Below are 56,806 nucleotides of genomic sequence, written 5' to 3'. Positions count from 1 at the left end.
TGCTCGTACGGGCGGCTGTCGGTCTCGCCGGAGAGGGAGACACCCAGCGGGTAGACGCCCTCCTTGTCCAGCTCCAGCTTGTTCACAGGGATGCTCAGCGTGAACGTCTGGCTGACCTTGGAGGGCAGCGAGGCGATCTTCACGGAGTACGCCTGGTCGACCTCGCCGGGATCCGTGCCCGCACGGAAGCCGGTCCGGTCCGCCGCCTCGTCGATCGAGGTCCGGTCGCTCAGGGCGGACCCGACCCGCAGCCCCACGTGGGCCGCGGTGATCGTCTCGCGGCCGTTGTTGACCACCGTTCCTGAGATCGTCAGCGTGTCGCCCTTGACCGGAGCCGCAGGAGCCACTGTGGTGAGTTGCACATCCACGGAGCCTGTCTCGGCCGCGTCCGCGGGGGCCGGCGGCTGGACGAGGGCGCCGAGCAGCGGCGTCCCGCAGAGCAGGACGACGGCGCGCCGCAGCCAGCGGCGCCGGGCAGGAGCGGGGGAAGCCCCCTGGATGTCTGCCGGCTCGGCCACGCGCTAACCCGTCCCTCGCAGTGTCAGTGGTCGTCGTTCGTGCGTCCAGGAATGGTAACGAGACCCGCCGGGCGCGAGTGCCGCGCCTTGCTCCACATGATCAGCCCGCCCCCGGGGCCGGGCGAGGGCGGGGTGCCGGAAACGGGGGAGCCCCCTCCGGGCGGGGCACGTACCCTTTTCTGTTGTGCCGAACGCCAATGAAGACACCCCCAGTGCCCTGAGTCAGGTGCAGAGCCGCGCGGTCGCTGAACTGCTGCGGGTCGCCCCTGCCGCCGACGAGCTCGGCCGCCTGTTCCAGGAGGCGGGATTCAGCCTCGCCCTGGTCGGCGGGTCCGTCCGCGACGCGCTGCTCGGCCGTCTCGGCAACGACCTCGACTTCACCACCGACGCCCGCCCCGAGGACGTCCTGAAGATCGTCCGCCCGTGGGCCGACTCCGTCTGGGATGTCGGCATCGCCTTCGGGACCGTCGGCGCCCAGAAGGGCGGCTTCCAGATCGAGGTCACCACATACCGATCGGAGTCCTACGACCGCACCTCCCGCAAGCCCGAGGTCTCCTACGGCGACTCCATCGAGGAGGACCTCGTCCGCCGCGACTTCACCGTGAACGCGATGGCCGTGGCCCTCCCCGAGAAGGAGTTCGTGGACCCGCACGGCGGCCTGGAGGACCTGCGGGCGGGCGTTCTGCGCACGCCCGGCACCCCCGAGGACTCCTTCTCCGACGACCCGCTGCGGATGCTGCGCGCGGCGCGGTTCGCCGCCCAGCTCGGCTTCGAGGTCGCGCCGGACGTCGTGGCCGCGATGAAGGCGATGTCCGAGCGGATCGAGATCGTCTCCGCGGAGCGGGTGCAGGCCGAGCTGAACAAGCTCATGCTCTCCGCCCACCCCCGCACGGGTCTCGGCCTGCTCGTCGACACCGGGCTGGCCGACCGGGTGCTGCCCGAGCTGCCGGCGCTGCGGCTGGAGAGCGACGAGCACCACCGGCACAAGGACGTCTACGAGCACTCGCTGATCGTGCTGGAGCAGGCGATGGCGCTGGAGGAGGGCGGCCCGGACCTGGTCCTGCGGCTCGCCGCGCTCCTCCACGACATCGGCAAGCCCCGCACCCGCCGCTTCGAGAGCGACGGCCGGGTCTCCTTCCACCACCACGAGGTGGTGGGCGCCAAGATGGCCAAGAAGCGCATGACGGCGCTGAAGTACTCCAACGAGATGGTCAAGGACGTCTCCCGGCTGATCGAGCTGCACCTGCGGTTCCACGGCTACGGCGACGGAGAGTGGACCGACTCGGCGGTGCGGCGCTACGTCCGCGACGCCGGCCCGCTGCTGGACCGCCTGCACAAGCTGACCCGGTCCGACTGCACGACGCGCAACAAGCGCAAGGCCAACGCGCTCTCCCGGACGTACGACGGCCTGGAGCAGCGCATCGCGCAGCTCCAGGAGCAGGAGGAGCTGGACGCGATCCGGCCCGACCTGGACGGCAACGAGATCATGCGGGAGCTGGGGATCGGCCCGGGTCCCGCGGTCGGCAAGGCCTATGCGTTCCTGCTGGAGCTGCGGTTGGAGAACGGCCCCATGGAGCGCGAGGCGGCGGTCGCGGCCCTCCGGGAGTGGTGGGACGCGCAGGTCTGATGCGCAGCGGCCCGCGGCGTGTTTCACGTGAAACATGCCGCGGGCCCGGGCCGCCGCCGGTTCAGGGGCGTGTTTCACGTGAAACATCGGGCCGCCGCCCGAGATAGAGCGCGGTCAGGGCGTAGAGGGCGGCGACGCCCGCGATGAGCACGGCCGAGCGGCCGTCTGCGGGCAGCACCAGCGAGCTGACGGCCGCGGCGGCGACGAACGCGATGTTGAAAAGCACGTCGTAGACCGAGAAGACCCGCCCCCGGAAGTCGTCGTCCACGCGGGACTGCACCACGGTGTCGGTGGCGATCTTGGCTCCCTGGGTGGCGAGGCCGAGGACGAAGGCGGCGGCGAGCATGGGTCCCGGCAGGAAGGACAGGCCGAGGGCGGGTACCAGGACCGCTGCCGCCGCGGAGCACGCGGTGATCCAGCCGCGGGTGCCCAGGCGGCCCGCGGCCCAGGGCGTGACCACGGCCGCGGCGAAGAACCCCGTCCCCGAGACGCCCACCGCGAGGCCCAGCAGGGCGAGGCCGTCGGCTTCGGTGTCCGACCACGCGTAGCGGCAGAGCATCAGCAGCGTCACTGTCAGGGCGCCGTAGCAGAACCGCATCATGGTCATGGCGGCCAGCGCCTGTGCGGCCTCGCGGCGCTCGGCCAGGTGCCGCAGCCCCGCGGCCATCCCGCGGACGGTGAGCGCGACGCCCTGGGCCACGGAGGGGTGCACCGTGCCGGGCGGGTGGTCCGGCCCCAGCAGGCCGACGGCCAGGCGCAGCGACATCAGCCCCGCTCCGAGGTAGAGGGCGGCGCCGAGCAGGACCACGAGGGCGTCGGTGTCGGCGGCGAGGAACCTCAGGAGGAAGGCGAGGCCGCCGCCCGCGGTCGCCGCGAGGGTCCCGGCCGTCGGGGACAGAGCGTTGGCGGTGACCAGCTGGGCGGGTGCGACGACGCGGGGCAGGGAGGCGGCGAGCCCCGCGAGGACGAAGCGGTTGACGGCGGTCACGGACAGCGCCGAGGCGTAGAAGAGCCACTCGGGGACGGAGGCGGCGACCAGCACGGCGGTGATGCAGGCGAGGAGGGCCCGCAGCAGGTTGCCGTAGAGGAAGACCTGGCGGCGGCGCCAGCGGTCCAGGAGCACTCCGGCGAAGGGCCCGATGACGGAGTAGGGCAGCAGCAGGACCGCCATGGCCGACGCTACGGCGGCCGGCGAGGTCTGTTTCTCGGGAGAGAAGACCACATGGGTGGCCAGGGCCACCTGGTAGACGCCGTCGGCGGCCTGGGAGAACAGCCGTACGGCGAGCAGGTTGCGGAAGTCCCTCAGGCGCAGGAGTACGCGCAGATCACGTACGACGGGCATGAGGGCAAGGTTCACACACGCGGAGGGTCCCCGGGCAGATTGCCCGGGGACCCTCGCGGAACAGCGGGTGGAGACCGGGGGACGGCGGCCCCGGCGCTCCGAACCGGTCCCTGTTTAGCGCTCGACCTCGCCGCGGATGAACTTCTCGACGTTCTCCAGCGCCTCGTCGTCGAAGTACTGGACCGGCGGGGACTTCATGAAGTAGCTGGACGCCGACAGGATCGGGCCGCCGATGCCGCGGTCCTTGGCGATCTTCGCGGCGCGCAGGGCGTCGATGATGACACCGGCGGAGTTCGGGGAGTCCCACACCTCGAGCTTGTACTCGAGGTTCAGCGGGACGTCGCCGAAGGCGCGGCCCTCGAGGCGGACGTAGGCCCACTTGCGGTCGTCGAGCCACGCGACGTAGTCGGACGGGCCGATGTGGACGTTCTTGTCGCCGAGGTCGCGGTCGGGGATCTGCGAGGTGACGGCCTGCGTCTTCGAGATCTTCTTCGACTCGAGGCGCTCGCGCTCCAGCATGTTCTTGAAGTCCATGTTGCCGCCCACGTTGAGCTGCATGGTGCGCTCCAGGCGGACACCGCGGTCCTCGAACAGCTTCGCCATCACGCGGTGCGTGATGGTGGCGCCGACCTGCGACTTGATGTCGTCGCCGACGATCGGGACACCGGCCTCGGTGAACTTGTCGGCCCACTCCTTGGTGCCGGCGATGAAGACCGGGAGGGCGTTGACGAAGGCGACCTTGGCGTCGATGGCGCACTGGGCGTAGAACTTCGCCGCGTCCTCGGAACCGACGGGCAGGTAGCAGACCAGGACGTCGACCTGGCGGTCCTTGAGGACCTGGACCACGTCGACGGGGGCCTCGGAGGACTCCTCGATCGTCGCGCGGTAGTACTTGCCCAGGCCGTCCAGGGTGTGGCCGCGCTGGACGGTCACGCCCGTGGTGGGGACGTCGCAGATCTTGATGGTGTTGTTCTCGCTGGCCCCGATGGCGTCCGCGAGGTCGAGGCCGACCTTCTTCGCGTCGACGTCGAACGCGGCGACGAACTCGACATCGCCCACGTGGTAGTCGCCGAACTGGACGTGCATCAGACCGGGGACCTTGGCCGCCGGGTCGGCGTCCTTGTAGTACTCGACGCCCTGCACCAGCGAGGCGGCGCAGTTGCCCACGCCGACGATGGCTACGCGAACCGAACCCATTCCGGTTGCTCCCTGTTTGTTCTCGGACGAGGCCTGCGCGGTGCAGGCCTCACTTTGCAGTTTCGTCGGGCGGTCCGGGTCGTCTCCGATCCCGTCCCGCCCGCTCACTCTCGATGAGCTCGTTCAGCCAGCGCACTTCGCGCTCCACGGACTCCATGCCGTGCCGTTGCAGTTCGAGCGTGTAGTCGTCGAGGCGCTCCCGCGTGCGGGCGAGTGAGGCGCGCATCTTCTCCAGGCGCTCCTCCAGCCGGCTGCGGCGACCCTCCAGGACCCGCATGCGCACGTCCCGCTCGGTCTGGCCGAAGAAGGCGAAGCGGGCGGCGAAGGACTCGTCCTCCCACGTGTCGGGACCGGTGTGGGACAGGAGCTCCTCGAAGTGCTCCTTACCGGCGGCCGTCAACCGGTAGACGATCTTGGCGCGGCGCCCTGCGAGTGAAGCGGCGAGGGCGTCCTCCGGGGCGCTGCCCGGTTCCTCGGCAAGCCAGCCGTTGGCGACCAGCGTCTTCAGGCAGGGGTAGAGCGTCCCGTAGCTGAACGCCCGGAACACCCCCAGCGAGGTGTTGAGCCGTTTGCGGAGCTCGTAGCCGTGCATGGGGGCCTCGCGGAGCAGGCCGAGGACGGCGAACTCGAGGATGCCCGAGCGCCTGCTCATCCGCCTGCCTCCCCTGCACACTGAGCCTTATGACGAGCTGATGTATCGGCTCGATACATCCAGACGATAGAACGGGTGCCTTCCGGCGACAAGTAGCGATCTGGTGACCGGTATCACATCACCAATTCGACGGATGCGAGTTGCCTGATTTGGGGTGAACTTCGGCACTGTTCGGGTTTTGAGCGTGCGTACTCTTGCGGCGTGACACCGGGGGGATCGGAACTCACAAGCCGCTTCCAGGCCACTCGCCTGCCCGAGGAGTAGTCGTTCGATGAGCGAGCACCGCCGCAAACCGCCGCAGCCCGAGGGCGGCGGACGTGCCGCAGCCCGCAGGGCTGCCCAGCAGCGCCCCGGACGGGGTGCCGGGCCCGCGCGCGACGTCCCCACCGCGTCGCACAGCGGACCGTACGCAGACCCGCGCGGTGAGCGCGGCAGTCGCGGGGCGCGGCGCGCCCCGCAGGGAACCGCGGGACGGGGCCGCGGAGCGGGCCGCCCGGACAAGCGGCTGATCAACTACCCGCGCTCCGACAAGGACGGCTGGCAGCGCTTCCTGCCGTCCTGGAAGCTGGTCGGCGGCACGGCGCTGGGCTTCTTCGCGATCGTCTTCGCGGGCGCCGGCATCGGCATCGCGGCGGTCGACACGCCCAACCCGAACCTGGCGGCCAAGGCGCAGAACAACGTCTTCTACTGGGCCGACGACACCCAGATGGTCGCCACCGGCGGCTCGATGAACCGGCAGATCGTGCCCATCGACAAGATCCCGAGGTCGATGCAGAACGCGGTCATCGCCGCGGAGAACGAGTCCTTCGAGACCGACAAGGGCGTCGACCCGATGGGCATCGTGCGCGCCGTGTGGAACATGGCCAAGGGCGGCGCCACCCAGGGCGGGTCCACGATCACCCAGCAGTACGTGAAGAACACCTACCTGGACTCCGACCAGACGCTCAAGCGCAAGGTCACCGAGCTCTTCATCTCGATAAGGCTGGGCGTGTCCGAGGAGAAGGACACGATCCTCGCCGGCTACCTGAACACCGCGTACTTCGGCCGCGACGCCTACGGCATCCAGGCCGCCGCGCGCGCCTACTTCGACAAGGACTGCTGGGACCTCACGCCGTCCGAGAGCGCCTTCCTCGCCGCCCTGCTCAAGGGCCCCAACCTGTACAACCCGGACGGCGGCATCGGCGACAACGCCACGCCCGAGGAGAACACCAAGCGCGCCCACACCCGCTGGGCCTGGGTGCTCGACCGCGAGGTGGCGGTCGGCCGCATGGACAGGGCGGAGCGGGAGAAGTACAGGGAGTTCCCCAAGCTCGTCGACTCCGAGCAGGCCCGCAGCCTCGCCGGCCAGACCGGCTACCTGGTCGAGACGGCCAAGCAGTACGTGATGAAGGTCGCGAACCTCACTCCCGAGCAGATGGCCCGCGGCGGCTTCCAGATCAAGACCACCTTCCAGAAGCCGAAGGTGGACGCCCTGGCCAAGGCCGTCGAGGACACCCGCAACAACTTCCTGGACGAGAAGGCCCGGCCCGAGCACGACACCTTCGTCCAGTTCGGCGCCGCCTCCGTCGACGTGAAGACAGGCGCGATCGTGGCCCTGTACGGCGGCCCCGGCATGGACAAGAAGTACTTCAGCAACAACGCCAACACCATCGGTGTCCCGGTCGGCTCGACCTGGAAGCCGTACGTCCTGGCGGCGGCGATGGAGTACGGGACGCAGAACTCGAACGGCCGCGGCATCTCGCCGCAGAGCAAGTACCAGGCCAACGACCTCACGGTGATCAACAACCGGGACGGCAAGCCGCTGCGCGACGCGAGCGGCAAGCCGTTCCGCCAGAAGAACGAGAGCCCCTACCCGTACGGCTACGTGACGCTCCACGAGGCGATGGAGAAGTCGATCAACGTGCCGTTCGCGCAGCTCGTCTTCGACGTGGGCCACGGCAAGGTCCGGGACGTGGCCAAGGCGACGGGCATCCTGGAGTCCTCCATGAACCCGAACAACGACGCCTCGTTCGCCCTGGGCACCTCGACGCCCAGCGCCATCCGCATGGCCGACTCGTACGCCACGTTCGCGGCATCCGGCATCCACCGCGAGCCCTACTCGGTGCGCAGCGTGCAGAAGGACGGACGGGACCTGCCCGGGTTCGAGCCCCCCAAGGAGCAGCGGGCGATGGACGACTCCGTCGCCGACAACGTCACCAAGGTGCTCCGGAACGTCGTCGAGAACGGCACGGGCACCAAGGCCCGGAAGCTGGGACGCCCGGCGGCCGGCAAGACCGGTACGACGGACGAGAACAAGTCGGCGTGGTTCGTCGGGTACACCCCGGAGCTGTCCACCTCGGTGGCCCTCTTCCGCACGGACCCGAACTCGAAGGAGAAGGAGCTGATGTCCATGAAGGGCGTCGGCGGCACCGACTCCATCCACGGTGGCGACATCCCGGCCGTCGTCTGGACCGCGTACATGAAGGAGGCCCTGAAGGGCGCTCCGGTCAAGCAGTTCCCCGAGCCGGAGGACATCGGCGTGATCGCCGACGGGGCGGGCGCGCCCTCCCCCAGCCCTTCGGCGGTCCCCTCGCCGTCCGGGTCGGCCTCGCCGTCTCCCTCGGCCTCGCCGTCGCCGTCCCCGAGCCGCTCGCGGAGCGGTACGGGCCGGCCCTGCAAGCCGTGGGAGCTGTACTGCATCCCCGACGACAGCGGCGGTGTCGACGGCGGCAGCGACGGCTCGTCCAGCTCCCCCAGCCCGTCTCCCTCGGTCAAGCCGGGACGCCCGGGCAGCGTCACCAGCTGGGGCGGCAGCACGGGGTTCACGGGCTGACCCCGCCGCCCCTCGCGGCCCGGAGGGCCGCCGCACCGGTTGCGGCGGCCCTCCCGCGCGTCCGGCGGCGTACGGCAGGATGAGCGCATGACGAAGGTGCACGAGGGCCGGCTCGTCCTTCCCACCCGGGAGGACGAGGTCGCCGCGGCCGGCAGCGAGTTCATCGGCGGGCCGATCGGCCGCCACGCCAGGCTGGGCGGCCACTGGCTCCACCCGGTGCGCGTCGTGGCGCTGACCGCCATCGGCATGTTCGCGCTCGGCATGGTGCAGAAGCTGCCCTGCTACAACTGGGCGTGGTTCCGCGGCGCGGGCTCCCAGTACACCCACGCCTGCTACTCGGACATCCCGCACCTCTTCGTGGCCAGGGGCTTTGCCGACGGGCTCACGCCGTACTTCGACCGGATCCCCGGCGACATGGCCTACCTCGAGTACCCCGTGCTCACGGGCCTCTTCATGGAGGTCGCGTCCTGGCTGACTCCGGGCGGCGGCTCCATGCAGCACCGGGAGCAGATGTACTGGATGGCCAACGCGGGCATGCTGATGGCCTGCGCGGCCGTCATCGCCGTGTGCGTCGCCCGTACCCACCGCGGCCGCCCCTGGGACGCGCTGCTCTTCGCCCTCGCCCCGGCGTTCGCGCTCACGGCGACGATCAACTGGGACCTGCTGGCCATCGCCCTCACCGCGGCGGCCATGCTCGCGTGGTCGAGGGGCCGCATCCTCCTCGCCGGCGTCCTGATCGGCCTGGCCACGGCCGCCAAGCTCTATCCCGTCCTGCTGCTCGGGGTGCTGTTCGTGCTGTGCTGGCGTGCCGGGAAGTGGCGCGCCTTCGGCGCGGCGGCCCTCGGCGCGGCCGCGTCGTGGCTGGTGGTGAACCTTCCGGTCATGCTGTTCGCCTGGGAGGGCTGGCAGAAGTTCTACACGTTCAGCCAGGAGCGGCCCATCGACTTCGGCTCCGTGTGGCTGCTGATCTCGCAGCGGACCGGGAACCCCCTGACCGACGCCAACACCTACGCGACGGGCCTGACGCTGCTGCTGTGCGCGGGCATCGGGCTGCTGGCGCTCACGGCGCCGCGCCGCCCGCGCTTCGCGCAGCTGGCGTTCCTGGTGGTGGCCGTCTTCATCCTGGCCAACAAGGTCTACTCGCCGCAGTACGTGCTGTGGCTGATCCCGCTCGCGGCGCTGGCCCGGCCGCGCTGGCGCGACTTCCTGGTGTGGCAGGCGTGCGAGGTCATGTACTTCCTTGGGATCTGGCTCTACCTCGCTTACACGACCAGCGGCGACCAGCACCAGGGGCTGCCGCCCGAGGGCTACCAGCTGGCCATCGCGGTGCACCTGCTGGGGACGCTGTACCTGTGCGCGCTCGTGGTCCGCGACGTTCTGGCGCCCGAGCGGGACGTCGTCCGCCGCGACGGCTCGGACGACCCGTCGGGCGGTGTCCTGGACGGGGCCGAGGACGTGTTCACCCTGTCGGACGCCCTTCGGGGGCAGCGGCACGAGGAGCCGGAGCAGCGGGTGGAGTGGGGCGCCGCCCGCGGCGGATGAGGAAACGCGCCCGGGGGCTGCCGGGCGGGCAGGGGCGGCGGGCCCGGGGCCGACGGCCCGGGGCCCGCCGCCCCTTCACGCGTCGAGGAGCCGGTCGAACTGCGTGGTGGTGTGGCGCAGATGGGCCACGAGCTCGTCGCCCACCTTCGGCTCGGGCGCGTCGGACGGCACGAACAGGATGGACACCTGCATGTGCGGCGGCTCCGCGAACCAGCGCTGCTTGCCCGCCCACACGAACGGCGAAAGGTTCCGGTTGACGGTGGCCAGGCCGGCCCGGGCCACGCCCTTGGCCCGCGGCATCACGCCGTGCAGGGCCTTCGGGGCCTCCAGGCCCACGCCGTGCGAGGTGCCGCCCGCGACCACCACGAGCCAGCCGTCCGAGGCGGCCTTCTGCTGGCGGTAGCCGAACCGGTCGCCCTTGGCGACCCGGGTGACGTCCAGGACGCTGCCGCGGTAGGCGGTGGCGTCGTGGTCGCCGAGCCACAGCCGGGTGCCGATGCGGGCCCGGAAGCGGGTCTGCGGGAACTGCGCCTGGAGCCGGGCCAGGTCCTCGGCGCGCAGGTGGCTGACGAACATGGTGTGCAGCGGCAGGCGGGCCGCCCGCAGCCGGTCCATCCAGCCGATGACCTCCTCGACGGGGTCCGAGCCGTCCGGGCGGTCCAGCGGCAGGTGCAGGGCGAAGCCCTCCAGCCGCACGTCCTCGATCGCCGCGGCCAGCTGGCCCAGGTCCTGCTCGGAGATGCCGTGGCGGCGCATGGAGCTCATGCACTCGATGACGACGCGGGCGCCGACCAGGCCGCGGACCCCGTCCAGGGAGGAGACGGAGCGGATGACCCGGTCCGGCAGCGGCACCGGGTCCTCGCCCCGCCGGAACGGGGTGAGGACGAGCAGGTCGCCGCCGAACAGGTCCTTGATGGTCGCGGCCTCGTACGTGGTGCCGACGGCCAGGATGTCGGTTCCCAGCCGGGTCGCCTCCTCGCAGAGCCGCTCGTGGCCGAAGCCGTAGCCGTTGCCCTTGCAGACCGGGACCATTCCGGGGAACTGGTCGAGGATCTGCTTGTGGTGCGCACGCCAGCGCGCGGTGTCGACGTAGAGCGTGAGCGCCATGCCCGTCCGGAGCCTCTCTGGAATGGCTGCTGATGCAGCGGTGCGGTGGTGTGGGGTGCGGAGCGTCAGCGGCGCGACATGTAGATGTCGAGCGCCTTGTGCAGCACCTTGTTGAGCGGGAAGTCCCACTCGCCTACGTACTCGACGGCCTCGCCGCCCGTGCCGACCTTGAACTGGATGAGGCCGAACAGGTGGTCGTTCTCGTCCAGCGTGTCGCTGATGCCGCGCAGGTCGTAGACGCTCGCGCCCAGGGCGTACGCGTCGCGCAGCATGCGCCACTGCATCGCGTTCGACGGGCGCACCTCGCGCTTGTGGTTGGCGGAGGCGCCGTACGAGTACCAGACGTGCTGGCCGACGGTGATCATCGTGGCGGCGGCCAGGGCCTCGCCCTCGTGCTTGGCGAGGTAGAGCCGCATGCGGTTGGGGTCCTCGGAGTTGAGGGCCGTCCACTGGCGCTGGAAGTAGCTGAGGGGGCGCGGGCGGAACTTGTCGCGCACGGCCGTGATCTCGTACAGGTGCTGCCAGGTCTCCAGGTCCTCGTAACCGCCCTGGACGACCTCGACGCCGGCCTTCTCGGCCTTCTTGATGTTGCGGCGCCACAGCTGGTTGAAGCCCTTGAGGACGTCGTCCAGCGAGCGGTTCGCGAGCGGCACCTGGAAGACGTAGCGCGGCTGGACGTCGCCGAACCCGGCACCGCCGTCCTCGCCCTGCTGCCAGCCCATGCGGCGCAGCTTGTCGGACACCTCGAAGGCGCGGGGCTCGATGTGCGAGGCCTCGATGTCGCGCAGTCGCTTGACCTCGGGGTCCTGGATGCCGGCCTTGATGGCGGCGGAGTTCCAGCGCCGGATGACGACGGGCGGGCCCATCTTCACGGTGAACGCGCCCTGCCGCTTGAGGTGGGCCAGCATCGGCTGGAGCCACTCCTCCAGGTTCGGGGCGAACCAGTTGATGACGGGGCCCTCGGGCAGGTAGGCGAGGTACCGCTTCACCTTGGGCAGCTGGCGGTACAACACGAGTGCGGCACCGACGAGTTCGTCGTTCTGGTCGAACCATCCGAGGTTCTCGGACCGCCACTCGTTCTTCACGTCGGCCCACGCCGGGACCTGGCAGTGGCTAGCCGAGGGCAGGCTCTGGAGGTATCCCAGATGCTGCTCTCGGCTGATGGTCCTCAGGGACAGGCTCATTCGGGGCGTCTCCTCCGGCGGCTTCGCTGGCTATGGCGCGAAGCCTACTGCGACAAGGGCGCCGCCCTTCTGGGGGACGGGCCGGTCCCGTCCCCGGTCAGCGGCGGGCGCCCTGCCGCGGAGGTGCCCCGGTCAGCCCAGCCAGCCTCCGAAGAGCCCGCCGTGGGCCATGCCGAGGAAGAAGCCGAGGCCCGACGCGCCAAGGCCGATGATCAGCGCGAAGCGCTCGCGTGTCGTCTCGGAGATGAACTGCCCGTAGCCGCCGGTCAGGATGCCGAAGAGGCCGGTCCACGAGGTGAGCAGGTGCAGGTCGTGGAAGAAGGCCGTGATGAACGACACGAAGCCGAGGACGAGGGTGGCCGCCATCAGGGCGTCCTGGACGGGGTGCGGCTTGCCGTCGGTCGCGAGCAGGGAGATGGACGACTGGGTGCGTACTGCCTGTGCCATCGGAAAAGCACCTCCTGGCTGGGGCGGAGGGTGCTTCGGGGCTGGCCGCGGCCCGGCCGGGCATAGCACCGAGCACACCCGTTGCCTACAGATTGTGGCGCTCCGGTGCCGGATTTCAACCGGAAGGAGTCGGCGGGGTAGTCTGTACGGTCTGCGCGGTGTCTGCTCTCAGGCGCCGTGCGGTACGCATCACGACCCTCCTGCCACGGAACGACCGTGGCCGCTGAGTCCAAAGGAGGTGGGTTCCACATGCGTCACTACGAAGTGATGGTCATCCTCGACCCGGATCTTGAGGAGCGCGCTGTCGCCCCGCTGATCGAGAACTTCCTCTCCGTCGTCCGCGAGGGCAACGGAAAGGTCGAGAAGGTCGACACCTGGGGCCGTCGCCGTCTCGCCTACGAGATCAAGAAGAAGCCCGAGGGCATCTACTCGGTCATCGACCTGCAGGCCGAGCCTGCGGTCGTCAAGGAGCTCGACCGCCAGATGAACCTGAACGAGTCGGTTCTCCGGACCAAGGTCCTCCGCCCCGAGACCCACTGAACCCCGGTTCAGCGGTAATCGGGTTCGAGTAGCACAGCAGCCAGCAGCAATCCCCGCCGAGAGGTTCATCCATGGCAGGCGAGACCGTCATCACGGTCGTCGGCAATCTCGTCGACGACCCCGAGCTGCGCTTCACCCCCTCGGGTGCGGCGGTCGCGAAGTTCCGTGTCGCGTCCACCCCCCGCACCTTCGACCGCCAGACGAACGAGTGGAAGGACGGCGAGAGCCTGTTCCTGACCTGCTCGGTGTGGCGGCAGGCGGCCGAGAACGTCGCCGAGTCCCTTCAGCGTGGCATGCGCGTCGTCGTGCAGGGTCGGCTGAAGCAGCGGTCGTACGAGGACCGTGAGGGTGTCAAGCGCACGGTCTTCGAGCTGGACGTCGAGGAAGTCGGCCCCAGCCTGAAGAACGCCACGGCCAAGGTCACCAAGACCACCGGTCGCGGCGGCCAGGGTGGGTACGGCGGCGGCCAGCAGCAGGGCGGCGGCGCAGGTTGGGGCGGAAGCTCCGGCGGCCCGCAGGGCGGCGGAGCTTCTTCCGACGACCCGTGGGCGTCCAGCGCGCCGGCCGGCGGCCAGCAGCAGCAGGGCGGCGGCGGTGGCTGGGGCGGAAGCTCCGGCGGCGGCTACTCGGACGAGCCCCCCTTCTAGGGAAGCTCGCATCCCCACTTCTTGATCACACAGGAGAGACACCATGGCGAAGCCGCCTGTGCGCAAGCCGAAGAAGAAGGTCTGCGCGTTCTGCAAGGACAAGACCGCGTACGTGGACTACAAGGACACGAACATGCTGCGGAAGTTCATTTCCGACCGCGGCAAGATCCGTGCCCGCCGCGTCACCGGCAACTGCACGCAGCACCAGCGTGACGTCGCCACGGCCGTGAAGAACAGCCGTGAGATGGCGCTGCTGCCCTACACGTCCACCGCGCGATAAGGAAAGGGTGACCGACACATGAAGATCATCCTGACCCATGAGGTCTCGGGCCTCGGTGCCGCCGGCGACGTCGTCGACGTCAAGGACGGCTACGCTCGCAACTACCTGGTCCCGCGCGGTTTCGCGATCCGCTGGACCAAGGGTGGCGAGAAGGACGTGGCGCAGATCCGCCGCGCCCGCAAGATCCACGAGATCGCGACCATCGAGCAGGCCAACGAGGTCAAGGCCAAGCTCGAGGGCACGAAGGTCCGTCTGGCCACCCGCTCGGGTGACGCCGGCCGCCTCTTCGGCTCCGTGACCCCGGCCGACATCGCCACGGCGATCGAGGCTTCCGGTGGTCCGAAGGTCGACAAGCGCCGCGTCGAGCTGGCTGCCCCGATCAAGACCCTCGGTTCGTACCAGGTCTCCGTGCGCCTGCACGCCGAGGTCGCTGCGAACGTGGGCGTCGAGGTCGTCGCCGCCTGAGTGCCGCGCACGAAGGGCCGCACCCCGCTGGGGTGCGGCCCTTCGCCGTGTTTCACGTGAAACATGCGCCCGCCGTCAGCGGGTCGCGCCGGCGACGGCCCAGCGCCCGGAGCGGGCACGCAGCTGGAGGGTCGCCATGCGGACGAGCATCATCAGCGTCATCGCCCACCACAGGGCCGTGAGACCGCCGCCCAGGACCGGGACGAGCAGGGCGGCCGGTGCGAACACCGCCAGGGTGGCCAGCATCGCCCAGGCCAGGTAGCGGCCGTCCCCGGCGCCCATGAGGACGCCGTCGAGGACGAACACGATCCCGGCGACCGGCTGCGAGGCGGCCACCACGAGCAGGGCCGGCAGCAGGGCCTCCTCCACCGCGGGGTCGGTGGTGAAGAGAGGGACGATCAGCGGGCGGGCGGCGGCCAGCAGGAGGCCGAGGACGGTGCCCGAGGCGATGCCCCACTGCACCATGCGGCGGCACACGGTCTTGGCCCCGTCGGTGTCCCCGGCGCCCAGGTACCGTCCGATGATGGCCTGGCCCGCGATGGCGATGGCGTCGAGGGCGAAGGCGAGCAGGCTCCACAGGGAGAGCAGGATCTGGTGGGCGGCGACATCGGCGTCGCCGAGGCGCGCGGCCACGTAGGTGGCGATCATCAGGACGGCGCGCAGGGAGAGGGTGCGGACGAGCAGGGGCGCCCCGGCCTGTGCGCAGGCCCGGATGCCTGCTGCGTCGGGGCGCAGGGAGGCGCCGTGCCGGCGGGCGCCGCGGACCACCACGGTGAGATAGGCGCCGGCCATGGCGCACTGGGCGAGGACCGTGCCCCATGCGGAGCCCGCGATGCCGAGGCCGGCCCCGTAGACGAGGGCGGCATTCAGCCCGGCGTTGAGGGCGAAGCCGCCGACGGCGACGTAGAGCGGGGTCCGGGTGTCCTGGAGGCCCCGGATGACTCCGGTGGCAGCCAAAACCATCAGCATGGCGGGGATGCCGAGTGCGGAGATCCGCAGGTACGTCGTGGCATGCGGGGCGACGGTGTCGGAGGCGCCGAGGAGCGAGACCAGCCAGGGCGCGGTGGGCAGGACCGCGGCGGCGACGGCCGCCCCGAGCAGCAGGGCGAGCCAGATGCCGTCCATGCCCTGCCGGATGGCGGCTTTGAGGTCGCCCGCGCCGACGCGTCGGGAGACCGCCGCGGTGGTGGCGTAGGCGAGGAACACGAACACGCTCACCGCGGTGGTGAGGAGGGCGGCGGCGATGCCGAGGCCGGCCAGCTGGGGAGTGCCGAGGTGGCCCACGATGGCACTGTCGGCCAGCACGAAGAGGGGCTCGGCGACGAGTGCGCCGAAGGCCGGGACGGCGAGCGCGAGGATCTCGCGGTCGTGCTGTCGCGGTGCCGCCTTCCGCGGTTCGAGGGCTTGTGTCATGGGCTCAATCTAATCTTCCACAGGTAATAGACGCAAGGCGCCTGTACTCCTTACTCGCGGATGCGGTGGGGCACAGGCGGCACCTCGTCCGAGGCGATCTGGGGGAAGGTGCCGAGATTTTTCTCCGGCACGGGTCGCTGTCGGAGAATGTGCAGGTCAGGACGGCCACTTGGGGCCGTGGGTGATTTTGTCCACAGCGCTGTCCCCCGGTCCGTGCACAGCTTCGGGCGAGTTACCCACAGCATTGGCCCGGTCGTCCACATCTCATCCACACAGCCTGTGGATAACAAGATTGGCTGACGCCGCCTCCGGGCCTACCGTTGTGCGTTGCCCGACCCGCGGGAAGCGGATCCGGGTGTCCCGAATGTCAGAGCCGTGCCGTACAAGACTGGCACGGCGAGGTCCGCGCTGCGGACGGGAGGAGGCGGCCCGGTGAGTATCCCCGAGCCCACGGACGACCCCTGGGCCGACAGCGGTCCGGGCGACCGTCTCCCCACCCGCTCGCGCCGCGGCGGGGACGGCCGCGGCCGCGGGGACGAGCAGCACGAGCGCGGCCGCGAGGGCGGCGCCTGGGACGGCGGCGGCTTCGAGCGCGTCCCCCCGCAGGACCTCGACGCCGAGCAGTCCGTGCTCGGCGGCATGCTGCTCTCCAAGGACGCCATCGCGGACGTCGTCGAGATCATCAAGGGCCACGACTTCTACCGGCCCTCCCACGAGACGATCTACCAGGCCATCCTCGACCTGTACGCCAAGGGCGAGCCCGCCGACCCGATCACGGTCGGAGCCGAACTCACCCGGCGCGGGGAGATCGGCAAGGTCGGCGGCGTCTCCTACCTCCACACGCTGGTCCAGTCGGTCCCGACGGCCGCGAACGCCTCGTACTACGCCGAGATCGTCCACGAGCGGGCCGTCCTGCGCCGCCTCGTGGCGGCCGGTACGAAGATCACGCAGATGGGATACGCGGCCGACGGCGACGTCGACGAGATCGTCAACAGCGCCCAGGCCGAGATCTACGCCGTCACCGAGCAGCGGACCTCCGAGGACTACCTGCCGCTCGGCGACATCATGGAGGGTGCGCTCGACGAGATCGAGGCCATCGGCTCGCGCAGCGGCCAGATGTCCGGCGTCCCGACCGGCTTCACCGACCTCGACTCCCTCACCAACGGCCTGCACCCCGGCCAGATGATCGTCATCGCGGCCCGTCCCGCCATGGGCAAGTCGACCCTCGCCCTGGACTTCGCGCGCGCCTGCTCCATCAAGAGCAACCTGCCCAGCGTCATCTTCTCGCTTGAGATGGGCCGCAACGAGATCGCGATGCGCCTGCTGTCCGCGGAGGCCCGGGTCGCCCTGCACCACATGCGCTCCGGCACCATGACCGACGACGACTGGACCCGTCTCGCCCGGCGGATGCCCGACGTCTCGGCCGCTCCCCTGTACATCGACGACTCCCCGAACCTGTCGATGATGGAGATCCGGGCGAAGTGCCGCCGCCTCAAGCAGCGCAACGACCTCGCCCTGGTGGTCATCGACTACCTCCAGCTGATGCAGTCGGGCGGCTCCCGCCGACCCGAGAGCCGCCAGCAGGAGGTCTCGGACATGTCCCGGAACCTCAAGCTCCTCGCGAAGGAGCTGGAGGTGCCCGTGATCGCGCTCTCCCAGCTGAACCGAGGCCCCGAGCAGCGCACCGACAAGAAGCCGATGGTCTCCGACCTGCGCGAGTCCGGCTCCATCGAGCAGGACGCCGACATGGTCATCCTGCTGCACCGCGAGGACGCGTACGAGAAGGAGTCGCCGCGCGCCGGCGAGGCGGACCTGATCGTGGCCAAGCACCGAAACGGCCCGACCGCGACGATCACGGTGGCCTTCCAGGGCCATTATTCGCGGTTCGTGGACATGGCCAACACGTAGCATCCGGGTTTGTAGGGTCTCAAATTTCGCGGCACAATCTCAGCTCCGATGGCACATCGGTGGCACTTATGCCGTCTTCATGAGACTCGCTGGTCGAAGCGTTCACCCTTTTGGGTGATGGGATCCCGGCTCGCTCCGCCCACTGTTGTTCCGCTGGCACCCTTGCCTGCGCGGGTCATCGTCCGCGGGCCGGGGGTGTGCGATGGGCAGTGTTACTGCGACGGTGAGTATCCGTCAGCAGCGTGGTGTTCTCGTGGAGGACCGAGACTGGGGTACGGCGCCTGTCGACCTCCTGCAGTCGGCTTGTCCGTGGCGGACGTTCCGCTGGTACAAGGGTCAGAAGCACTACTCGGGTACCTACTGGTCGGCGACGGTGCGCGACCACGTGATCTATGAGTCTCGCCTGGAACTATCGCGCTTGCTCTTTGCCGACTTCGATCCGTCGGTGCGCGGCATCGTGGCCCAGCCCTTCCTACTGAAGACCGTGCTGGAGGGGAAGGTGCGCCAGCACGTCCCGGACTATCTCCTGCTCATCGGGCAGGTGCCGGTGGTTGTCGACGTCAAGCCGTTGCATCGGTTGTCCAAGCCGGAGGTGGCGTTCACCTTCGGCTGGACCCGGGAGGCCGTGGAATCGCGCGGATGGAAGTACGAGGTCTGGAGCGAGCCTCCGGCCGTGGAACTGGAGAACATCCGGTTCCTGGCGGGTTACCGCAGAGACTGGCTGTTCAGCGCCGAGACCCTGGAGGAGCTCTGGGACGCGGATCTCGACGGGCTTCTTCTGGGACAGGCCACGAGGTGTCTGCCAAATTATCCGGAGCCTCACGTTCGCGCCGCCATCCATCATTTGCTCTGGAGGCAGGATCTCGTCACTGATCTCGGCCGCCCGCTGGGCTCTTCGCACGTGCTGAGGAGGGCAGGGTGAGCAGGGCGGCGGCTCGCGTCGGAGTCGGTACGCGCTTCCGCTACGACGGGGAGACCGTCGAGGTGGTGGAGATGGCTGCGACCACGGCAGGCAACGAAGTGGTCTTGAGGGATGGCCAAGGGCGGCTTCTACGGCTGTCGCTCAAGGAACTGCTGTTCTCGGACCGTGCTGTGATCAGCCCTGACGGTCCAGGGCCGTCGGCGGACGACGAGGGCGAGATCGCCTCTGTGGTTCTCGGGCAGCTTGACGCCGTGGAGAAGCAGAAGGTCCTGGAAAGAGCCGAGCACGTCCGTGAGGTGCTGACGGGTTATCGGTCCGGCAGTCCCGAACTCGCGCGCGACGAAGAACCTCGTTCCGAGTACTTGCCGGAGAAGCCGCTGGAGGCCAGATACGCGGCGAAGACCGCTGAACTCGGTGTGGGTCTGAGGACCTTGAAACGGTGGGTCGCCGAGTTCCGGGAGCACGGGGAAGCTGGACTTGCTCCCCGGAAGGGGCCGACGCGGAAGTCGCAGATTGCGGTCGATGACCGGTGGGTGGAGACCGCGGTGGAGGTGATGGTCGAGCACACCGACCAGTCGCGGCCGTCGCGGACGATGGTGATCGATCGGACCCGGGCTCGGGTGATCGCGCGGTTCGGCGAGGGAGTGGTGCCGCAGCCGAGTCGGGCGACGGCGTTTCGGCTGTTGGAGGAGTTGGAGCGACGCCATCCGTTGTTCCGGCTGAGTACGAAGCGGAACCGAGATATCGCGGATCGGCCGGAGGGCCCGTACGGGAAGCTGCGGCCGACGCGGCCCGGTGAGTATCTGCTGATGGACTCCACCCGCCTGGACGTCTTCGCGTTCGACCCGTTGACCCTGAAGTGGGTTCAGGCCGAGCTGAGTGTCGGGATGGACTGGTACTCCCGCTGCATCACGGGGATCCGGCTCACGCCGGTCTCGACGAAGGCGGTGGATGTCAGCGCGGTGCTGTTCCAGTCCTTTCGGCCGCGGCCGGCGGGGCAGGACTGGCCGCGGCACGCGGTTTGGCCCGAACACGGCATCCCCCGCACTGTCCTGGTCGACGTCGAAGGCGCCAGCGGACCGGGCCTGGCCTCGCCGCCTCTGGTTCCCGAGACGCTGGTCGTCGACCAAGGCAAGGTCTACGTCTCGGAGCATCTGACCAGCGTCTGCCGACGGATGGGCATCTCCATCCAGCCTGCCCGACTCCGGACGGGCCGCGACAAGGGGCCGGTCGAGCGCTACTTCCGGACCCTTCGGGAGGGACTGCTGCAGGTGCTGCCCGGCTACAAGGGGCCCGACATCCACTCGCGGGGTGAGAGCCCCGAGGACGACGCGTTCTTCTTCCTCGACGAGCTTGAGGCGATCATCCGGGAGTGGACCGCAGCGGTCTATCACTGCCGGCCGCACTCCAGCCTGGTCGATCCGGGCCTGCCGGGTCTGAGGATGTCCCCGGCGAAGATGTTCGAGCACGGAATGGCCCGCGCCGGCTACATCGAGGTCCCCCGGGATCGCGATCTCGCCTTCGAGTTCCTGCAGACGAAGTGGCGCACGGTCCAGCACTACGGGGTCGAGATCGGCCGCCGCCGCTACAGCGGACCAGGCCTGCCCGAGCCGGGAGTCCGCAGCCCCTACGACAGTCCGGTCAAGAACGGCTGGCCCTTCCAGGTGGGCCCCGACGACATCACCCGGATCTACTTCCGCGATCCGGCTACCCGGGCCTGGCACACGCTGGTCTGGGAACACGCGCCGTCGTCCGAGATGCCCCTGAGCGAGGACGCGCTGACGTTCGCCCGGCAGCTGGCGGCCTCGAAGTATCGCTTTCCCGACGACCGGCTTGCCGTCGCTGACTTGTTGGAGCGGTGGAATCTCGGCCTGGGCACCACGATCGCCGAGCGGCGCATGGCCCTGCGGCTCTCGCGCGAGCAGGAGGCCATCGAACTTCCGGAGAGTGAGGCGGAGACGGTCGTCTCGCTTCCCTCCGTACGTAAGGCCCTCGGCCAGGACGAGCAGACCACGGAGCTGCGGGAGCCCGACGTGGTGACGGAGGCCGGGGATGACGACGAGGCTGATCTGGAGGACCTCGCCGGGGAGGACGACTTCTACGCCGATGCCCTGGAGGACGTGTGAACGACGGCAGCGTTCCGCAGCCAGGCAGTCTTGCCTTGTCACGGAAGGAGGACTTCAAGGCGTTCGCCGAGAGCCCTCGCCGCAGCCGGCCCGACCTGCTGACACGAAAGCAGCTGAAGTCCCTGCCCACACAGGCGCGGGCGGACTACGACCGTCAGCGCCGGCAGTGGCACGCGAACATCGGCCCGGTCAAGACGCCGCAACTGACAGAGCTCCATGAAGACTTATGGGACATCGTCGACAGCAACGAGCAGGACGGTGACAAGGCTAAGGGGGCGGTGGCCGTAGACGCGTTCCCGGGTCTGGGCAAGACGACCTCGGTGCTGGCCTTCGCTCGCGACTTCCACCAGCGGGAGATCGAGGAGTCGGGCGCGTTCACGAGCCAAGGGCATGAGCGGATCCCGGTCTGCCGGGTCGGGCTGACCGGGAACACCGGAATGAAGGATCTCAACCGGGCCATGCTGGAGTTCTTCGGTCACCCCGGGCAGATGCGGGGGACCACCGCCCAGTTCGGACGGCGGGTGCTGGACTGCGTGCTGTCCTGTGATGTCCGCCTGGTGGTTCTGGACGATCTGCACTTCTTGAAATGGGGACAAAAGAGCGGCATCGAGGTGAGCAACCACCTGAAGTGGATCGCCAACGAGTTCCCGGTGACGTTGCTGATGGTGGGGGTCGAACTCGCGAAGAAGGGCCTGTTCGGTGAGGGAACGAACGGGCGCGACACAGCTCTGGCCCAGACCGGCCGCCGCACCACCCGCCTCGGACTTCGACCGTTCACCATCGATACGGAGGCTGGCCGTCGGGAATGGCGGCAGATGCTGCTGGCCCTCGAACAGCGCGTCGTGCTCACCGACAAGCATCCCGGCATGCTCGCGGACGACCTGTCGGACTACCTCTTCGCCCGCAGCACCGGACACATCGGCTCGCTGATGACGCTGATCAACCGCAGCTGCCAGCGGGCGGTCCGCACCGGCGCCGAACGTCTTGACCAGGAGCTCATGGACCGGGTGAAGAACGACGAGGCATCCGAGGCCGCCCGCCTCGAACTTCAGGCCGCGCTGGAGAAGAAACGGCTGACCAGCCGCCCGCGGCCCCGGAGCCGGCGACCCGCATGAGAACGCCGGTCCGCACCCTGCCGATCCGGCTGCCTCCACTGTCCGGCGAGGCCCTGGACTCATGGCTGGAGGCAATAGCCAGACGGATGGACACCGCACTCGGTGATGTTCTGCTGCACCTCGGCTTCCCGGTCCGGCACCGGGCCGGAAACCAGTTCCGGGGCATCCCGGCAGACTGGACGCTCGTCCTCGACGAACAGCAGACCAATGCCGTCGCGCACGCCACCGGGACGCCCCCGGAGACAGTCACTGCCCTGACCCTGGCGCACTACGACGGACGGGCCCTCCACATGAGTGCCGGAGGCCGGGTCGTGTCACGGCACGTCCTTTGGGGCCGCGGAGGGGGATCCCGGTTCTGCCCGGAGTGCCTTCTTGCCAGGGATGGGCGATGGCAATTGTCCTGGAGGCTCGGTTTCTCCTTCGCCTGCACCCAGCACCGCAGACTGCTGGCGGACTGCTGCCCGCACTGCGGCAGGGTGCCGCGGCAGCGGCCCCGTTCCGGCCGGTCCGTCCCCCTGCCTGAACTCTGCGGCAATCCACCGACCCGTCCCACCCGCCCGTTCTCAGCTGGCTGCGGCACCGACCTGACCCGCGCTTCGACGCTTCTCCTGCCTCCTGGCCATCCGGTTCTCATGGCGCAGGACCGAGTGATGGAGATCATCGATGGGGCAACGGCTGCTTTCGGCCCTTACCGGACCTCTCCTCAGCTGGCATCGGCGGTGCTGGCCGACATCCGGGCCCTGGGCATCCGCGTCCTGAGCGACCTGCCCGCAGCTGTCCTACGAGAACAGATCCCGGCTGACATCGCAGAAGCTCACCTCAGCACCGATGCGGTCTCCCCGCACACCGGACTGGCGATGGAACGTCCGGGGTTCATGGCCCCGCCGCGAGCTGCGGATACGGCCGTCGCGGTCACCATGGCCCTGAGCATCCTGGAGCAACCAGGAATCGACCCGGCCGGCGAGGCCCTGCGAAGCCTGCTGGAAGCAGTACGCGAGGAACTCACGCAGATCTCGGCGACCAGTATCGACAGCTGGGGCAGAGGTATCAGCCCGGTGCTGCAGTCCGTGCACCTGGCTGCCCTCGCTCCTTCCCTCCGTCCCAGCGAATACGTCCGCTACCGCGTCGCGACCGAGACGCCCCGCCGACCGGCCAGAACCACTCGGGACATCGAGGAGCGAGCCAGGAAGATCCCCACGATGTTCTGGCCGTCCTGGACGGTCCGGCTCGCACCATCCAAAGGAGTCCACGCACGGGCTCTGGCCCCCGTCCTTGCCGCCCTGCTGCTAATTCCCGACAGCCGCGCATCCCTGGACCAGGCAGCCGAGCTGATCGGCAACGCCATCGACGGCATCGAGGTCTCACGACTCCTCCAGGAACTCGACGACCTTCCGCAATGGCCGGGCATCGCCACTGCCCTGGACCGGCTCGTCGACTACCTCGATAGCAACAGCACCCCCATCGACTACGGCCGGCGCCGACTCCTGGACTACACCGGCCTGCTTCCTCATGACCGCTGGCTGGAGATCTGCCGCCGCACCGGAACACCACCGGGAACCGGACGGCGCGAACGCATCGCACGCAGCCAGCTCGTCCAACGCCTCAGCGGCCTGCCCGCCGAGTCTGTCCCCGACGACCTGGGCGGGCTCGACAGCGCAGAGTTCCGGGCGACGTCCTTACGGTTCACCGCGCTTCAGACCCCTGAACTCGTGCACGCCCTCCAGCAGGAAGCTCTCATCTTCCTGGCCTTACACCACATCCACGACGAGCCCGTGACCTGGCAGCCGCCCGCCACCCTGCTGGCAGGGCTCTCCCTTCCCGGACCAGACCCGGCACACGTCGACCTACCCCGCCTGCACCAGCTCGTCCGAGAACGCCAGCACCCCGTTCAGCACGCCGCCCAGGTCCTGGGCACGACCGTCGAGGCCATCAGGCACGTCCTCGACGAACATCCAGCCCCCGCACCCCCGCTGACAAAGAACGCTTCCAGAGCCACTGGCCGCATCCGGCAGCAAGCCCGGCAAGCCATTCCGGCAGAGCGCTTCACCCGGCTCTACCTCGACGAACACCGGTCCCTCCAACAGATCGCCACCCTCACCGGCTTCTCCCGCAGCGTGCTGACCGGCCTCGCCAAGGACTACGGCATTCCGCTCCGCGAGGGCCCCAAGGACTACAAGCGCCGCGGCACCATTGAACGGGACTGGCTCATCGAGCAGTATGTCCACCGCCGCCGGACCCTGCCGGACCTCGCCCGAGAAGCCGGCATGAGCACCGCGAACATGGCCCGCTGGGCCCACACCCACAACATCCCCCTCCGGCCACGCGGCGGAGCGAGCCACCAGACCGTCCTCCACACCGCCGACGAAGCCGAGGCTCTTCCCGTCATCCTCCGCAAAGCCCTCACCGGCCCATACGCGCGGCAACGACTCGCGCGATTCCTGGCAGCCCAGTCCTATCCCACCCTCACCGAAGCAGCCCAAGATCTCGGCATCCACCAGTCGGCCCTGGTGATCCAGATCAACCGCCTCGAACGGGACCTCGGAAAGGCACTGCTTGAACGCGCGGAACGCGGTCGGGCCATGAAACTGACTCCCTTCGGCGAGAAGGTCATCGCGGCCATCAGCACCATGCAGGGTCAGATCGCGAGTCAGCCCTGACGCTGATCGTTTGCAGTGCCTGCGACAGCAGGCCCGCAGTTCGCCGGAAGCGCCCCTACCACCATGGAGATGGCTGCAGCCGCGGTGTCGCCTTCACCGATGACCGTTCCACGAGAAGGACCGCAGACGCGATACCGGCCGTCGCTCAGCGGATCGATGAACGGCACGTCCCATGAGTACGGGAACCCGGTGCAGGTCGTGAAGTGCAGCGACCAGTGGCTGGTGAACGGATACAACTGCCGCAGCTTCGGTTCGGCGGACGCAGCCTCGGCGAGCGCCAGTGTCTGGCGGGCGAGGTCGAGTCGATCGGCGTCCTGGCGCAAGCCTTCCAAGAGAAGTCGCCACTGCACGGTGACAGCCTCGGCCGGACCGCGTTCATGCGCTTCGGCCAGCTCGCTCACCTCGATGAAGGAAGCATCACCCTGGATCTCGCGGAGCCTGGCGCCGTCACGCCAACCTGCCGCAGCTCGGGCCAGTTCTCCCAGTTCGGAAGTCGAGCCCGAGAGCAGCTGAACCCCTTGGCACGGGCCATTGATGTTGAACCAGCGGCTCTCCGATCCGATGAAGATCCAGCAGGGCTCCCGGCCAGGGGCTGTGCTGGTGACGCCGGCTGTCCGCAGCGGGTCCGAATCGTTGCTCAGCACCACACCCAGATCGAGTCCCTGCTCGGCGGCAGCCAGTGCCAGGGCCGCGGCCAGACTGCCAGCAGCCGCGAGATCCGGATAGAGATCAGGGTCGGCAGGAGTCGGTTCGTGTCGAGCGGGGCGCGGGGAGGTGAAGGTCACCGCTGGAGTCTGCCGTCTGCGCTGAGCAAATGGCCACCCCAGGAGACGGACCTGTCGCACGGCGCTACAGTCCGACAGCGGAGGAGGGAAGATGGCGCTGAACAAGAAGGGTTCCAGGCGCATAACCGTTGACGGGATCGAGTACCGCTGGCGGATCCGCAAGAAGCCCTCCTACATGCAGGGACTTTGCTGGACACCGATGACCTACGCGGTCGAAGCGGCCAGCGGCAGCCAGCCGGGCACGGCCTTGATTGTCACCAGTGGCCAGGCCCATCCCAGTAACTGGGTGCGCGTCGAGACTGAGCCCATCCGTCCAGCTCACGTTGCTGCCAGCATTCGAGAGGCACGGGATCAAGGCTGGGATCCAACCCGGATCGGTTCTCCTTTCCAGCTCGACCGATCCGCAGGATTCATCGCTCAACCATGAGACAAAGCGGAGTAGCGCGGCGCATCTGGCCCGGCATCATGGCCTGGTGACCACATGGATGCGCTGCTACTGGGACGAGGAAGACACCTGGTTCTACTTCGAGGTCGACTCCGAAGGCTGGGTGATCCGGCAGGTCGAACTCGAAGGGCCTGAGCTGATCCCGATCGCAGCTGCCTCCCTCGCCGAGTGGCAGCGGGCCCGCGACGCAGGCCGCCTCGACGAGTACGACAGCAGGTTCGGGATCACCGCCGAGCTGCCCGTCTCGGAATGGGAAGGTCACGACCCCGAACAACTCACCTCCGAAGAGTTCGAGGAAGTCTGGAGTCCTGCCCGCCAGCAGATCGCATCCCAGCCCAGATGACCTCTCGGCGCCGCAGAGGCTTCTTGGCATCATCGCGGCATGACCCCGACCCTTCCCCGCACCGTCCGAGCCGTCGACACTGCTCAGCTCCTGGACTTGGCCCATGAGGCCGCCATCCATGGCTTCAGCCAGCGGCTCCCGGTCGACTGGCTTCGAGAGCACCTCGCCGCGGAGGCGACGCACTACCTGTTCCCGACGCTCGTGCAGCGGCTCACGCATCGTCCCGAGACGCTGCTGCAGTGGAGATGCCAGCAGCTGCTGACCGTCAGCACCGGCGAACAGATCTGGGGTCTGCTCGACGTCCTTCCCGACACCTTCGACAAGATCCCGGAGACCTTGGACACGGCGTCCAAGAAGGACATCATCAGCCGCATCGAGCGAGCAGTGAAGGTGCGTGAGTGGGTGGAACGGATGGCTGCCGATGCAGGTTCGTGAAGCCCCGGGCAGCGTTGCAGCCTGCTGGACAGCCTGAAGAAATGACACCGATCTGAGACAGCCGCCTGCCGACACGTCGTGAGACTGAAGGGAAACGTCCAGGTCACAGCGTCGGCGCCTGACACCGAAAGTGAGAACCTACACATGGACGCCCTGCCCGAAGACCTTCACCTGCTTCCCGCGACCCGGCGCGCACTGCTGCACCGGATCGCCGCCGCCCAGAGTGAGGGCCGGGCGCCCTCGCTCGCCGCCGCGGTCGCCCGCGGCGGTGCCGTCGTCTGGGAGGGTGCGCGCTCCTCGGCGGACGGACCGGGCCCGGACGGGAACGTGCAGTACCGGATCGGCTCCATCACCAAGACGTTCACCGCGGTGCTCGTGATGCGACTGCGTGACGAGGGACTGCTGTCGCTCGCCGATCCGGTCGAGAAGCACCTGCCCGGCACCGGCGCCGGCGACGTGACGGTCGCCCAACTGCTGTCGCACACCGGGGGCCTGGCCGCCGAGACCCCAGGCGAGTGGTGGGAGCGGTCCTCCGCGGCGCTCCGCCCGGAACTCGCGGACGTGCTCGGCGAGGAGCCCTTCCGGTTCGAGCCGGGCCGCCGCCACCACTACTCCAACCCCGGTTACACGCTGCTCGGTTCGCTCGTCGAGGCGCTGCGGGACAGGCCCTGGGCGGAGGTGCTCCGCACGGAGGTGTTGGAGCCCCTCGGCCTGGACCGCACCACGGTGCAGCCGCACGCGCCGCATGCGGGCGGATGGGCCGTCCACCCGTGGGCCGACGTGATGCTTCCCGAACCCGCGGAGGACCTGGGACTGATGGCGCCCGCGGGGCAGCTGTGGTCCACGACCCGGGACCTGGCGCGGTTCGGGCAGTTCCTGATCCACGGCGACGAGCGGGTCCTCGGCGCGGCCGCGGTCGCGGAGATGGCCGTGGCGGCGTCCCCTCCGGAGCCGGGGATCGCCGACCACGGGTACGGGCTGGGCCTGCAGCTCGTGCAGAGCGGCGCGCGGCGGATCGCCGGCCACAGCGGCTCGCTGCCCGGCTTCGTCGCCGGTCTGTGGCTGAGTGCGGCGGACGACGTGTCGGCTGTCGTGCTGGCCAACTGCACGTCCGGTCTGCCCGCCGCGACGGTCGCGGCGGATCTGCTGCACCTCGTGGCCGATGCGGAGCCGCGGATTCCCGCCCCGTGGAGGCCCTTCACGGAGGCGGACCCGGTGGCCCTGGAGGTGTGCGGCCCCTGGTACTGGGGGACGGCGGCTCACGCGGTGCAGCTGCGCTCCGACGGCCACCTGGAGCTCGGCCCGGTGGCGGCGCAGGGCCGTGCCGCCCGGTTCCGCCCGCAGCCCGACGGCAGCTGGCTGGGCCTGTCCGGCTACTACGCGGGCGAGACCCTGCGGGCCGTGCGCCGGACCGACGGCACGGTGAGCCACCTCGACCTCGGCTCCTTCGTGTTCACCCGGCAGCCCTACGACCCCGAGTCGCCCGTTCCGGGCGGTGTGGACACGCAGGGCTGGCGCGGCATCGGCTGAGCCGCCGCCGGTCAGAGAGCGAGCTTGAAGCCGACGTGGGAGGCGGTGAAGCCGAGCCGTTCGTAGAAGCGGTGCGCGTCCGTCCGCGTGGCGTCCGACGTGAGCTGGACGAGTCGGCAGCCCTCCTGCCGGGACCGCTCGACCGCCCACTCGATGAACCGGGTGCCCAGACCACTGCCACGTTCACCGGCGTGGACGCGGACGCCCTCGATGACCGCGCGCATGGCGCCCTTGCGGGACAGGCCCGGAATGAAGGTCAGCTGGAGGGTGCCCACCACGCTGCCGTCGCGGACCGCGACCATCAGGTGCTGGTTCGGGTCGGCGGCGAGCTGCCGGTAGGCCGCCCGATAGGGGGTGAGGTCGTCCGGCGACTCGCGCGTGGCGCCCAGGGGGTCCTCGGCGAGCATGGCGACGATGGCCGGAAGGTCCTCTTCGGATGCCGGGCGGATGACGGCCCGGGGAGTATCGGACACGGTGCTTTCCTTTCTCAGCCGGCGGCCACGGTGAGCGGGGCCCAGCGGCGGGTCCAGTCTCCGGGAAGGGAGGGGAGGCCGCGGGTCATGACCGCGTTGAACGCGACGGACTCCAGACCGCGCTGCCTGAGCCAGGCGGTGAACTCCTCGTGGCGTACGTCCACGTCCGTGCGCAGGGGCCGGTCGGTCCGGGCGGCGAGCGCGGTCGTGAGGGCCTTCGCGCTCTCCGTGTCCCGTGCGACCAGGGGGCCGATGACATGGGTCTCCATGTTGGGCCACATCGCCGCGTAGCCGACGAGTTCGCCCGCTGCGTCCTCGGCGACGAGCAGGCGGTCCGCGAACGCCGGGAGCCGCGTGATCATGTGGGTGCGGTCGGCGCCGAAGACCTCGGTGTCCAGGCGCACGATCCGCGGGAGGTCCTCGCCGGTGGCCGGCCGCACCCCTGCCCCGGCCTGGTGCGGCCCTGCCGGACCGGGGCGGAACGAACCCCTCAGCATCTCGGCCCGCCCCGTCACGGCGAAGCCGAGCTCCTCGTAGAGGGGGCGGCCGTAGGGCGTGGCATGGAGGGTGAGCGGAACCCCCTTCAGGACGTCGTCGCACACATGGGCCATCAGCCGGCGGCCGAGGCCGCGGCGGGCGTACCGGTCGGCCACCAGGACCATCCCGATCGCGGCGAGTTCGGGTTCCTCGGGGGAGGGTCCGTACGAGGTGGTGACACAGGCTGCGGCGAGGCCCCCTCCGTCGGGGGCGTCGATGCCGTAACCGCAGCCTGCGGCGAGGAGGAGCCCCCACTTGTGGTCCTCGCGCGGCCATCCGCGGTCTTCGGAGAGGTCGGCGCAGCGGCGGAGGTCTTCCAGGGTCAGCGCCCGGATCGGCAGGTCGGTGAGGTGTGGTGGTGTCACCGGGCCAGACTGGATCATCGCGGGAGGGGCGTCCAGGGGAATTCGGCCGAAGTTCGCCGGTGAACCGGCTGATGTTTCACGTGAAACCTGGCGGTGTTTCACGTGAAACCACCCCGTGGTGTCCCGTGGAGCCCGCCGTTTCACGTGAAACCAGCGGCTAGCCTCCCTGCCATGACGCGCCTGCACCTGTTCGACCTGGACGGCACCCTGATGTACGGATCGGCGGCGCCGGTCGAGATCTCCCGGCAGCTCGGCCTGGGGGCCGAGATTGCCGAGCTGGAGCGGGCCTTCAGCGCCCGGAAGATGGACCCGCCGCAGTTCTCCCTCGCGGTGCACGCCCTGTGGGCGGAGCTGACGCCCACGCACGTCCGCGCTGCCTTCGACGGCTCCCCCTGGCTGTCGGGCATCCGGGACGTGTGGTCCGACATCAGGGAGCGCGGCGAGTTCTGCGCCGTGGTCTCGCTGTCGCCGTCGTTCTTCGTGGAACTGCTGCTGGAATGGGGTGCGCACGCGGCCCACGGCTCGCTCTTCCCGCAAGTTCCTTTCATCGGGCCGATGGACGTGGCGGGCATTCTGACGCCCAAGGACAAGGTCACGGTGGCGGACCGGCTCTGCGAGCGCTTCGGGCTGGCCCGGACCGACTGTGTGGCGTACGGGGACTCGGCGACGGACGAGGTGCTCTTCGGGGCCGTGCCGGTGTCGGTGGCGGTCAACGCCCGCCCCTTCCTCGCGGAACGGGCGACGCACGTCTACGAGGGCCGGGATCTCCGGGAGGCCTACCAGCTCGTCGCCGAGGCACGCCCGGGAGTCGCAGCATCTTAGGAGGAAAGTGGGTCAGGATCCCGGAATTTCCCCAATCCCCCGCGGGTGTTTTCGATCGGCTGGCAGGCTGTGGGACCCGGAACCACGGATCGAAGGCCGTGGCGTGCTTGTCGACCGAGATGCTCGAAGCGAGGCACCGCATGGACGCTCCGCCCACCAGACCGGCCAGACCCGCGACCCGGATACCGCTCGGGAGCGGTCCGGTCGCCCCGTCCCCGGACGCGGTGCTCATCCGCCGGACGCTGGAGGAGATCGCCCCCGTCGCCGACCGGGTGACGTCCTACTTCTACGCCCTGGTCTTCACCCGGCACCCGGAGCTGCGGGACATGTTCCCCGCCGCGATGGACACCCAGCGCGATCGGCTCCTCAAGGCGCTGCTGACCGCCGCCGAGCACATCGACGATCCGGACGTGCTCACCCCCTACCTGCGGCGCCTGGGCACGGGCCACCGCAAGTACGGCACGCAGCCCGGGCACTATCCGGTGGTCGGGGAGGCGCTGATCGGCGCGCTGGCCCGCCACGCGACCGCCACCTGGGGGGCCGAGGCGGAAGCGGCCTGGGTGCGGGCGTACACCGCCATCTCCCAGACGATGATCGACGCGGCCGCCGAGGACGAGCGGACATCCCCGGCCTGGTGGCACGCGGAGGTCGTCTCCCACGAGCTGCGCACCCCGGACATCGCGGTGCTGACGGTCCGCCCCGACCAGCCGTACCCCTTCCTGGCGGGCCAGTACACGAGCCTGGAGACCCCCTGGTGGCCCCGGGTGTGGCGCCACTACTCCTTCGCCTCCGCGCCGCGCGCCGACGGGCTGCTCTCCTTCCACGTCAAGGCCGTACCCGCGGGCTGGGTCTCCACCGCCCTGGTGCGCCACGCCCGTCCCGGCGACGTGCTCCGGCTCGGTCCTCCGGCCGGGTCCATGGTGGTCGACCACAGCACCGACAACGGCATGCTCTGCCTGGGCGGCGGTACGGGGATCGCCCCGATCAAGGCACTGATCGAGGACGTCGCGGAACACGGCGAGCGCCGGCCCGTCGAGGTCTTCTTCGGGGCGCGCAGCGACGGAGACCTCTATGACAAGGACACCCTGCTGGGCCTGCAGCGCTCGCACCCCTGGCTGTCGGTGCGCCCGGTGGTCGGCGAGGGGCTGGCCGGGCAGCTTCCCCAGGCCGTGGGCGAGCACGGCCCGTGGAGTTCGTACGACGCGTTCGTCTCGGGGCCGCCGGCGATGATCCGCAGCGGAGTGGACGAACTCCGGCGGATCGGCATCCCGCAGGACCGTATCCGCTACGACGCGGTCGGGGACCTGGTGGGCGCTGCCGGCTGACGCCCCGGTCCCCGATACCGGCCGCCCCGCGCGGGCTCAGCCCAGATCGGGCGCGTGCATGGCCCGGACCCCCTCGATGTTCCCGTCGAGGTAGTGGCGCAGGGACAGCGGGACGAGGTGGACGGCGGCGATACCGACCCGGCTGAACGGGACGCGGACGATCTCGTACTCGCCCTCGGGCTGGTCGACCTCGGGGCCGTGCCGCTGGTCCGGGTCCATCGAGGCCAGGCGGCAGACGAAGAAGTGCTGCACCTTCACCCCGGTCACCCCGCCCGCGGCGATGTGCTCGACGGTGTCGACGAAGCAGGGCACCACATCGGTGATCTTGGCTCCGAGCTCCTCGTGGACCTCGCGGTGGAGGGCGTCGACGACGGTGGCGTCGGTGGGCTCGACGCCGCCGCCGGGAGTAAGCCAGTAGGGGTCGACGCCGGGCTTGGTGCGCTTGATGAGGATCAGGTCGTCACCGTCGAGCAGGATCGCGCGGGCGGTGCGTTTGACCACGGGACGTTCGGTCATGGGGAAAGAGTGGCCCGGGACTCCGGTTCTGAAACGCGCCGTCGGCCGGAATGCGCCGGTTCACCAGTGCGCCGCCGCACCCACCAGCAGCTCGTGGGCGCGGGCCAGGTGGGCGAGCGCGAGGCTTCCGGCGCGGGCGACGAGGAACCAGGTGCGCAGCGGCGGGACGGCCGGCTCGGGCAGGGCGACGACCTGCCCGCGGTCGAGGGCCTCCTGGCACAGGTAGCGGGGCAGTACGGCGAGCCCGGCGCCCGCCCGTACGCACTCCAGCACGGCCCGCAGGTCGGGCACGACGACGCTCGCGGCGTCGGGCCGCGTGTCGGGCCGGCTCTCGAAGACGGCCGCCCAGTACCGCATGGCGAGCGGCATGCTCTCGTGCACCTCGACCAGCGGGATGCCGTCGAGGGTGGCCGGCCCGGCCTCGCGCAGCCGGTCCGAGTCGACGAGCGCCGCCCAGTACGGGGCGGCGACCAGGAGGTGCTCCTCGTCGCAGAGGGCGGTGGCGGTGAAGAGCCCGCCGCGCGGCCGGGCGGTGGTGACGACGAGGTCGTGGTGGCCGGAGGCGAGGCCGTCGAGGGCTTCTGCGGCGTCGGTCCGCAGGGCCGTGCGCACGGTGTGGCCCTGGCCGACGAGCGGGGCGAGCGCGGGCAGGACGCGCAGGGAAAGGAACTCGGGCGGACCGGCGAGGTGCAGGGTCCGCCGGCCCCCGGCCGCCTCCCGCTCGGCCTCGGTGATCCGCAGCAGGGCGTCGAGGTGCGGGGCGGCCTTGTGGGCGAGCTCGTCGCCGACGGCGGTCGGGGTGACGCCGCGGGAGCGCCGGTGGAACAGGGGCCGCCCCAGCTGGCGTTCGAGAGTCCGGATCTGCGAGGTGACGGCTGGCTGCGACAGCCCGAGCAGGGCGGCGGCCCGGGTGAACGAGCCCGCCCGGTGCACGGCTACGAAGGTGCGCAGCAGGGCCAGGTCCATTGGCGGCCCCTCTCGGTGGGCCTTCCACTATAAATATGCCGATAGGCCCCTGTCGTTACGGTGATTGGACTCTGACGCACGGTCAACTAGCCTTGGACGTGCGGTTCTTGCGCGGAACCCGGGGCGGTCCGAGCCAGGAGGGGGGAGGCTCGGACCGCCTTCCGCGCCTGCTCAGAGCCGGTATGCGGCCGCGTCGTCGAGGGCGCGCAGCACGTCCGCGACCAGGTCGTCCTCGTCCTCGATGCCGGCGGAGAAGCGGATGAAGCCCTCCGGGACGGCGTCGCCGCCCCATCTGCGCCGCCGTTCCGCGGTGGACCGGACGCCACCGAAGCTGGTCGCGTCCTCGACCAGGCGGAGCGCGGCCATGAACCGCTCGGCATGCGCCCGGTCGGGCAGCGTGAACGAGACGACCGAGCCGAAGCCCCGCATCTGGCGGGCCGCCGTCGCGTGCGACGGGTCGCCGGGGAGTCCCGGGTGGCGGAGCCCCGTCACCTCGGCGCGTCCGGCCAGGGCCTGGGCGACGGCCAGCGCGTTGGACCACTGGCGGTGGGTGCGCAGCTGCAGGGTGGCCAGGGAGCGGTGGGCGAGCCACGCCTCCATGGGGCCCGGGACAGCTCCGATGATCTTGCGCCAGCGCCGGATGCCCGCGGCGAGGTCGGGGCTGCGGCAGACGACGTAGCCGAGCAGGAGGTCGCCGTGCCCGGTCAGCCCCTTGGTCCCGCTGGCCACGGAGAAGTCGGCGCCCAGCTCCAGAGGCCGCTGGCCGAGCGGGGTGGCGAGGGTGTTGTCGACGGCCACCAGGGTGCCGCCCGCCCGTGCCGCCTCGGCCAGGCGGCGTACGTCGCACACGTCCAGTCCGGGGTTGGAGGGCGTCTCTATCCACAGCAGCCGGGCGCCGTCGAGGGCGGCGAGCTGGGCGTCGCCGCCAGTGGGCGCGGTGCGGACGCGCACCCCGTACGCCGCGAGCTGCTCGCGGACCAGGGGCAGCGCCTGGTAGCCGTCGTCGGGCAGGACGACCGTGTCGCCGGCCCGGGCCTGGGAGAGGAGGACGGCGGAGACGGCGGCCATGCCGGAGGCGAAGACCACGGTCTGCGCACCCTCCGCGCCGGGTGCCTCCAGCTCGCCGATGGCCTGCTCCAGCAGGGTCCAGGTCGGATTGGTGTCCCGCCCGTAGGTGTACGGGCCCTCGACCTCGCCGGGCAGGTGGAAGTGGGCGGCGAAGACAGGGCCGGGCAGCGGCGGCTCGTTCTTCACCGGCTCCGGAAGGCCGGCCCGTACGGCGCGGGTGCCCTCCCCCGCCGGGGCGGGTGCGGGGGCTCGGCCCTCGGTGCGGTCGTTCCCGTTCACGGGGTGTGCTCCTTCACGGTGGGGCGGGCCCTGCGGGCGTTCAGTCCTTGTCCGGCAGGGCCAGGTTCACGGCCCACGACACGACGGAGATGATCAGACCGCCGACGAGTGCGCTCCAGAAGCCCTCGACGTGGAAGCTGAGGTCGAGCTGCTTGGCCAGCCAGGACGTCAGGAGCAGCATCAGGGCGTTCACGACCAGGGTGAACAGGCCCAGGGTGAGCACGAAGAGCGGCAGCGACAGGAGTTTCACGACCGGCTTGACGATGAGGTTGACCAGGCCGAAGACCAGGGCGACCAGCACCAGGGACAGCGTCCTGTGCCCGAGGGAGCTGTGGTCGTCGAGCGTGATGCCGGCGACCAGCCAGATGGCCACGGCGAGGGCGGCGGCGTTCGCCAGCGTCTTGACTACGAAATTCGTCATGTGTCTGATCGTGGCAGAGAAGATCCCGGTGGGACATCGGCGGATCCGCCGATGCCGGGACGAGAGAACACGAGGGCACAACGACGATGAAGGCCTTCCGGCTGGACGAACTCGAGGCGGAGCGCCTCGCGAACGACGGCGCCTACCTGCAGTTCCTGAGCGAGCGGAACATGTCGGTCGGCCTGTACGCGCTCGATGCCGGCCAGAGCGATCCGCAGCAGCCGCACCGCCAGGACGAGGTGTACTTCGTCGTGAGCGGCCGCGCCTCGATCACGGTCGGGGAGGAGACGACGACGGTGGCCCGAGGCAGCGTCGTCTACGTGCCGGCCGGGGTCCCGCACAAGTTCCACCACATCAGCGAGGACCTGAAGGTGCTGGTGGTGTTCTCCCCGCCGGAGGCATGACCGCTCGGGCCCGGGTCCGCACAGGGCCTGCATCCGGGTCCGGCCCCCGGTTCCCCTAAGGGCCGGATCAGGGGACTCCGGGGGCTCGAGGGACCCTGCCGGCGTCCGCGCACTCCTAGGATCGAGTCAGGAGAAACGACGGTACGACTACATGCGACGCGCCCGCGGACACGCAGGCGGAAGAGGAAGAGGTCGAGCAATGGACGGCATCCGAGAGACGTTCGCCGGCATGCCCTGGTGGGTCAAGTGGGTCGCGGTTCCCCTTCTGGTGCTGTTCGTGTTCGGCGGCGTCATCACGAGCATCCTCGGTGCCCTGATCGGGTTCGCTTTCAAGCTGCTCCTGTTCGTGGCCCTGGTCGGCGCACTGGTCTTCCTGGTGAAGAAGTTCGGCGGGAGCAGCGCGAAGTCCTCCTCGCGCGACTGGTGAGCCCGCTCCGGCGTGCCGGATGCGGGGCCCGCCGCGGTTAACCCGAGTGGAGGAACGGGGGCCACGCGGAAGCTCACGGCGCGCGCAACGGTGGATAGAGTCGCGGAATGTGCCGCTCCTGGGAGCGAACGCCGAAAGCACCTCGGTGACCTGCGGCTACGCCACTCACGGCCCGAGCATGACCCCCAGGACCCGCGGCGTGTGCGGGGGCGGCCCCCGCAGGGCGGGCCCCCGGTCCGCCGCCAGGCCTGGGGGTGAGCTGTGTCTCCGGTTCACAATGCCGGTGTGTCCACGCTGATCGGTTCGGTGCAGCGGGCGCTGCGGCTGCTCGAAGCAGCGGGCTCCCACAGCGGGGGAGCCCCGGCGAAACAGCTCGCGCGTGAGGCCGGCCTCCCGCTGCCCACCGCCTACCACCTGCTGCGCACGCTCACCTACGAGGGATACCTGCGCCGCGAGGGCGGGGTGTTCGTCCTCGGGGAGGCGGCCGGACGGCTGGCCGGCGGCGCGGTGCAGCAGAAACGTCGCAGCATGATTCTGGACTCGCTCGCCCACTTCCGCGACGCGGTCGGTGCCCCGGTGTACTTCGCGGTGTTCCGGGACGGGGAGATCGAGGTCGTGGGCGTCTCGGACACGCCCTCGGACCCGGCGGTGGAGGAGTGGGCGGACTTCCGCGCGACGGGCCACGCCCACGCGATCGGCCAGTGCCTGCTCGCCCAGTTGGACGAGGAGACCCGCCGGGACTACTACGTCCGGCACCCCGTCGAGGCCGTCACCCCGTACACGGTGCGGGACCAGCGCGCGCTGGAGCAGCGCATCGGATCGCTTGGCCGCACGCAGACGGTGACGGAGCACCAGGAATACGCGCTGGGCACCGTGTGTGCGGCCATCCCCATCACCGCGGGGGACACCGCCGCGACCATGGCGATTTCTCTTCCCTTGCACCAGGCCGAAAAGTTGCCGTGTGTAGTTGAACGACTACGGAGTGAAGTAGGCGCGCTGTTGAGCGCCCTCCTGTTCTCTATCAGTATCTGAAAACTCACTCCTTGTGATCCGTCATGGCTTCCACCACCCTTGTCAAGAGGGTCTCGGGGGGTCATTCCTGGCCACTTCCACGACAGCGGGGTAGGCAATGCGCGAATCGGTTCAGGCAGAGGTCATGATGAGCTTCCTCGTTTCCGAGGAGCTCTCGTTCCGGATCCCGGTGGAACTCCGGTACGACGCCGGCGATCCGTATGCGGTGCGCCTGACCTTCCACCTTCCCGGGGACGCCCCGGTGACCTGGGCATTCGGGCGCGAACTCCTCCTCGACGGCATCAACAAGCCGTGCGGTGAAGGCGATGTGCACGTCGCGCCCACCGCACCCGACGAGCTCTCGGACGTGTACATCAGGCTCCAAGTCGGCAGCGACCGGGCCCTGTTCCGCGCCGGCGCCGCCCCGCTCGTCGCCTTCCTCGACCGCACCGACCGGATCGTTCCGCTCGGCCAGGAGCGCAGCCTCGGCGACTTCGAGGGGAGCCTGGACGAGGCCCTCGACCGGATCCTGGCCGAGGCGCGGCAGAACGAGCAGAACGCGGGGTAGCGCCGCGGCGGCTGCGGCCGGCTCAGCGCTTGCGCCGGCGCCCCCGCCCGCTGCGGGCCGCGGCGGGGGCGCCGCCGGCGCCCGGCGGGCCGGGCCGGTCCGCGGACACGACCAGCGCCGCCAGGGCCGTCGTGACCGGGACCGAGGCCACCAGGCCGATGGACCCCACCAGGGTCCGCACGATCTCCTCCGCGACAAGCTCGCTGTTCGCCACCGAACCCATGCTGCTGTTCGCGATCGAGAACAGCAGCAGCAGTGGCAGCGCCGCACCGGCGTAGGCCAGGACCAGCGTGTTGACCACCGACGCGATGTGGTCCCGGCCGATGCGGGTGGCGGCCCGGTAGACGGCCCGCGGCCCCATCGACGGGTCGGCCTGGTGGAGTTCCCACACCGCCGACGTCTGCGTGACCGTCACATCGTCGAGGACGCCCAGCGATCCGATGATGACGCCCGCGAGCAGCAGGCCGCTCATGTCGATGTCCGGGTAGAGGCCGTGGATCAGCCCCGTGTTGTCGTCGGTGTTGCCGCTGAGGAACGCCCAGTCGATGAACACCGAGCCCAGCAGGCCGATCAGCAGGAGGGACACCAGCGTCCCCAGGACCGCGACCGAGGTGCGGGCGGTCAGGCCGTGGCACATGTAGAGCGCGATCAGCATGATGGCGCTGGCCCCGATGACCGCGACGAGCAGCGGATTGGAGCCCTGAAGGATCGCGGGCAGGATGAACAGCGTCAGCACGGTGAAGCTGATGGCGAGCGAGATCAGCGCGAACAGCCCGCGCATACGGCCCACCAGGACCACGACCAGCGCGAAGAGGCCGGCGAGCACGGCCAGCGGCAGCTTGCGGTTGACGTCGATGACGGAGTACTGGAGGTCGCGGGGCGCGTCCGGCGCGTACGCCACGACGACCTTCTGCCCGTCGGCCAACTGGCGCGGGGCGCCCGGCTGGACGATCTCGAAGAAGGTCCGCCCCTTGTCGGGCCCGGTGCCGACCTCGACCGTGGCCTTCTTGCAGGATCCGTTCTGCCGGGCGACCGCCTCGCGGCCCGAAGGGGTGGAGGTGTCGCCGGTGGGCGGCACCTGGGAGGCGTTCACCGATTTGCAGTCGACGGTCTCCAGCGCGACCACGCGCGCCTGCTCGGTCTGGCGGTCGAAGCCCACCCCGGAGCGCTCGTGCGCGGGGGCGCCGCCGGGCCACAGCACGGCCATGCCGACGAACACGGCGGCGGCGAACGGGATCAGCACAGCCGCGATGACCCTGCGCAGGTGCTTCGAGACGGGCGCCGCCGGCCCGTGCCCGTGGCTGTGCACATGTGCGTGGCCATGGGGGTGGCCCGGTCCGTGGGAGTGGCCGCGGCCGTCCGGGGAGGGGGGCTCCTGCGGATCGGTGGGCTCGCCGGGGGGCATCGTCGAGGGCGTCACCAGCAGATCATCGCAAGAGATGAGGGGGCCCACTGTTCAGCACGCCACAGATGACGCTAGCGTGGGGGCACCTTTGCACAACGCGGGAGCTCGGAGCACCGGGCTGAGAGGGCGCTGATCGCCGTACGCGCATGACATGCGTACGGGAGGAGGCTGCGCCGACCGCCGAACCTGTTACCGGGTAATGCCGGCGTAGGGAGATCAGGTCTCATGACCATTCAGGACGCACGCACGCCTGCCGCCGGCCGGGACGCCGACGGCCAGACCGAGCGCCAGCCGGGCTGGCACAAGGGCTATGTCGCGGGCTCCCGCCCCGACATCCGCGTGCCGGTTCGCCAGGTCCACCTCACCAACGGCAAGGACGTGACGCTCTACGACACGTCCGGGCCGTACACCGACCCGCAGATCGAGACGGACGTGCGCCGCGGGCTGCCGCCACTGCGCGAGAACTGGATCATCGGCCGCGGCGACACGGAGGAGTACGCGGGCCGCCCGGTGCGCCCCGAGGACGACGGCATCAAGCACACGTCGCCGCGCGGCGGCCTGAAGAACCTCGACGCGGTGTTCCCCGGCCGCCCGCGCCTGCCCCGCCGGGGCCGCGGCGGCCAGGCCGTCACGCAGCTCGCCTACGCGCGCCGCGGCGAGGTCACCCCGGAGATGGAGTACGTCGCGATCCGCGAGAACGTCTCCCCCGAGGTGGTCCGCGACGAGATCGCGGCGGGCCGGGCCGTGCTGCCGGCCAACGTGAACCACCCGGAGATCGAGCCGATGATCATCGGCAAGAAGTTCCTGGTGAAGGTCAATGCCAACATCGGCAACTCCGCCGTCACCTCCTCCATCGAGGAGGAGGTGGAGAAGATGACCTGGGCCACGCGCTGGGGCGCCGACACGGTCATGGACCTCTCCACCGGCCGCAACATCCACACCACGCGCGAGTGGGTGCTGCGCAACTCCCCCGTGCCGATCGGCACCGTGCCGCTCTACCAGGCGCTGGAGAAGGTCGACGGCAAGGCCGAGGAGCTGACCTGGGAGATCTACAAGGACACGGTCATCGAGCAGGCCGAGCAGGGCGTCGACTACATGACGGTCCACGCCGGCGTGCTGCTGCCGTACGTCCCGCTGACCGCCCGCCGCAAGACCGGCATCGTCTCCCGCGGCGGCTCGATCATGGCCGCGTGGTGCCTGGCGCACCACAAGGAGAACTTCCTCTACACGAACTTCGAGGAGCTCTGCGAGATCCTCGCGGCCTACGACGTCACCTACTCGCTCGGTGACGGCCTGCGCCCCGGGTCCATCGCGGACGCCAACGACGCGGCGCAGTTCGCGGAGCTGAAGACGCTCGGCGAGCTGAACACGATCGCCAAGCGCCACAACGTGCAGACCATGATCGAGGGCCCCGGGCACGTCCCGATGCACAAGATCAAGGAGAACATCGACCTCCAGCAGGAGATCTGCGAGGAGGCGCCGTTCTACACGCTCGGCCCGCTGACCACCGACGTGGCCCCGGCCTACGACCACATCACCTCCGGCATCGGCGCCGCGATGATCGCCTGGTGGGGCACCGCGATGCTCTGCTACGTCACGCCCAAGGAGCACCTGGGCCTGCCCAACCGCGACGACGTCAAGACGGGCGTCATCACCTACAAGATCGCGGCGCACGCGGCCGACCTGGCCAAGGGCCACCCGGGCGCCCAGGAATGGGACGACGCCCTGTCGGACGCGCGGTTCGAGTTCCGGTGGGAGGACCAGTTCAACCTGGCCCTCGACCCTGACACGGCGCGCGAGTTCCACGACGAGACCCTCCCGGCGGAGCCGGCCAAGACCGCGCACTTCTGCTCCATGTGCGGTCCGAAGTTCTGCTCGATGAAGATCTCGCAGGACATCCGCCGGGAGCACGGCGGAGACCTGAAAGCCGAGGAGATCCAGGCGGGCATGGCGGAGAAGTCCGCCGAGTTCGCGGCGAGCGGCAACAGGGTGTACCTGCCACTCGCCGACTGACGCCGCCCGGGGACCGACGGGGCGGACCCGCGACCCATGGGGGGAGCCGCGGGCCCGCCCACCGCCGTTGTTCCCGGCGGTACCCGGCACCCGGCCGTGTGGTGGCCTTGAGAGGGGTCCGCTCAGACCGCGGCCGGATGCCGGGGCGGTGTTTCACGTGAAACAGGGGCGGGCGAGCCGCCGCCCGCCAAGGCGAAGCCGCGGTTCGTTTCGGTCTGCCGACGGTAGACGTCCGGCAGGTCGGGCAGCGCCAGCAGGCGGTCGCAGGCGCGCAGCGAGGCGTCCATGTCCCCGACCCAGTACGCCGTGATGGAGTGCTCGAAGAGCAGCCCCCACCGGTACACCCAGGGGTGCACGAAGAGCAGGTCCGGCGGGGCCGGCCGGTCCAGGACCGCTGTGGTGATCGCGTGCGCGGCATGGTGGCGTCCCTGCATCCGCAGCCCCGACGCCAGTTCGTAGCAGGCCTCCAACCGGGTCGGCCGGGATTCCCAGGCCCTTGTCAGGGAGTCCATCGCGGCGGGCCAGTCCCCGGATTCGGCGCGCAGGACCCCGGACTGGAGCAGGGCGTAGTAGACCTCCTCCTCCCAGCCGCCCATGGCGGCGCGCTGATCGTAGAGCCGGATCGCCTCGGCGGTCTTGCCCATGTCCCGCATCGTCTGGGCGAGGTAGAAGACGGTCCGCGTGTTGGAGGGGTCCCGCTCCAGCTCGGCCCCGAGCAGCCGGGCGTCGCGCTCGAACTTGTCGTGGCGCGAGCCGCCGTCCGCGTGGTCCACGATGGAGAGCGCGTCCAGGTTCTCCTGTACGCCCGGGCGGTCCTCGTATTCGCCGGGGCGGTCGCAGGTCAGGTACTCGTGGGTGGCTCCCTGGTAGCGCCACGGCAGGTCGCCGCGGACCAGCCGTTTGATCCGGTACTCCGTCGGCCCCTCGTGGCGCAGCATGTACGACTGCGCCGTGAGATCCGGCAGCGGGCCGTTGCGCCGCAGGACGAGGTCGGCGTCGAGGAGCAGGAGGTAGTCGGCCTTGCCGCGGGCGTGCGCGATGTTGAGGCTGCGGTTGTGGCCGAAGTCGGTCCAGGGTTCCTCGTGCAGTTCGCCCGGGATGCCGTGCAGCGCCTTGCGGATGAGGTCCTGGGTGCCGTCGGTCGAACCGGTGTCGGAGATGACCCAGGTGTCGATGAGGTCGCGCGCGGAGTCGAGACAGCGCTCGATGACGGCGGACTCGTTCTTCACGATCATGCAGAGGCAGATGGTCGGCTTCACGGCCGCCGACCCTAGGGACGCGGCACCCTTCCCACCCGGCGGCACGCCGGTCGGCGGCCCCGGGTGGCTGCCGCGCTCACGGCCAAGTGGCCCTTCGTGCTCGTCCGTTTTAATGACCGGTGGGCGAGCCGTACTGCGGCGGCGGACGGGCCCGCACAGAGTGGCTCCTCGCGAAGTCCGCGCTTGCGTACGGGCTTCGGGAAGGCATTCGATCCCGTGTGCAGGAGGAGCGCTACATGAGTTCTGAGGACAGGACCCGTTCTTCGCTGGGGCCGCTGCCCCGCCGTGCGGCAGGCTGGCTGGCCGGCGGCACCTTCGCCTCGCTGGCCCTGGTGATGGGCGCGGCCGTCGCCGCCCCCGCCGCCGTGGGAGCGCCGCAGCCCGCCGGTGCGGTGGCCGCGGACACCGGCGACCCCTGCGACCTGGCGGCGGCGAACAAGGCGTCGGACCCGCCGGCCGTCTCCGCCCAGCCCGCGGGCGGCGACAAGTGCAAGGTCGGCCCGACCGGTCCGCAGGGTCCCAGGGGCAGGACGGGCGCCACCGGTCCGACGGGTCCGAAGGGCCCGACGGGTCCGGCCGGCCCCCGGGGCGCCAGTGGCCAGTGCTTCGACGTGGACGCCGTCCGTCCGGCTGTGGGCGGCGAGGTCAGGGCGGTGCTGTCCGGCACGATCACGTACGCCGGCATCCGCGACCTGACGCCGACCGTCACGCCGTGGCGCTGGTACGACCTGACGGACACCGGCGAGACGTACCCGACGGACGCCTGCGCCGTGTCGATCTCCGCCCTGGGCAACGCCGTCAACATCGAGGTGCTGACCACCGGCGGGGAGATCCACGAGACGAGCTGCACCGTCAACGCCGGCACGCCGGACTCCCTCACCTGCGACGAGGTGTGGACGGCGGCGAACCCGCAGCCGGTCTCGGGAGCCAACGGCCTCGCCCGGTTCACGCACAAGTCGCTCACCCAGGAGGGCATGAACCTCCTTCCGGCAGGTGCCGAGTAGCGCGATGCCGCCGTCCGCTTCCGCCGTCAGAGCGGCTCGCGGCTCGCGCCGCCGAAACCCGGGCCGGTGAAGTCCGGAGCGGTGTAGCCGGGCGGGGTCCCCTGTGAAGGGGTCCGCGGACTGCTGAAGTCAGGCCGGGTGTATCCCAGATCGGGGATGCGCCCGGCCTTCGGCATGCCGGGCGCGAGGTGCTCGTGCCCGGCTCCGGGAGCGGCCAGGGCGTCCCGCAGGAACGGCAGGATGCCCCGCTCCAGCAGCGCCCGCCGCCAGGCCTCGCGGGCCAGCGAGACCTCGTCGGGTGCGGCCCGGTCCTCGTCCCCGGCCACGACCTCCGTCACCCGGTTCCGCAGGGCCGTCACCAGCAGCCCGACGACCGCGCCGAGCAGGGTGACCGCCGTCAGCGCCCCGAAGAACCACCCCGCCGTCAGCATGGTGTCGGCGAAGGACGGTTCCGGCTCGATCGCCTTGAGGACGTAGCCGACCAGCAGGAAGATCAGCATGGCGGTGGCCGCGAGGACCGGCGCGAGGACCGCGACGACGGCGCCGAGCCCGGCGCCGCTGTCCTCCGGGACGTCCCCCGGCCCTCCCGACCGCGGCGTCGAGCGGACCTCCGCGCGCCGTGCTCCGCGTACCTGTACGAAGTGGTCGTACTCGGCTGCTGCGGCAGCGGTCAGCAGGGCACTGGCCCCGATCGCCATGGCCCGCAACTGTTCGGCGTTCAGCCGCTCGCCCAGTGCGGCGAGCTCGGGCCGCTCGTGTGCGGTGCGCAGCGCCTCGTCGAGGAGCCGGTCGAATTCGGGGCGGTCCTCGGCCAGCAGGTGCGGAGCGCTGTTCATGTGCATCCCCCGATGCTCCGTGGCGGCCGGTTCCCCGTGTGGATCTTCGGGGCTGCCGGCGCAAACGGAGGAGAGCCTGCTACGGACAGGGCGATGGTAGAGGGCCCATGCCGCGCTGTGACAGGGGGTTTCGCGAATTGTCCCGCTCGTGACAAGTGTCAGTCGGCGAGCGGGAGTTGCTGCACGAGGAGCTTGCCGGCCATGGTGACGCCGCCGTCCATCGCGATGGCGAGCCCGTCCGCGTACACGTGCGGGCCGTGCACCTCGGGGCCGCGGGAGTCGTCGCCGTCCTCGGTTCCGACCTCGCCGAGCAGGTACGGGATGGGGCTGTGGCCGTGCACGATGCGGCTGCCGCCGTAGGTGGCGAGGAGCTCGCGCACCGCTTGGGGGCCCGCCTCCTCGTCGCGGAAGGCGAACCGCTTGGTGAACTTGCGGAACAGGTCCCAGGTGATGTCGGCGTCGTTGCGGTTGAGCAGCTCGTGGATGGTGTCGTTGACGTCCTCGACGGAGTCGCCGTAGTCGAGGTACGCGGTCGTGTCCGAGTGCAGCAGCAGGTGGCCGTCCTCGAGGACGGCGGCGTCCAGGCGCGACATCCACTGCAGGTGGACGTCCTCCAGGCGCTCCATGTCGGTGCGCTGGCCGCCGTTGAGCAGCCAGGCCGCCTGGAACGTCGCGGTGCCGGCACCCGAGGCGACGGGGGTGTCGCCGAACCGCTTGGCGCCGATGAGCAGCAGTTCGTGGTTGCCCATGAGCGCCTTGCAGTAGCCGCCGGCGGCGGCGGCCTCGGCGGAGAGCCGCATGACCAGGTCGATCACGCCGATGCCGTCGGGCCCGCGGTCGGTGAAGTCGCCGAGGAACCACAGGCGGGCGTTCCCGGCGGACCAGCGCCGGTCGGCGTCGATGAGGCCCTGCGCCTGGAGCTCGGCGACGAGCTCGTCGAGGTAGCCGTGGACGTCGCCGACGACGTAGAGCGGCCCGGGCCCGGTCGGGGAGTCCTGGGGGACGTACTGGACCTGGACGGTGTCACCCGGGCCGCCGACGGCCGCGCGGGTGATGACCGGCAGGTCGCGCTGGGTGGGCGTGTAGTCGGCGTGGCCGCCGTCCTGCGCGGGCGGCGGGCCCGCCGGCGGCTGCGCCGGGACCGGCGGCACGGCCGGAGCCGGCGGCGGTACGGGGGCGTGCGCCGGGGGTGCGGGCGGGGGCGGCGGGGATCCCGGCGCGGGCTCGCCGTAGTAGGCGGGGTACTCGCCGTAGACGGGTGCCTCCTCGGGACGCCCCGCGGGCGCGCCGTACGGATGGGCTTCGTCGACCGGCACCCGGAAGTCCCGCAGCGTCTCCGTCCGCATCGCGGGTCCCTGACCGGCCCCCTGAGTCATCGACCCCTCCACCACCGTCGCGCTGCCGTACACCTGCGGATCCCCCTGGCCTCCGGGTCGGAGGATCCGTGATGTCGTGCGCCCATCATAGGAATGCGGCTCGCGCTGTGTGACGCACCAGGGGTGGTGAATCCTGTGCGGAACCAATCGTTCCTGCCGGTTTCTCCCGAAATCGGCACTGTCGAATTGCGCGGCGGGTCCGCCGTCCCCGCCGGCAGGGCGGTACGACGGTCAGTCCTGGGCCGGTGACCTGGGCGCACTGACCGTGGTCCGGGGCATCCTGCGCTGCGAGGACGTGCGGACGATCAGCTCCGTGGGGACGACCTGCTCGACGGGCCGGCCGGTGTGCACGCCCTCGATGGCGTCGATGAGGAGCTGCACGACGGCGGTTCCGATCCGGCGCGGCTTGAGGGAGAGCGTCGTGATCGGCGGCTCGGTGGTGGCGTACACGGTGGACTCGCTGCAGCACACGAGGAGCAGGTCCTCGGGGACCCGCAGCCCGTAGCGGCGGGCGGCGGCCAGCAGATCGGTCCCGTTCGGGTCGAAGAGTCCGTAGACGGCGTCGGGGCGGTCCGGGCGGGCGAGCAGGCGGTCGGCCGCCACGGCGCCGGCGCACGGGTCGTGGGCGGGGTAGGACTCGTAGACCGGGTCCTGGCCGGTGCGCTGGCACCAGTTGAGGTAGGCGGTGGTGGAGAGGCGGGTGTAGGTGTCGGTGGTGGTGCCCGTCAGCAGCCCGATGCGGCGGGCGCCGGCGTCGGCGAGGTGGTCGAGCAGGTTGAGGACGGCCGCCTCGTGGTCGTTGTCCACCCAGGCGGTGACGGGGAGGGTCCCGGCGGGGCGGCCGTCGGAGACCACCGGGAGGCCCTGGCGCACGAGCTCGCTGACCACGGGGTCGTGGTCCGAGGGGTCGATCACGACGGTGCCGTCGAGGGCGACGTTGGACCACACGTCGTGGCGGGAGGTGGCGGGGAGGATGACGAGGGCGTAGCCGCGGGCGAGTGCGGCGGAGGTGGCGGATCTGGCCATCTCGGCGAAGTAGGCGAACTCGGTGAAGGTGAAAGGTTCATCCCCGTACGTGGTCACGGTCAGGCCGATGAGGCCGGACTTGCCGGTACGGAGGGTGCGGGCGGCTGCGGAGGGGCGGTAGCCCAGCCGGTCGGCGACCTCGCGGACGTGCCGGCGGGTGGCGTCCGGCAGCCGCCCCTTGCCATTGAGCGCGTCGGAGACGGTCGTGATGGAGACGCCCGCTGCGGCGGCCACGTCCCTGATGCCGGCCCGGCCCTGTCGGCCGGCGGCCCGCCGGGTGGTCTCTGTCCGGCTCACCTGATGGTTCCCTGCTGCTGTCATGGCGAGCCGATAGTAGGGCGCGGTGCGACAGGGGGGCCGTATGCATATGCACGCGTTGACAGGTACGTTTCTGCTTGGTTCACCACCCTCAATGACCATGGAAACAAAGGGATTTGCGGGCGAGGAGTCAGTGGGCCCTCTGTCGTCGGGTACGGGCATGCCAAAACGGGCGCGCCTGCGCCCCGCACCAACTCACCTGTACGAGGGACGCGCGCCACGGCGCAGGCCACCGGCGCACGCATATATGCGTGCGCTCCCCCGCAATCCAGGCGCGGCCATTTTCGGGACGGCGGAATCCTCATAAGGTGAGCAGTATTGAGTCGACGGCGACGTCGGACGGGACGGTCGAGGAGGACCCCAGGTGAGCGAGAAGAGCCCGAAGCTGCGCGCCGAGCTGGACGGCATTCCGACCTACAAGCCGGGCAAGCCCGCCGCCGCCGGCGGCGCCGTCGCGTACAAGCTGTCCTCGAACGAGAACCCCTACCCGCCGCTGCCGGGCGTGCTCGAGAGCGCGGTGGCCGCCGCCGGCCGCTTCAACCGCTACCCCGACATGGCGTGCACGGACCTGGTGAACGAGCTCGCCGAGCGGTTCGGCGTCCCGGCGGACCACATCGCCACCGGCACCGGCTCCGTCGGCGTGGCCCAGTCCCTGATCCAGTCGACCGCCGGCCCCGGCGACGAGGTCGTGTACGCCTGGCGGTCCTTCGAGGCCTACCCGATCATCACGCAGATCTCCGGCGCGACGTCCGTGCAGGTGCCGCTGACCGACGGGGACGTGCACGACCTCGACGCGATGTACGAGGCGATCACCGAGCGGACCCGCCTGGTCTTCGTCTGCAACCCGAACAACCCCACCGGCACGGCGGTGCGCCGCGCCGAGCTGGAGCGCTTCCTGGACCGGGTGCCCTCGGACATCCTGGTGGTCCTCGACGAGGCGTACCGCGAGTTCGTCCGCGACACCGATGTGCCCGACGGCATCGAGCTCTACCGCGACCGCCCCAACGTGTGCGTGCTGCGCACCTTCTCCAAGGCGTACGGCCTGGCCGGCCTGCGCGTCGGCTTCGCGGTGGCGCACGAGCGGGTGGCCGCGGCGCTGCGCAAGACGGCGGTGCCCTTCGGCGTCAGCCAGCTCGCCCAGGACGCGGCGGTCGCCTCGCTGCGCGCCGAGGACGAGCTGATGGGCCGGGTCGGGGCGCTGGTCTGCGAGCGCGACCGCGTCCACGAGGCGCTGCTCGGCCAGGGCTGGACGGTGCCGGACACGCAGGCGAACTTCGTGTGGATGCGGCTCGGGGAGCGCACCGCCGACTTCGCGGCGGCCTGCGAGAAGGCCGGTGTGGTGGTCCGGCCCTTCCCGGGCGAGGGCCTGCGCATCACGATCGGCGAGCCCGAGGCGAACGACCTCTTCCTGCACACGGCGGAGGCCTTCTTCAAGCAGATGTAGCGCTCGCGGGCGCGCCCCCGGATGCAGCGCTCCGGGGTGCGGCGTCCGGCGGGCGGGTGCGTGCGCCGCGGGGCGGGAGCGTGCGCCGCGGGGTGGGGGCGTGCGCCCTACGCGCGCTCCACCCGGATGGGGTCGCCGTCGCGGACGGTGGCCAGCAGGCGGGGGTCGCCGTCGAGGGAGCCGAGCACGTTGCACGGGCTCGCGAGGCGGCTCTCACCGCCGCGCGAGACGGGGGTGGGCCCGAAGGGGAGCGCGAGGGCGTCCCCTTCGGTCCAGAACGCGACGGTGCCCGGCTCGACGACCTGGCGCGCGTCGGATTCCAGCGCGGCGGTGACGCCGGTGTCGAAGTAGACCTCCTCGCCCCAGGTACGGGCCGAGGCCGAGATCGGGAGCGCCTCGGCCAGCGCCTTGCCGGTCGGGGTCTCGTCGAGGGTCGCGGTGAGGTGGCCGGCGGGCCAGGAGATGCGAATCTTCATGCACTCATTCAACAATCTGTTGAATTCACGCACCAGGGGGACCCCGGCTGAAAGTCGCCGAAAGCAATGCGCCATAATGCTTGTGAATGTGAACGCGTTCACAAGCTCGCCTGCTTCCTCCGCGTATCGACGGAAGCGGACGGGTCGGAAGCGGCCATCCACGGCGACCTGAAGGAGATGACGACGTGGACGTAGCTTTGGCGCCGGAAACACTGGCGCGCTGGCAGTTCGGCATCACGACCGTCTACCACTTCCTCTTCGTCCCTCTCACGATCTCCCTCGCCGCGCTGGTCGCGGTCCTCCAGACGGCCTGGGTGCGGACCGAGAAGGAGAAGTACCTCAAGGCCACGAAGTTCTGGGGCAAGCTCTTCCTGATCAACATCGCGATGGGCGTCGTCACCGGCATCGTGCAGGAGTTCCAGTTCGGCATGAACTGGTCCGACTACTCGCGCTTCGTCGGCGACGTCTTCGGCGCCCCGCTGGCCTTCGAGGCGCTCATAGCCTTCTTCTTCGAGTCCACCTTCATAGGCCTGTGGATCTTCGGCTGGGACAAGCTGCCCAAGAAGATCCACCTCGCCTGCATCTGGATGGTCTCGATCGGCACGGTGCTCTCCGCCTACTTCATCCTCGCGGCGAACTCCTGGATGCAGCACCCCGTCGGCTACCGCATCAACCCCGAGAGCGGACGGGCCGAGCTGACCGACTTCTGGCTCGTCCTGACGCAGAACACCACGCTCGCCCAGGTCTTCCACACCCTCACTGCGGCCGTCCTGACCGGCGGTGCCTTCATGGTCGGCATCGCCGCCTTCCACCTGATGCGGGGCAAGCACATCCCGGTGATGCGCACCTCGCTGCGGCTCGGCCTGGTTGCCGTCGTCATCGGCGGCGCGCTCGTCGCCGTCAGCGGCGACGTGCTGGCCAAGGTCATGTTCAAGCAGCAGCCCATGAAGATGGCCGCCGCCGAGGCCCTGTGGGACGGCGAGGAGCGCGCCCCCTTCTCGGTCTTCGCCTACGGGGACGTGGACAAGGGCCACAACAAGGTCGCCATCGAGGTGCCCGGCCTCCTCTCCTTCCTCGCCGACAGCGACTTCGAGTCGTTCGTCCCCGGCATCAACGACGTCAACAAGGCCGAGCAGGAGAAGTACGGCCCCGGCGACTACCGGCCGAACATCCCCGTCGCCTACTGGGGCTTCCGCTGGATGATCGGGTTCGGCATGGCCTCCTTCGCCCTCGGCGCCGTCGGCCTCTGGCTGACCCGGCGCAAGTTCCTGCTGCCGGCGGCCCTGCGGACCGGCGAGGACGAACGGCCGCATCTGGTCCTCCTCCGCAAGCCCCTCAGCGCGCGACTGAGCCGCCTGTACTGGCTCGCCGGGGTCTGGACGCTCGGCTTCCCGCTGATCGCCAGCTCCTGGGGCTGGATCTTCACCGAGATGGGCCGCCAACCGTGGGTCGTCTACGGGGTGCTGCGCACCCGGGACGCGGTCTCGCCGGGCGTCTCGCAGGCCGAGGTCCTCACCTCGATGGCCGTCTTCACCGCCCTCTACGCCGTACTCGCCGTCATCGAGGTCAAGCTCCTGGTCAAGTACGTCAAGGCCGGCCCGCCCGAACTCACCGAGGCCGACCTCAACCCGCCCACCCGGATCGGCGGGGACGGCACCTCCGACCGGCCGATGGCCTTCTCGTACTGAGGCTGAGGGGACCCCACCATGCAACTCCACGACGTCTGGTTCGTGCTCATCGCCGTCCTGTGGACCGGCTACTTCTTCCTTGAGGGCTTCGACTTCGGCATCGGCGTCCTGACCAAGCTGCTGGCCCGCGGCCGCACCGAGAAGCGGGTCCTGATCAACACGATCGGGCCGGTGTGGGACGGCAACGAGGTGTGGCTGCTCACCGCGGGCGGCGCGACCTTCGCCGCCTTCCCGGACTGGTACGCCACCCTGTTCTCCGGCTTCTACCTGCCGCTCCTGGCCATCCTCGTCTGCCTGATCATCCGCGGTGTCGCCTTCGAGTACCGGCACAAGCGGGCTGAGGAGCGCTGGCAGGCCAACTGGGAGCACGCGATCTTCTGGACCTCCCTGCTCCCCGCGTTCCTGTGGGGCGTGGTGTTCGCCAACATCGCTCGCGGTGTGGAGATCGACCGGAACAAGGAGTACGTCGGCGGAGTCCTCGACCTGTTCAACGGATACGCGCTGCTCGGCGGCCTCGTCACCCTCGGCCTGTTCACGTTCCACGGCGCCGTCTTCGCCGCGCTCAAGACTGTCGGCGACATCCGCGAGCGCGCGCGGGCTCTGGCGACGCGCCTGGGCGTCGCCACCGCGGTGGCAGCGGTCGCCTTCCTCGGCTGGACGCAGGCCGCGCACGGCGACGGCACCAGCCTGGCCGCACTGGTCGTCGCCGTTGCGGCGCTGGCCGGGGCGCTGGCAGCAAACATCGCGGGCCGGGAGGGCTGGTCGTTCGCCCTGTCCGGAGTCACCATCGCGGCGGCCGTCGCGATGCTCTTCCTGACGCTCTTCCCGAACGTGATGCCCTCTTCACTGGACGATGCCTGGAGCCTCACGGTCACCAACGCGGCCTCCAGTCCCTACACCCTCAAGATCATGACCTGGTGTGCGGCGGTGGCCACCCCCGTCGTCCTGCTCTACCAGGGATGGACGTACTGGGTGTTCCGCAAGCGCATCGGTACGCAGCACATCGCCGACGCGCACTGAGCCCGACCCCGGCGGGGCGACTGCCGCCCCGCCGGGCCATCCGTCACCTGAGGGATGTTTCACGTGAAACCGATCGACCCGCGCCTGCTCCGGTACGCCCGGTCCACCCGCCTCTTCCTGGGGGCCGTGGTGGCCCTGGGGTGCGCCGGGGCAGGACTGGTCATCGCCCAGGCGATGCTGATCGCCGAGATCGTGGTGGGAGCCTTCGAGAAGGGCCTCGACGGCCGGGCCCTTCAAACGCCCCTGCTCCTCCTGGCCGCCGTGGCGCTGGGGCGCGGCCTGCTCGCCTGGCTCACCGAGCTGGCCGCCCACCGCGCCTCGGCCACCGTCAAGTCGCACCTGCGCGGCCAGCTCCTGGACCGGGCCGCCGACCTGGGGCCAGGCTGGCTGAGCGGGCGGCAGACCGGCTCCCTGGTGGCGCTGGCCACCCGGGGTGTGGACGCCCTCGACGACTACTTCTCCCGCTACCTGCCGCAGCTCGGACTGGCGGTGGCCGTCCCGGCCGCCGTCCTCGCCCGCATCGTCACCGAGGACTGGCTGTCGGCCGCGATCATCGTGGTCACACTGCCGCTGATCCCGCTGTTCATGGTGCTGATCGGGCTGGCCACGCAGTCCCGGATGAACCGGCAGTGGCAGCTGCTGTCCAGGCTGTCGGGACACTTCCTCGACGTCGTCGCCGGTCTGCCGACCCTCAAGGTCTTCGGCCGGGCCAAGGCGCAGGCCGAGTCGATCCGCCGCATCACCGGCGACTACCGCCGGGCCACCATGCGGACCCTGCGGATCGCGTTCCTGTCGTCCTTCGCGCTGGAACTGCTGGCCACCCTCTCCGTGGCGCTCGTCGCCGTGACCATCGGCATGCGGCTCGTCCACGGCGAACTCGACCTCTACACCGGGCTCGTGGTGCTGATCCTGGCGCCCGAGGCATACCTGCCGCTGCGCCAGGTCGGCGCCCAGTACCACGCGGCCGCGGAGGGGCTGGCCGCCGCGGAGGAGGTCTTTGAGGTGCTCGAAGCGCCGGTCCCCCGGCCGGTGCCGGGCACACCTGCCGACCTCCCCGAGCCCGGCAGGGCCGGCTTCGCCCTCGACGTCGACGGGGTGTCCGTCCGGTACCCCGGCCGCGGCGCGGACTCGCCCGCCCCGCTCTCCTTCACCGTCGGGGCCGGCGAGTGCGTGGCGCTCACCGGCCCGAGCGGCGCCGGCAAGTCCACCCTCCTCCAGGTGCTGCTGGGATTCACCGCGCCGACCGCGGGACGGGTGCGGATCGGCGGCGCGGACCTGTCCGCCCTTGATCCGGAGCAGTGGCGGCAGCACGTCGCCTGGGTGCCCCAGCGGCCGCACCTCTTCGCGGGAACGGTTGCGGAGAACGTGCGCCTCGCCCGGCCGGACGCCTCCGAGGAGGCCGTGGCCCGGGCCTTGGAGGACGCCGGCGCCGAAGAGTTCGTCTCCGCTCTGCCGCAGGGTGCCGAGACGGTGCTCGGCGAGGGCGGGGCGGGGCTCTCGGCGGGGCAGCGGCAGCGGATCGCGCTGGCCCGCGCCTTTCTTGCCGACCGGCCCGTGCTGCTGCTCGACGAGCCGACCGCCGCGCTCGACGGGGAGACCGAAGCCGCCGTCGTGGAGGCGGTTCGGCGCCTGGCGGCGGGCCGGACCGTCCTGCTGGTCGTGCACCGGCCGGCGCTGCTCGCCTTCGCGGACCGGGTCGTCGAGGTGGGGAACGGCCCGGCCGACCCCGCCGGGGCGCCCCTCCCCGCCACCACTGAGCGCCCGGCCGCGGCCGCTGCCAGCGGCGGGCTCCGCGGCTCATCGGCGCCCACGGCAGAGCACGCGGCAGCGGACCAGGCGGCGGCGCCGGGAGCGGGAGGCGCCGCCGGTACCGGCCACCTGCGCCGGGTCCGAGCCGCCGCCCGCGCCTGGCAGGGGCGGTTCCGCCTCGGACTGCTGCTCGGGGCCCTCGCCGTCGGGTGCAGCGTCGGACTGATGGCGGTCTCCGGCTGGCTGATCTCCCGGGCCTCGCAGCAGCCGCCCGTGCTCTACCTGATGATGGCCGTCACCGCCACGCGCGCCTTCGGCATCGGCCGCGCCGTGTTCCGGTACGCGGAGCGTCTCGTCTCGCACGACGCCGTCCTGCGCATGCTGGCCGACCTGCGCGTGTCCGTCTTCCGGCGGCTGGAGCGCATCGCCCCCGCCGGGCTGCGCGGGCAGCGGCGCGGCGACCTGCTGGCACGGCTCGTCGCCGACGCGGACGCCCTCCAGGACTACTGGCTGCGCTGGATGCTGCCGGTCGGCACCGCCGCCGTCGTCGGGAGCGGATCGGTGGCCTTCACCGCCTGGCTGCTGCCCGAGGCCGGCGCCGTCCTCGCCGCCGGGCTGCTCGCCGCCGGCATCGGGGTGCCGCTGGTCAGCGGCGCCTGTGCCCGCCGCGCCGAGCGCCGGCTCGCCCCCGCCCGCGGCGAGCTCGCCACCCGGACCGCCGACCTGCTGACCGGGACCGCGGAGCTGGCCGTCGCGGGAGCCCTGGGCCGGCGCAAGGACGCGGTGAGGGACAGCGACCGGAGCCTGACGGCCATCGCCGCCCGCGGGGCCGCCGCCACGGGACTCGGCAGCGGCCTGTCCGCGCTGGTGTGCGGTCTGACGGTCGCCGCGGCGGCGGCGTTCGCCGCCGGAGCCGTCCAGGACGGCAGGCTCTCCGGTGTGGCCATGGCCGTGGCGGTCCTGACACCGCTGGCTGCCTTCGAGGCCGTCGCCGGGCTGCCGCAGGCAGTGCAGGTCCGCCAGCGGGTGCTCCGCAGTGCCGAGCGGCTCCACGAGGTCCTCGACACCCCGGAGCCGGTTGCGGAGCCGGCGCGGCCCGCGGAGGCCCCCGCCTCTCCGTTCCCGCTCCGCCTCACGGGCCTCACCGCACGCCACCCGGGACAGGAGCACGACGCCCTGCACGGCCTGGACCTGGTCCTGGAGGCCGGACGGCGCACAGCCGTCGTCGGCGCCTCCGGAGCCGGCAAGACCACGCTCGCCCATGTCCTGCTCCGCTTCCTCGACCCGGCCGCCGGCTCCTACACCCTCGCCGGGACGGACGCCCGCACCCTCGACGGCGACGACGTACGCCGACTGGTGGGCCTGTGCGCTCAGGACGCCCACATCTTCGACAGCTCCGTACGGGAGAACCTGCGGCTGGCCCGTCCCGCGGCGAGCGAGGAGGAACTGCGCCGGGCCCTGGCCGGGGCCCGGCTGCTGGACTGGGCCGAGGGCCTGCCCGACGGCCTCGACACCCTCGTGGGCGAGCACGGCGAGCGGATCTCGGGCGGGCAGCGTCAGCGCCTGGCCCTGGCCCGTGCCCTGCTCGCGGACTTCCCCGTCCTGGTCCTGGACGAGCCCGCCGAGCACCTCGACCTGGCGACCGCCGACGCACTGACGGCCGACCTGCTGACCGCGACGGAGGGACGGACCACGCTGCTGATCACACACCGCCTGGCCGGCCTGGAGGCCGTGGACGAGGTACTCGTCCTGGACCGCGGCGCGGTCGTGCAGCGCGGCCCGTACGCCGAACTCGCCTCGGTGGAGGGTCCGCTGCGCCGACTGCTGGAACGGGAGCGGGCGGCCGACGGCCTACTGGCCGGCTTCTCCCGCTGATCGGCACCGAACAGGGTCGCGGACATGCCGCTGCAGCAGTCTGCGGAACCGCCGGCCCGGGGTGTCAGCCCCGGTGTGCGGCGAGGTCGGCGAGGATGCGTTCGATGACGACCGCGACCCCGTCCTCGTTGTTGGCGACCGTCCGGCCCGAAGCAGCCGCGATCACGTCGGGATGGGCGTTGCCCATCGCATAGGAGGTGCCCGCCCAGCGGAGCATCTCCACGTCGTTCGGCATGTCCCCGAAGGCGACCACCTCGGACGGTGAGATGCCCCGCTCGGCGCAGCACAGCTCCAGGGTGCTGGCCTTGGAGACGCCCAGGCCGCTGATCTCCAGCAGGGCAGTCGGGCTGGAGCGGGTGATCGAGGCGTGGCCGCCCGCAGCCGTCCGGGCCAGCTCCAGGAACTCGTCCGGGGCCAGCTCGGAGTGGTGGGCCAGGAGCTTCAGCACCGGGGCCGCGGTCTCGTCGGCCTCCCCGTCCAGCAGCTTCTCCGCGATCGCGACGTTGGCACCCGGATCCTGGAAGAAGGGCGGGTACAGGGGCTCGTAGTTGATGCCCGAGGTCATCTCCACCGCGAACGACGTGCCGGGGGCGACGGCGCGCAGCGTCTGCACGACCGTGAGCGCGGTGGCCCGGGGCAGGGCCCGCACCTCGACGAAGCTGCGGCCCGCGTGGAGGTCGACGACCGCGGCGCCGTTCGCGCAGATCGCGAGCCCGTGCCCGTGCACGTGATCGCTGACCACGTCCATCCACCGGGCCGGTCGCCCGGTGACGAAGAAGACCTCGATCCCGGCCTCCTCGGCGGCGGCGAGAGCGGCCACGGTCCGCAGCGAGACGGACTTGTCGTCGCGCAGCAGGGTGCCGTCGAGGTCGGTGGCGATGAGCCGTGGGGTCGGGATGGGCCCTTCCGGGCGCTGGGGAGCCGAGGTCACGGGTCCATCTTCACCCATGCACCTGCGGCGACAGGTCTCGATCCGCTGACGGAAGCGGCCGCGGTGGCGATGTTTCACGTGAAACAGCGGGCTGATCGGTTTCACGTGAAACATCGCCGGGCCCTAGGCTCGAACGCATGAGTCTGCGTCTGAGCACGGTGATCCTGCCGGTACGTCCCTGGCACGAAGGCGGTCGCGATGAGTGGCGGCGCGCCGAAGAACTGGGCTTCCACACCGCCTACAGCTACGACCACCTCTCCTGGCGGTCGTTCCGCGACCTTCCCTGGTTTGGCGCGATTCCCACCCTCACGGCGGCGGCCGCTGCCACCGAGCGGCTGCGGCTGGGCACGCTCGTCACCTCGCCCAACTTCCGGCACCCGGTGACCCTCGCCAAGGAGCTCATGACACTGGACGACATCTCGGGCGGGCGCGTGACGCTCGGCATCGGGGCGGGGACCAGCGGCTTCGACGCGACCGTGCTGGGGCAGGACCCGTGGTCCCCGCGCGAGCGCGCGGACCGCTTCGCCGAGTTCCTGTCCCTGCTGGACCGGCTTCTGACCGAACCGGCGGTGAGCGCGCGGGGCGCGTTCTACTCCGCCGACGAGGCACGCAACATCCCCGGCTGCGTCCAGCGGCCCCGCCTGCCGTTCGCGGTCGCCGCGACCGGCCCCCGCGGCCTGAAGCTCGTCGCCGCCCACGGCCAGGCCTGGGTGACCACCGGAGACCCGAAGCTGTACGAGGAGGGGACTCCCGAGCAGTCGCTGGAGGCCCTGCGGGGGCAGTCGAGCCGACTGGACAAGGCGCTCGCCGAGGCCGGGCGGGAAGCCTCCTCGATCGAGCGCATCCTCCTGACGGGTTTCACCCCGGAGCGCAACACCCTGCTGCGGTCCGTGGACGCCTTCGTCGACTTCGCGGGCCGCCATCAGGAGCTGGGGTTCACGGAGCTGGTGATCCACGCGCCGATCCCCGACTCCGACTTCGCCTCGGACCCCCGCGTCTTCGAGGAGATCGCCACGGAGGGCCTGGCCCAGCTGGCCCGCTGACGGCCCCGGGGGGGGGGGGGGGGGGGGGGAGCAGGGGGGGGGGGGGGGGTGGGGGTCGGGAGAAGGGGGGGGGGGGGGGTTTTGATCGTTCCCACAGGCCCCCCCCGACCCCTCCGGAGGGG

The 56,806-nt window shown here is 70.7% G+C and carries 50 protein-coding genes and 2 pseudogenes (1 of these 52 cut by a window edge); 30 read left to right on the top strand and 22 right to left on the bottom strand.

The genetic code is table 11. The annotated features are described in order from the left end of the window. A protein-coding gene (locus ACZ462_RS11075; RefSeq protein WP_467807455.1) for a DUF6049 family protein crosses the window boundary here: on the bottom strand, positions 1–518 show its 5' portion. It extends 1,804 nt beyond the left edge of the window; the window shows 518 of its 2,322 coding nt (coding positions 1–518); the start codon lies at positions 516–518; the stop codon falls past the left edge of the window. Between the two features lie 184 nt (positions 519–702). Between ACZ462_RS11075 and ACZ462_RS11070 the strand changes: the two genes are divergently transcribed. After that, on the top strand, positions 703–2,145 hold the full coding sequence (locus tag ACZ462_RS11070; protein ID WP_467807456.1) for a CCA tRNA nucleotidyltransferase: 1,443 nt from the start codon (positions 703–705) through the stop codon (positions 2,143–2,145). A gap of 61 nt (positions 2,146–2,206) precedes the next feature. Here ACZ462_RS11070 and ACZ462_RS11065 read toward each other — a convergent pair whose 3' ends face one another. From ACZ462_RS11065 to ACZ462_RS11055, 3 genes are all read right to left on the bottom strand, one after another. Then, the gene (locus ACZ462_RS11065; protein WP_467807457.1) at positions 2,207–3,487 is read right to left on the bottom strand and encodes an MFS transporter; all 1,281 of its coding nucleotides are present in this window, start codon (positions 3,485–3,487) and stop codon (positions 2,207–2,209) included. 114 nt (positions 3,488–3,601) lie between these two features. Further along, positions 3,602–4,684 carry an inositol-3-phosphate synthase gene (locus ACZ462_RS11060; RefSeq protein WP_365505821.1) on the bottom strand — a complete coding sequence of 361 codons (1,083 nt, stop codon included), beginning with the start codon at positions 4,682–4,684 and terminating at the stop codon, positions 3,602–3,604. 49 nt (positions 4,685–4,733) lie between these two features. Continuing rightward, entirely contained in the window at positions 4,734–5,336 is a 603-nt protein-coding gene (locus tag ACZ462_RS11055; RefSeq protein WP_114058332.1) for a PadR family transcriptional regulator, read from the bottom strand. 271 nt (positions 5,337–5,607) lie between these two features. On the opposite strand from ACZ462_RS11055, the gene ACZ462_RS11050 reads away from it, so the two are divergent. After that, positions 5,608–8,148 carry a transglycosylase domain-containing protein gene (locus ACZ462_RS11050; protein WP_467807459.1) on the top strand — a complete coding sequence of 847 codons (2,541 nt, stop codon included), beginning with the start codon at positions 5,608–5,610 and terminating at the stop codon, positions 8,146–8,148. 87 nt (positions 8,149–8,235) lie between these two features. Further along, on the top strand, positions 8,236–9,690 hold the full coding sequence (locus tag ACZ462_RS11045) for a glycosyltransferase family 87 protein (protein ID WP_467807461.1): 1,455 nt from the start codon (positions 8,236–8,238) through the stop codon (positions 9,688–9,690). A 75-nt stretch (positions 9,691–9,765) separates the two neighbouring features. On the opposite strand, the gene ACZ462_RS11040 is transcribed toward ACZ462_RS11045, so the two are convergent. The 3 genes from ACZ462_RS11040 to ACZ462_RS11030 form a co-directional block, all read right to left on the bottom strand. Further along, a complete protein-coding gene (locus ACZ462_RS11040; RefSeq protein WP_467807462.1) occupies positions 9,766–10,797 on the bottom strand; it encodes an alanine racemase in 1,032 nt (343 codons plus the stop codon). A gap of 65 nt (positions 10,798–10,862) precedes the next feature. Further along, on the bottom strand, positions 10,863–11,981 hold the full coding sequence (locus ACZ462_RS11035; RefSeq protein WP_467807463.1) for a lipid II:glycine glycyltransferase FemX: 1,119 nt from the start codon (positions 11,979–11,981) through the stop codon (positions 10,863–10,865). A 132-nt stretch (positions 11,982–12,113) separates the two neighbouring features. Then, on the bottom strand, positions 12,114–12,428 hold the full coding sequence (locus ACZ462_RS11030; protein WP_467807464.1) for a hypothetical protein: 315 nt from the start codon (positions 12,426–12,428) through the stop codon (positions 12,114–12,116). A 249-nt stretch (positions 12,429–12,677) separates the two neighbouring features. Here ACZ462_RS11030 and rpsF point away from each other — a divergent pair, with 249 nt between their 5' ends. The 4 genes from rpsF (at position 12,678) to rplI (ending at position 14,360) form a co-directional block, all read left to right on the top strand. Continuing rightward, on the top strand, positions 12,678–12,968 hold the full coding sequence (gene rpsF, locus ACZ462_RS11025; RefSeq protein WP_003956532.1) for a 30S ribosomal protein S6: 291 nt from the start codon (positions 12,678–12,680) through the stop codon (positions 12,966–12,968). 71 nt (positions 12,969–13,039) lie between these two features. After that, positions 13,040–13,615, top strand: a complete 576-nt coding sequence (locus ACZ462_RS11020) for a single-stranded DNA-binding protein (RefSeq protein WP_467807465.1) — start codon at positions 13,040–13,042, stop codon at positions 13,613–13,615. Positions 13,616–13,658: 43 nt separating this feature from the next. Then, positions 13,659–13,895 (top strand): 30S ribosomal protein S18, encoded by a 237-nt coding sequence (gene rpsR / locus ACZ462_RS11015; RefSeq protein ID WP_005315025.1) that lies wholly within the window; start codon positions 13,659–13,661, stop codon positions 13,893–13,895. Positions 13,896–13,913: 18 nt separating this feature from the next. After that, entirely contained in the window at positions 13,914–14,360 is a 447-nt protein-coding gene (rplI, locus tag ACZ462_RS11010) for a 50S ribosomal protein L9 (RefSeq protein ID WP_030292603.1), read from the top strand. 75 nt (positions 14,361–14,435) lie between these two features. On the opposite strand, the gene ACZ462_RS11005 is transcribed toward rplI, so the two are convergent. Then, entirely contained in the window at positions 14,436–15,773 is a 1,338-nt protein-coding gene (locus ACZ462_RS11005) for an MATE family efflux transporter (RefSeq protein WP_467807467.1), read from the bottom strand. A 432-nt stretch (positions 15,774–16,205) separates the two neighbouring features. On the opposite strand from ACZ462_RS11005, the gene dnaB reads away from it, so the two are divergent. From dnaB to ACZ462_RS10975, 6 genes and pseudogenes are all read left to right on the top strand, one after another. Then, the gene (gene dnaB / locus ACZ462_RS11000) at positions 16,206–17,681 is read left to right on the top strand and encodes a replicative DNA helicase (protein WP_467807469.1); all 1,476 of its coding nucleotides are present in this window, start codon (positions 16,206–16,208) and stop codon (positions 17,679–17,681) included. Positions 17,682–17,904: 223 nt separating this feature from the next. Next, a complete protein-coding gene (locus tag ACZ462_RS10995; protein WP_467807470.1) occupies positions 17,905–18,603 on the top strand; it encodes a TnsA-like heteromeric transposase endonuclease subunit in 699 nt (232 codons plus the stop codon). Further along, positions 18,600–20,729, top strand: coding sequence for a transposase (locus ACZ462_RS10990; protein ID WP_467807471.1), 2,130 nt, complete (start codon positions 18,600–18,602; stop codon positions 20,727–20,729). The genes ACZ462_RS10995 and ACZ462_RS10990 overlap by 4 nt, the downstream gene beginning before the upstream one ends. After that, complete coding sequence (locus ACZ462_RS10985; protein WP_467807472.1) at positions 20,726–21,844, top strand: AAA family ATPase; 1,119 nt, start codon at positions 20,726–20,728, stop codon at positions 21,842–21,844. Before ACZ462_RS10990 ends, ACZ462_RS10985 begins: the two co-directional genes overlap by 4 nt. Beyond that, positions 21,841–22,233, top strand: a pseudogene (locus tag ACZ462_RS10980) (TniQ family protein); the annotation flags it as partial. The gene ACZ462_RS10985 and the pseudogene ACZ462_RS10980, both read left to right, overlap by 4 nt. Before the next feature lie 261 nt (positions 22,234–22,494). Beyond that, positions 22,495–24,501 carry a helix-turn-helix domain-containing protein gene (locus tag ACZ462_RS10975; RefSeq protein WP_467807508.1) on the top strand — a complete coding sequence of 669 codons (2,007 nt, stop codon included), beginning with the start codon at positions 22,495–22,497 and terminating at the stop codon, positions 24,499–24,501. Here the strand turns inward: ACZ462_RS10975 and ACZ462_RS10970 are convergent. Continuing rightward, positions 24,492–25,286 (bottom strand): DUF6193 family natural product biosynthesis protein, encoded by a 795-nt coding sequence (locus ACZ462_RS10970; RefSeq protein ID WP_467807474.1) that lies wholly within the window; start codon positions 25,284–25,286, stop codon positions 24,492–24,494. The genes ACZ462_RS10975 and ACZ462_RS10970 overlap by 10 nt on opposite strands. A 91-nt stretch (positions 25,287–25,377) precedes the next feature. Between ACZ462_RS10970 and ACZ462_RS10965 the strand changes: the two genes are divergently transcribed. From ACZ462_RS10965 to ACZ462_RS10950, 4 genes are all read left to right on the top strand, one after another. After that, entirely contained in the window at positions 25,378–25,713 is a 336-nt protein-coding gene (locus ACZ462_RS10965) for a hypothetical protein (RefSeq protein WP_467807475.1), read from the top strand. A gap of 58 nt (positions 25,714–25,771) precedes the next feature. Continuing rightward, entirely contained in the window at positions 25,772–26,074 is a 303-nt protein-coding gene (locus tag ACZ462_RS10960) for a hypothetical protein (RefSeq protein ID WP_467807510.1), read from the top strand. A gap of 39 nt (positions 26,075–26,113) precedes the next feature. Continuing rightward, positions 26,114–26,509, top strand: coding sequence for a hypothetical protein (locus ACZ462_RS10955; protein ID WP_467807476.1), 396 nt, complete (start codon positions 26,114–26,116; stop codon positions 26,507–26,509). Positions 26,510–26,653: 144 nt separating this feature from the next. Beyond that, entirely contained in the window at positions 26,654–28,039 is a 1,386-nt protein-coding gene (locus ACZ462_RS10950; RefSeq protein ID WP_467807477.1) for a serine hydrolase domain-containing protein, read from the top strand. Positions 28,040–28,050: 11 nt separating this feature from the next. Here ACZ462_RS10950 and ACZ462_RS10945 read toward each other — a convergent pair whose 3' ends face one another. Together ACZ462_RS10945 and ACZ462_RS10940 are read right to left on the bottom strand one after the other, a co-directional pair. Continuing rightward, a complete protein-coding gene (locus ACZ462_RS10945) occupies positions 28,051–28,446 on the bottom strand; it encodes a GNAT family N-acetyltransferase (protein ID WP_467807511.1) in 396 nt (131 codons plus the stop codon). 80 nt (positions 28,447–28,526) lie between these two features. Next, positions 28,527–29,414, bottom strand: a complete 888-nt coding sequence (locus ACZ462_RS10940) for a GNAT family N-acetyltransferase (protein WP_467807479.1) — start codon at positions 29,412–29,414, stop codon at positions 28,527–28,529. Between the two features lie 171 nt (positions 29,415–29,585). On the opposite strand from ACZ462_RS10940, the pseudogene ACZ462_RS10935 reads away from it, so the two are divergent. Then, positions 29,586–30,026, top strand: a pseudogene (locus tag ACZ462_RS10935) (HAD family hydrolase); the annotation flags it as partial. Then, positions 30,026–31,561 carry a globin domain-containing protein gene (locus tag ACZ462_RS10930; protein ID WP_467807513.1) on the top strand — a complete coding sequence of 512 codons (1,536 nt, stop codon included), beginning with the start codon at positions 30,026–30,028 and terminating at the stop codon, positions 31,559–31,561. The pseudogene ACZ462_RS10935 and the gene ACZ462_RS10930, both read left to right, overlap by 1 nt. A gap of 36 nt (positions 31,562–31,597) precedes the next feature. Here the strand turns inward: ACZ462_RS10930 and ACZ462_RS10925 are convergent, their stop codons facing one another. From ACZ462_RS10925 to ACZ462_RS10910, 4 genes are all read right to left on the bottom strand, one after another. Next, entirely contained in the window at positions 31,598–32,077 is a 480-nt protein-coding gene (locus tag ACZ462_RS10925; RefSeq protein WP_467807481.1) for an NUDIX domain-containing protein, read from the bottom strand. A gap of 60 nt (positions 32,078–32,137) precedes the next feature. Then, positions 32,138–33,043: a LysR family transcriptional regulator gene (locus tag ACZ462_RS10920; RefSeq protein WP_467807482.1), complete on the bottom strand. Its 906-nt coding sequence runs from the start codon at positions 33,041–33,043 to the stop codon at positions 32,138–32,140. Between the two features lie 171 nt (positions 33,044–33,214). Next, positions 33,215–34,390, bottom strand: a complete 1,176-nt coding sequence (locus ACZ462_RS10915; RefSeq protein WP_467807483.1) for a cystathionine gamma-lyase — start codon at positions 34,388–34,390, stop codon at positions 33,215–33,217. 40 nt (positions 34,391–34,430) lie between these two features. Then, a complete protein-coding gene (locus tag ACZ462_RS10910) occupies positions 34,431–34,811 on the bottom strand; it encodes a phage holin family protein (RefSeq protein ID WP_467807485.1) in 381 nt (126 codons plus the stop codon). A gap of 86 nt (positions 34,812–34,897) precedes the next feature. Here ACZ462_RS10910 and ACZ462_RS10905 point away from each other — a divergent pair, with 86 nt between their 5' ends. The 4 genes from ACZ462_RS10905 to ACZ462_RS10890 all read left to right on the top strand — a co-directional run bounded on the left by ACZ462_RS10905 (position 34,898) and on the right by ACZ462_RS10890 (position 37,221). Beyond that, the gene (locus ACZ462_RS10905; RefSeq protein WP_467807487.1) at positions 34,898–35,215 is read left to right on the top strand and encodes a cupin domain-containing protein; all 318 of its coding nucleotides are present in this window, start codon (positions 34,898–34,900) and stop codon (positions 35,213–35,215) included. A 199-nt stretch (positions 35,216–35,414) separates the two neighbouring features. Next, positions 35,415–35,642 (top strand): DUF5326 family protein, encoded by a 228-nt coding sequence (locus ACZ462_RS10900; protein ID WP_467807488.1) that lies wholly within the window; start codon positions 35,415–35,417, stop codon positions 35,640–35,642. 285 nt (positions 35,643–35,927) lie between these two features. Further along, positions 35,928–36,674, top strand: a complete 747-nt coding sequence (locus ACZ462_RS10895) for an IclR family transcriptional regulator (RefSeq protein WP_467807490.1) — start codon at positions 35,928–35,930, stop codon at positions 36,672–36,674. Positions 36,675–36,771: 97 nt separating this feature from the next. Further along, positions 36,772–37,221, top strand: coding sequence for an SsgA family sporulation/cell division regulator (locus tag ACZ462_RS10890; protein ID WP_467807492.1), 450 nt, complete (start codon positions 36,772–36,774; stop codon positions 37,219–37,221). Positions 37,222–37,243: 22 nt separating this feature from the next. On the opposite strand, the gene ACZ462_RS10885 is transcribed toward ACZ462_RS10890, so the two are convergent. Beyond that, the gene (locus tag ACZ462_RS10885) at positions 37,244–38,626 is read right to left on the bottom strand and encodes a YibE/F family protein (protein WP_467807514.1); all 1,383 of its coding nucleotides are present in this window, start codon (positions 38,624–38,626) and stop codon (positions 37,244–37,246) included. 225 nt (positions 38,627–38,851) lie between these two features. Here ACZ462_RS10885 and thiC point away from each other — a divergent pair, with 225 nt between their 5' ends. Next, positions 38,852–40,639 (top strand): phosphomethylpyrimidine synthase ThiC, encoded by a 1,788-nt coding sequence (thiC, locus tag ACZ462_RS10880; RefSeq protein WP_467807494.1) that lies wholly within the window; start codon positions 38,852–38,854, stop codon positions 40,637–40,639. A 122-nt stretch (positions 40,640–40,761) separates the two neighbouring features. Here the strand turns inward: thiC and ACZ462_RS10875 are convergent, their stop codons facing one another. Next, a complete protein-coding gene (locus ACZ462_RS10875) occupies positions 40,762–41,898 on the bottom strand; it encodes a tetratricopeptide repeat protein (RefSeq protein WP_467807495.1) in 1,137 nt (378 codons plus the stop codon). 236 nt (positions 41,899–42,134) lie between these two features. Here ACZ462_RS10875 and ACZ462_RS10870 point away from each other — a divergent pair, with 236 nt between their 5' ends. Further along, positions 42,135–42,902 (top strand): hypothetical protein, encoded by a 768-nt coding sequence (locus tag ACZ462_RS10870; protein ID WP_467807497.1) that lies wholly within the window; start codon positions 42,135–42,137, stop codon positions 42,900–42,902. Between the two features lie 26 nt (positions 42,903–42,928). Here ACZ462_RS10870 and ACZ462_RS10865 read toward each other — a convergent pair whose 3' ends face one another. From ACZ462_RS10865 to ACZ462_RS10855, 3 genes are all read right to left on the bottom strand, one after another. Further along, on the bottom strand, positions 42,929–43,744 hold the full coding sequence (locus ACZ462_RS10865) for a hypothetical protein (protein ID WP_467807498.1): 816 nt from the start codon (positions 43,742–43,744) through the stop codon (positions 42,929–42,931). 152 nt (positions 43,745–43,896) lie between these two features. Further along, on the bottom strand, positions 43,897–45,129 hold the full coding sequence (locus ACZ462_RS10860; RefSeq protein ID WP_467807515.1) for a metallophosphoesterase: 1,233 nt from the start codon (positions 45,127–45,129) through the stop codon (positions 43,897–43,899). Between the two features lie 216 nt (positions 45,130–45,345). Continuing rightward, positions 45,346–46,461, bottom strand: coding sequence for a LacI family DNA-binding transcriptional regulator (locus tag ACZ462_RS10855; RefSeq protein WP_467807499.1), 1,116 nt, complete (start codon positions 46,459–46,461; stop codon positions 45,346–45,348). A 361-nt stretch (positions 46,462–46,822) separates the two neighbouring features. Here ACZ462_RS10855 and hisC point away from each other — a divergent pair, with 361 nt between their 5' ends. Next, entirely contained in the window at positions 46,823–47,902 is a 1,080-nt protein-coding gene (hisC, locus tag ACZ462_RS10850) for a histidinol-phosphate transaminase (protein ID WP_467807500.1), read from the top strand. A 107-nt stretch (positions 47,903–48,009) separates the two neighbouring features. Here hisC and ACZ462_RS10845 read toward each other — a convergent pair whose 3' ends face one another. Then, positions 48,010–48,378 carry a cyclophilin-like fold protein gene (locus ACZ462_RS10845; protein ID WP_467807501.1) on the bottom strand — a complete coding sequence of 123 codons (369 nt, stop codon included), beginning with the start codon at positions 48,376–48,378 and terminating at the stop codon, positions 48,010–48,012. A gap of 185 nt (positions 48,379–48,563) precedes the next feature. Here ACZ462_RS10845 and ACZ462_RS10840 point away from each other — a divergent pair, with 185 nt between their 5' ends. From ACZ462_RS10840 to cydD, 3 genes are read left to right on the top strand one after another with little or no spacing between them, the layout of a single operon-like run. Beyond that, positions 48,564–50,066: a cytochrome ubiquinol oxidase subunit I gene (locus ACZ462_RS10840; RefSeq protein WP_467807502.1), complete on the top strand. Its 1,503-nt coding sequence runs from the start codon at positions 48,564–48,566 to the stop codon at positions 50,064–50,066. A gap of 18 nt (positions 50,067–50,084) precedes the next feature. Beyond that, positions 50,085–51,086: a cytochrome d ubiquinol oxidase subunit II gene (cydB, locus tag ACZ462_RS10835; protein ID WP_467807504.1), complete on the top strand. Its 1,002-nt coding sequence runs from the start codon at positions 50,085–50,087 to the stop codon at positions 51,084–51,086. Positions 51,087–51,140: 54 nt separating this feature from the next. Further along, positions 51,141–54,710 (top strand): thiol reductant ABC exporter subunit CydD, encoded by a 3,570-nt coding sequence (cydD, locus tag ACZ462_RS10830; protein ID WP_467807505.1) that lies wholly within the window; start codon positions 51,141–51,143, stop codon positions 54,708–54,710. 64 nt (positions 54,711–54,774) lie between these two features. Here the strand turns inward: cydD and ACZ462_RS10825 are convergent, their stop codons facing one another. Continuing rightward, positions 54,775–55,659 (bottom strand): Cof-type HAD-IIB family hydrolase, encoded by an 885-nt coding sequence (locus tag ACZ462_RS10825; RefSeq protein WP_467807507.1) that lies wholly within the window; start codon positions 55,657–55,659, stop codon positions 54,775–54,777. 119 nt (positions 55,660–55,778) lie between these two features. Here ACZ462_RS10825 and ACZ462_RS10820 point away from each other — a divergent pair, with 119 nt between their 5' ends. After that, a complete protein-coding gene (locus ACZ462_RS10820; protein WP_467805689.1) occupies positions 55,779–56,684 on the top strand; it encodes an LLM class flavin-dependent oxidoreductase in 906 nt (301 codons plus the stop codon). Positions 56,685–56,806 lie beyond the last annotated feature (122 nt).

Source organism: Streptomyces sp. NPDC031121 (genome assembly GCF_055570615.1).
Note: the sequence above shows the minus strand (reverse complement) of the source record. Positions and strands in the feature narration are given on the sequence as shown.

Coding starts and splice junctions, on each gene's coding strand:
- ACZ462_RS10960 (WP_467807510.1), top strand. CDS start 25,772: ATGCGCTGCTACTGGGACGAGGAAGACACCTGGTTCTACTTCGAGGTC.
- ACZ462_RS11065 (WP_467807457.1), bottom strand. CDS start 3,487: ATGCCCGTCGTACGTGATCTGCGCGTACTCCTGCGCCTGAGGGACTTC.
- ACZ462_RS10920 (WP_467807482.1), bottom strand. CDS start 33,043: ATGGACCTGGCCCTGCTGCGCACCTTCGTAGCCGTGCACCGGGCGGGC.
- ACZ462_RS10955 (WP_467807476.1), top strand. CDS start 26,114: ATGACCCCGACCCTTCCCCGCACCGTCCGAGCCGTCGACACTGCTCAG.
- ACZ462_RS10945 (WP_467807511.1), bottom strand. CDS start 28,446: ATGCTCGCCGAGGACCCCCTGGGCGCCACGCGCGAGTCGCCGGACGAC.
- ACZ462_RS10885 (WP_467807514.1), bottom strand. CDS start 38,626: ATGCCCCCCGGCGAGCCCACCGATCCGCAGGAGCCCCCCTCCCCGGAC.
- ACZ462_RS10845 (WP_467807501.1), bottom strand. CDS start 48,378: ATGAAGATTCGCATCTCCTGGCCCGCCGGCCACCTCACCGCGACCCTC.
- ACZ462_RS11060 (WP_365505821.1), bottom strand. CDS start 4,684: ATGGGTTCGGTTCGCGTAGCCATCGTCGGCGTGGGCAACTGCGCCGCC.
- ACZ462_RS10820 (WP_467805689.1), top strand. CDS start 55,779: ATGAGTCTGCGTCTGAGCACGGTGATCCTGCCGGTACGTCCCTGGCAC.
- ACZ462_RS11005 (WP_467807467.1), bottom strand. CDS start 15,773: ATGACACAAGCCCTCGAACCGCGGAAGGCGGCACCGCGACAGCACGAC.
- ACZ462_RS10825 (WP_467807507.1), bottom strand. CDS start 55,659: ATGGGTGAAGATGGACCCGTGACCTCGGCTCCCCAGCGCCCGGAAGGG.
- ACZ462_RS10975 (WP_467807508.1), top strand. CDS start 22,495: ATGGAGATCATCGATGGGGCAACGGCTGCTTTCGGCCCTTACCGGACC.
- ACZ462_RS10910 (WP_467807485.1), bottom strand. CDS start 34,811: ATGACGAATTTCGTAGTCAAGACGCTGGCGAACGCCGCCGCCCTCGCC.
- ACZ462_RS11050 (WP_467807459.1), top strand. CDS start 5,608: ATGAGCGAGCACCGCCGCAAACCGCCGCAGCCCGAGGGCGGCGGACGT.
- ACZ462_RS10870 (WP_467807497.1), top strand. CDS start 42,135: ATGAGTTCTGAGGACAGGACCCGTTCTTCGCTGGGGCCGCTGCCCCGC.
- ACZ462_RS10950 (WP_467807477.1), top strand. CDS start 26,654: ATGGACGCCCTGCCCGAAGACCTTCACCTGCTTCCCGCGACCCGGCGC.
- ACZ462_RS10900 (WP_467807488.1), top strand. CDS start 35,415: ATGGACGGCATCCGAGAGACGTTCGCCGGCATGCCCTGGTGGGTCAAG.
- ACZ462_RS11045 (WP_467807461.1), top strand. CDS start 8,236: ATGACGAAGGTGCACGAGGGCCGGCTCGTCCTTCCCACCCGGGAGGAC.
- thiC (WP_467807494.1), top strand. CDS start 38,852: ATGACCATTCAGGACGCACGCACGCCTGCCGCCGGCCGGGACGCCGAC.
- ACZ462_RS10925 (WP_467807481.1), bottom strand. CDS start 32,077: ATGACCGAACGTCCCGTGGTCAAACGCACCGCCCGCGCGATCCTGCTC.
- ACZ462_RS10890 (WP_467807492.1), top strand. CDS start 36,772: ATGCGCGAATCGGTTCAGGCAGAGGTCATGATGAGCTTCCTCGTTTCC.
- ACZ462_RS11030 (WP_467807464.1), bottom strand. CDS start 12,428: ATGGCACAGGCAGTACGCACCCAGTCGTCCATCTCCCTGCTCGCGACC.
- ACZ462_RS10865 (WP_467807498.1), bottom strand. CDS start 43,744: ATGCACATGAACAGCGCTCCGCACCTGCTGGCCGAGGACCGCCCCGAA.
- rplI (WP_030292603.1), top strand. CDS start 13,914: ATGAAGATCATCCTGACCCATGAGGTCTCGGGCCTCGGTGCCGCCGGC.
- cydD (WP_467807505.1), top strand. CDS start 51,141: ATGTTTCACGTGAAACCGATCGACCCGCGCCTGCTCCGGTACGCCCGG.
- ACZ462_RS10905 (WP_467807487.1), top strand. CDS start 34,898: ATGAAGGCCTTCCGGCTGGACGAACTCGAGGCGGAGCGCCTCGCGAAC.
- ACZ462_RS11040 (WP_467807462.1), bottom strand. CDS start 10,797: ATGGCGCTCACGCTCTACGTCGACACCGCGCGCTGGCGTGCGCACCAC.
- ACZ462_RS11035 (WP_467807463.1), bottom strand. CDS start 11,981: ATGAGCCTGTCCCTGAGGACCATCAGCCGAGAGCAGCATCTGGGATAC.
- rpsR (WP_005315025.1), top strand. CDS start 13,659: ATGGCGAAGCCGCCTGTGCGCAAGCCGAAGAAGAAGGTCTGCGCGTTC.
- ACZ462_RS10965 (WP_467807475.1), top strand. CDS start 25,378: ATGGCGCTGAACAAGAAGGGTTCCAGGCGCATAACCGTTGACGGGATC.
- rpsF (WP_003956532.1), top strand. CDS start 12,678: ATGCGTCACTACGAAGTGATGGTCATCCTCGACCCGGATCTTGAGGAG.
- cydB (WP_467807504.1), top strand. CDS start 50,085: ATGCAACTCCACGACGTCTGGTTCGTGCTCATCGCCGTCCTGTGGACC.
- ACZ462_RS10855 (WP_467807499.1), bottom strand. CDS start 46,461: ATGACAGCAGCAGGGAACCATCAGGTGAGCCGGACAGAGACCACCCGG.
- ACZ462_RS11020 (WP_467807465.1), top strand. CDS start 13,040: ATGGCAGGCGAGACCGTCATCACGGTCGTCGGCAATCTCGTCGACGAC.
- ACZ462_RS11055 (WP_114058332.1), bottom strand. CDS start 5,336: ATGAGCAGGCGCTCGGGCATCCTCGAGTTCGCCGTCCTCGGCCTGCTC.